Raw genomic sequence first — 57,671 nt, 5'->3', positions numbered from 1 at the left:
AGTACAACGTACGCTTAGCTCAGGCAGCAGAAAAAAGCGGTTTTGAATACGGTTTAACCCAGATTCGTTTTGCTTCAAGCTACGGCGCAGAAAACCAGCATGAATCGGTCAGCTTTAGCCACGCACTATTGGCGAAAACTGAAAAAATCAAACTGATTGCGGCAATTTTACCCGGGCCATGGAAACCGGCTCTTGCAGCGAAACAATTGGCCAGCATTAACCAAATGACCAATGGTCGTATCGCGATTAATGTGGTGAGTGGCTGGTTCCGCGGTGAATTTGATGCAATTGGCGAAGAATGGCCAGAACATGACCAACGCTATGCCCGTTCAGAAGAATTCATTCGCAGCTTACGCGGCATTTGGAATACAGATAACTTTAACTTTGATGGCAAGTTCTATCAGTTTAAAGATTATACGCTACGTCCACAGCCGCTTCCAAACAAACCTGTGGAAATTTTCCAAGGTGGCAGTTCACGTGCAGCACGCGATATGGCAGCAAGTGTTTCTGATTGGTACTTTACCAACGGTAACACGCCTGAAGAGCTGAAAAAACAGATTGATGATATTCGTGAAAAAGCCAAAGTGAATAACCATCAGGTTAAAATTGGTGTGAATGCATTCATTATTGCCCGTGATACCGCAGAAGAAGCACAAGCCATTCTGCAAGAAATCATCAACAAAGCCAATATCAAGGCGGTGAAAAACTTCGGCGATGCCACCCGCGAAGCAGGTGCATCAACCGCTGAAGGTGAAGGCAACTGGGCAAAATCAAGTTTTGAAGATTTAGTACAGTATAACGATGGCTTTAAAACCAACCTGATTGGTACACCGCAGCAAATTGCTGAACGTATTTTGGTTCTTAAAAATATCGGTGTGGACTTAGTGCTTTCTGGCTTTTTACACTGTATTGAAGACGTTGAATACTTCGGTGCAAAAGTCTTGCCGTTGGTTCGTAATTTAGAAGCAGAGCAAGCGCAACAGCTGCAAGCGAAATCAGCTTAAGGTAGTCAAATTATAATAATAATGCTTTACCCCATTTCATCCCTCAGGACTCGGCCTGAGGGATTTTTTATGCATAGACTTTTTTAATATTATTCGTGTGCCCTTTCGATAAATATCTCACCTCTCCCTTGCTAACTCAGAATATGTTCTGAGAATTCTTATCTCCTAAAAGGAGGAAATCTCTCGGAGGAGAGGGGGTGGGGTGAAGAAAAATAAGGCTACAAAGAGAACTGCCCTTTTTCGCTATTATTAAAAAGTGCAAATACCTCAATAAAAAAGCCTCCATCTCTGGAGGCTTTTTTGAATATTCAAATCAAGAATAAAAACTTGGATCAGGCACTTTGCCGGTCAACACCCACTCACCCACTTCCTGATATTTATAATCAATCGGGTCATGCAAAGTCTGGGTACGGACATTGCGCCAGAAACGGTCTAAATTCAGTTTGGCTGTGGTCGCTCTCGCACCCATCACCTGAAAAATATTTTGCGTCACAAACAGCGAAGTATTGGTTGCAGCAATTTTTGCTGTAGCAATCGCAATAGACACCTCGCCACGTTGCTCGGCTGTTAAGTCTTCGCCAATATCCCAAGCTTTTTGCAAAGTCTCTACCGCTTTATTGGCCAATAAACGCACGCCCTCAAGCTGCACATAAAACTTGGCAAAATGCTTTTGCGTAAAGGGATCATTGACTGCATTTTCAGCCAATGATTTTGACCATGCTTTTTGACTTTGCACGGTTTGTTTTGCTGTTTCAAAAGCGCCTTCTGCCACACCTAAAAATAGATGCACAAAAATCAATTGGGCAATCAGCGGACGTAAGCTTGAATACGGCGTACTGAGTGGGCCCGGATTTAACAGCAATTCATGATGCTGAATTTTGACCTGCTCAAAATGACTGGTTCCGCTGTCGGTTTGGCGTTGGCCCATATTGTTCCAGTCACCTAAAAAGCTGACCCCATCACGCACAGTTGGAATCACCCCAATCAGTAATTTTCCATCATCGTTATAACCTGAGCAAAGCAGGACATCTGAATCCATCGAACCTGAACAAAAGCTTTTATCGCCATGAAATACGTATTCAGTTTCAGAGACTTTAACTGCTGTAGTTCGTCGATCGAGTGGATTTAAGGTATTGCCCCAAAACAGGTTTTTTTGAGCCGTTTGCTCGAACCATTTTCCATATTGTTCAGGCTGTGAAAACAGTTGCACCGTTGCAATCAGTAAATGGTGAAAACCATAGACATGCGCGAGTGAACTATCGACCTGAGCAATGGTTCGAATGGTTTGGAAAACCGTTTTCCAGTCTGCACCTTGTCCGCCATATTGGGTTGGAATAGAAAGGCCCAATAAACCACTTTGACGGATTAAATCACGCTCGGATTTTGGATTGCCGCCTTGTTTATCACGTTCAGCAGCGGTCGTTGCAAACTGTTCCGCCAGTTGTTGAGCAATGTGTAATGGATTTGAATTTAAAAGTGGGGATGAGGCATTCATAATCATATCTATATATTTCTATGGTTTTAGCTTAGCAGATGATGTTTTTCATCTTTATCTCAATGCCTGAAGTCCTTATACGCAAAATAAAAATACCGCCTGAAAAATGCAGGCGGTAATGAATAAAATGACTTAGTTGTTGGGGAAGACTGTCGCGATCAGATTGTCCACCACCTGTGGATCTGCCAAGGTTGAGGTATCACCCAAGGTATCCAGTTCATTGGCAGCAATTTTTCTTAAAATACGACGCATGATTTTACCAGAACGGGTTTTTGGTAAAGCAGGTGCCCAATACAAGGCATCCGGAGTAGCAACAGGTCCTAAAACCTTACGCACCCAGTTGATCAGTTCTTTACGCAGCTCTTCAGATTCCTCAAAATCGGCCTGCAAGGTCACGAATGCACAGATGCCCTGACCTTTAATGTCATGCGGCATACCGACTACCGCAGCTTCAGCGACATGCTCATGCGCCACCAAAGCACTTTCCACTTCTGCCGTACCTAAACGGTGTCCGGAAACATTCAGTACATCGTCCACCCGACCCGTAATCCAGTAATAGCCATCCTTATCACGGCGGGCGCCATCTCCAGTAAAATAGCTTCCTGGATAAGTTGAGAAATAGGCTTCGATAAAACGTTCAGGATCACCCCAAATCGTGCGCATCTGACCCGGCCAGGAATCCTTGATAATCAGGTTGCCTTCGGCTTCGCCTTCCAGTTCCTTGCCTTCAGCATCGACAATCGCCGGCTGTATACCAAATAATGGTCGGGTCGCAGAACCCGGTTTCAAATCCGTGGCTCCCGGTAAAGGTGAAATTAAAATCCCGCCTGTTTCGGTTTGCCACCAGGTATCGACAATTGGACAACGGCTTTCACCGACCACGGTATAATACCAGTTCCACGCTTCCGGGTTAATCGGCTCACCGACTGATCCAATTAAACGCAAGCTGCTACGGTCACTTTCGCGAATAAAGGCATCACCTTCACGCATCATGGCGCGAATCGCTGTCGGTGCTGTATAGAGGATGGTGACATTGTGCTTGTCGACAATATTACCGGTACGCGCCCAAGTTGGATATTGCGGCACACCTTCAAACATTACCGTGGTTGTCCCGTTCGATAAGGGTCCATAAAGCACATAGGAATGTCCGGTAATCCAGCCGACATCTGCAGTACACCAGAACACATCATCCTGTTTGATATCGAAGACTTCACGAAAAGTGGAGTTCACATAAGTGAGGTAGCCACCAGTGGTATGCAATACCCCTTTTGGCTTGCCGGTCGAACCCGAGGTATACAGAATGAATAAAGGATCTTCGGCATTCATCGGTTCAGGCGGGCAGATTTCATTGACCGCCATGATTTCCATGTGATACCACAGGTCGCGCCCTTCCTTGAGATCAATCGGATTACCGGTACGGTACACCACAATCACATTTTGAACGGATTCGGTTCCCTGCACGTTGAGTGCCGCATCGACATTTTCTTTCAATGGAATCGGCTTGCCACCCCGCATGCCGGAATCGGCGGTAATCACAATTTTCGCTTGGCTGTCTTCAATACGACTGGCCAATGAGTCTGGAGAGAAACCACCAAACACGACACAATGCACCGCACCAATTCGCGCACAAGCCAGCATGGAAATGGCAGCTTCAGAGATCATTGGCATATACAGCACCACACGATCACCTTTGGTCACCCCATTTTTTTTGAGTACATTGGCAAAACGGCACACTTCATCATGCAGTTCTTTAAACGAAATAATTTTATGCCGTGAAGGATGATCACCTTCCCAGATAATGGCCGGTTTATGTGGATGTTCTTTTAAATGGCGATCTAAACAGTTGGCACTGAGGTTGAGTTGCCCATCGGCGAACCATTCGATTTTGAAATTATCCTTGTCAAAACTGGTATTTTTGACTTGGGTAAAAGGTTTAATCCAGTCCAGTTTATTGGCTTGCTCTGTCCAATATTCATCAGGCTGATCGATGGATTTCTGATAACGCTCAAAATATTCAGACTCATTGGTGCGAGCGGTTTTTTTAAATTCTTCTGGTACAGGATAGATCTCTTTCATAGGTACTTCCTTGCTCTTTTCATCTCATCACGAGATGCTATGCCACGTTCTTGATTTTATTGACTGCATATCCACAGTATGACGATTATTTTTCAACCGCTTCAATCATGCTTTGGTCGTAGTTTATTTATACAATTTAAAACACAGACAGCTTATCGTATACAACAAAAAAAATAGTCTTATTCGTATCTGATCTGTTTATTTAATCTTATAATTTAACAAGAAAATGCTTTCACTGCTTTACGAAAACCTCCATTTTCTTACCTCATCCTTACTCGGAAAAGCATATGAACCCGCAAGACTCATCTCCTTTTTTTTCCCGACCTCAACCGGTCAAGGCAGATAATCCACTATCTCCAGAAGGGCGTTTTGGTCGGTTGAGTTCAATTGGCTGGTATGGTTTTGTCCATTTAATTACTTTCTTTGCCACGATTGCACTGAGCTTGGCCATGGGTATTTTCAACCTGAATACCCTGTCGGTGGACAATCAGTTGGTGAACACCTTAACGGGAATTGCAGGACTCGGCTTCGTGGTTATTTTGGTGCTGTTCATCTATCTTATCATGGTCATTAGCATACGCCGTTTGCATGACATGAACCGAAGTGGCTGGCTGATTCTGTTGTTTTTACTGCCCGTAGTAAATATTTTGCTCGGTTTATATTTACTTTTAGGTTCGGGTACAGCGGGAGTCAACAACTATGGTTTACCCCGTGAAACACCGGTCTGGGAAAAAATATTGGCTTGGTTGATGATTATCATCACTGTGTTAAGTTTCTTGGCTTCAGGCAGCATGGTGTCTTATATGTTCGGTACGGGTGAACTGGAAATGCCGCAAGAAGTGATTCAAAAAGGCACTCAATATTTTTAAAAGCTGCTGACAGTTTCTTCACAAAACTACAGTGAATACCTCGTATGGTTGGTTAAATTATTGCTGAGTTTCAGGCAAAATAGCGCATAATTTTTATGATTCGGAAAACCAGTGGCTGAACAAAACAATGCCTTGAGTGAAGTGACTCAAGGCACATCCGATCTGCTACAAGAAGCAGGTGAAAAAACGGCAAAAACCGTGCTTGAACATACCGCAAAATACAATGACGCCTACTCGACCATCGATAAATTTGTCGAGGCATTCTGGGAACGTTTACCTTATATCTGTATTGCGTTGGTGGTATTTACCCTCTTCTATTTACTGTCAAAATTATTTAAATTTTTTGTCCGTAAAGCATTGGCAGACCGTACCTATACCAAACAGAATTTAGTTCTGGTACTCAACCGTGTGGGTAGTTCAGCCATTATTTTCTTTGGTTTCCTGATTGCCATGGTCATTGCCATTCCAGGGTTCACCCCGGGTCAGCTGATGAGCGCATTAGGGATTGGTTCGGTCGCGATCGGTTTCGCGTTCAAGGACATCTTCCAAAACCTGCTTTCCGGTATTCTGATTTTGTTGGGCGAACCGTTCAAAATTGGTGACGACATTATCGTATCGGGCATGGAAGGTACGGTTGAAGATATCCAAATTCGTGCGACGTTCTTGCGTTCACCCGATGGCCGCCGTATCGTGATTCCAAATGCAACGGTTTATACCAGCCCAGTAACGGTAAATACGGCCTATCAACGTCGCCGTTGTGAATTTATGGTGGGTATTGGCTATGAAGATGATGTGCAAAAAGCCAAAAACATCATCATGGCCATTTTGGATAAAGACCAAAACATACTTAGCCAGCCTGCATTTAGTGTAAATGTCAGTGCACTTGCCGATTTCTCAATTAACCTGAATGTGCGCTGGTGGGTCGATACTACTGAAACCACAACCTCGGCATCCATCAGTGAAGTTCAGGAACACGTGATTGAAGCCTTCGCTGAACACAATATTTCTATTCCTTACCCAGTTCAGGAAGTAAAAGTCTATCGTGGAAATGATGGAGCGGAAATGGCTGAATCAGCACGCGCTAAATAAGCGACCGAGCACATAAGGAATTACAGTTTCAGTTCGAATAATACGGTTGCCTAAGCTTACCGCTTGGCAGCCGTTTTTTATCAGTAAATCTACTTCATAGGGGATAAAGCCGCCTTCGGGTCCAATCACAATCGTACATGGATGATCAATCGCAAACGGCATTTTCATGTCTGCATACGGATGTGCCACATAAGCCGGACAATCCGTTGTAATTAAACCTGGCAGCACATCTTCGACAAAAGGTTTAAAACGTTTATAGATTTCAATTTTGGGTGCAATCGTATCCCCGGCTTGTTCCAGACCCAGCGTCACGTACTGATCCAGCTGTTGTAAAAACGGCGTTTGCCAATAGCTTTTATCCACCCGATAACTGTGTAGCAAAATAATTTTCTCTACCCCCAAGGTTACACTGTCCATAATCAGACGGCGCAGCACTTTCGGACGTGGCATTGCCACAATTAAAGTCACCGGTAATTTTTCCGGAACAGGTTCGATTTGAATGGGCTTGAGTTTAACGGCCTGTTCAGTCGCTTCGACAACTTCGGTCAGGTAACGTTGCCCTTCTCGAATTCCAACTTTTAAGGTATCACCTACTTGTACATTTATATGCTGTTTTAAATGTTCAAGTTGACGTTTCGAGGTAATCGACCAAAGCTCTGATTCAGTTTGGCATGGGTCAAGAAGGACGATATTCATAGAATCCAGTACTTAAAATATGCAATCATTCGATACGCGGAAGGCGACAGGGATGTCGCCACGTTGATCTGTACAGCAGGGATGCTGTATCAGATCAACACAGGATTTTTGCTACTTTTGATCCGTCAAAAGTAGGAATAGCCTATACAAATAACATTTAAATTTTGCACTTCAATATGAGGCAGTGACATATAAGATATTTATTATAAATACTGATCAATCACTGCAATATGCTTTGCTAACGAGCCTGTATTTTTAAGCATGATCTGCTGTGCATGTTGATTCAGTTGTTCTGCAGCCATGTGATCATTTAACAGTTCAATTAAAACCTTCGCTGCCTGCTCGGCATCATCGACAACTTTTACCCCATCCACTGCGACAAATTCATCGACAATGGTCTGGAAGTTAAAGTAATTTCCACCCAAAACAGTCGGCACATTTAAGGCAATCGGCTCTAAAATATTATGCCCACCGCCCGGTTCATTCAATGAACCGCCAACAAAGCAGGCTTGGCTTAAAGCGTACCATAGCCACATCTCACCCATACTATCTGCTAAATAAACTTGGGTATTGGGCTCAATAACCTCGCCAAAACTACGACGGCTGGTTTTTAAATTCAGGCTTTCAGCAATCTGAAACACCTCGTCAAAACGTTCCGGATGGCGTGGCACCACAATCACTACAATCTCTGGATGTTGCGTAAGATAAGGCTGTAATGCATTAAGTAATTTTTGTTCTTCTGGCGCATGCGTACTGGCAAGGGTAATAATTTTACGTGCTGATAAATTCCAATCTTGTTTCAGTTGCTGAGCTTGTTGAATAAAGCTGTCAGGTGCATGAATATCAAATTTAATACTGCCCAATACCTGACTTTTATTTTCAGGCATGCCTAAATTTAGAAAACGTTCTAAGGTCGCCTGGTCTTGTGCCAGTAACTGGTCTAAGCCACTGAGCATGCCTTGGGTCAGTCCTTGAACTTTGCCGTAACCTTTGGCTGATTTTTCCGAAAGTCGTGCATTGATCAATAAGCATGGCACTTTAAATTGCTGGGCTTGATCAATTAAATTCGGCCAGATTTCAGTTTCTACCAAAGCCAATAATTTTGGCTGATATTTTTGATAAAACGCCTGAACTAATTTTTTCTGATCGGCAGGCAAATACACTGCCTGGAACAAATGCTCATACGGTGCTTTTAAAAATAGTGATTTGGCACGAGCTTGTCCGGTCTTGGTGGTATTGGTCACCAAAACAGCATGACCTGATTTTAAATAGTGTTCGATTAAGGGTTGTGCCGCATTGGTTTCCCCCACCGACACCACATGAAACCAGATTGCTTTCAAATTTTTCGGCGTCTGAAATGGGCCAAAACGCTCAAGACATTCTTGTTGCAATTGCTCCACATTCAACGCACGTTTTTTGATCCGCCATTGATACAATGGTTTAATGACTGATAATGCTGCGTTGTACCAAAAAGGAGTAGCCAAACAAGTTGCCTCAAATAATGTTCAATCGGCAAAATATAACAGAGCAGCCTTCACATGTTAATGAATTCTGCTCTGCCCAATGATTTATTCTGCTTTTGTTTATGTATCGGCTTAGCTTTCAGCCAACTGCTTATTTAAGAATGGATAGTCGATATAACCTTCTGCTACATCGGTTCCAATCATATTTTCAAACTTCAATTCATTCAGTGGTTCATCTTCCACTAGACGTTCAAAAAGGTCAGGATTGGCAATATAATCCTTACCAAAAGATACAGCTTCCGCTTTGCCTGAGCTCAATAATTCAAGCGCATCTTCACGACTTAAACGCATATTGGCAATATACGGCACACCATTTGAACGTGCTTTCATTTCCAGGCTGATACTGTCTTCCGCCAAGTATTCACGGGTAAAGAAGAAGGCAATTTTACGTTTACCCAGTTCTTCCAGTGCATAACCAAAGGTTTCTTTCGCATTGGCATCGCCCATATCATGCTCATCGCCACGTGGCGCCAAATGCACACCGACACGACCTGCACCCCAGACCTCAATCAAGGCGTCAACTACTTCCAGCAAGAAACGTGCACGGTTTTCAACAGAACCACCATAAAGATCGGTACGTTTATTGGTTGAACTTTGCAAGAATTGGTCAATCAGATAACCATTGGCAGCATGCAGTTCCACACCGTCAAAACCAGCAGCTTTGGCACAAATCGCAGACTGTTTATATTGCTCGGTAATGCTCTGAATTTCTGAAATTTCCAGTGGACGTGGCACCACAAATTCACGCTTTGGACGCAGTAAGCTGACATAACCGGCCTGTTTGACATCACTGGCAGAAACAGGCGTTTCACCGTTTAATAAATCAGGATGGGATACACGCCCCACATGCCACAATTGCGCCACGATTAAACCGTCTTTGGCATGCACAGCATCAGTAACCAGCTTCCAGCCTTCTACTTGCGCATCGCTAAATAAGCCCGGAGTTTTTTCATAGCCATTGGCTTCTTCAGAAATTACCGTTGCTTCTGAAATAATTAAACCTGCGCTAGCACGTTGCGCATAGTATTCGGCCATCATCGCGGTCGGTACACGGTCAATTGTGGCACGGCTACGCGTTAATGGTGCCATCACCACGCGGTTTTTAAGTTTAAGCTCACCAAATTGAATCGGTGTTGAAAAATCTGTCATCAAGCAATCCTCTTACAGCTTTCTTGGACTGATTTAGTCTAAAGCGCATGCTGTAAATGTTGTAAAAATTCTTGGATCAGTGCTTCATTACGCGAGAAATAAGACCATTGTCCATATTTGGTCACATGAATCAGCCCTGCCTGTTGCAGAACCGATAAATGATTGGACATGGTCGATTGAGAGATATCGGCAATTTTTTCCATCTGCCCTGCGCACACGCCACGACTAAAATCATTTCCACACTCATCAGCGGAAATGTAGCGCTCAGGTTCTTTTAAACATTGCAGAATCTGACGTCTAATCGGGTTGGCTAAGGCTTTATAAATCGCTTCTGTGTCCATCTCATTTCACTCATGTCATGATCAGCACCTTACCTAGAATCATTATATCTATTTTTTACGATATTAATATCGATATTTTTCGATACAATGATTCATTTTGTAAACTGCTGAAATTTTGTACAACTTTACTCTATTCTAACATTGTCTGATTATTGAGTTTGATTAACTCGAATAACCAAATTTTAAAGCTAAAAAAACAGAGGACTCGCCTCTGTTTTTTTAGCAATAAACTTATAAACCTTGTTTTAAACTGGCTTCGATAAATTTATCCAAATCGCCATCCAGTACTGCACCAGTGTTCGAGCTTTCCACACCAGTACGCAAATCTTTAATGCGTGAATCATCCAGTACATATGAGCGAATCTGGCTGCCCCAACCGATATCAGACTTGGTATCTTCCAGTGCTTTTGCAGCATCATTACGAATTTGCATTTCACGTTCATACAATTTTGCACGTAACTGTTTCCATGCATGGTCACGGTTGGCGTGTTGTGAACGCTGGTTCTGACAAGCCACCACAATACCTGTTGGCGCATGGGTTAAACGTACCGCAGAATCGGTTTTGTTAATATGCTGACCACCGGCACCCGATGCACGATACGTATCGGTACGAACATCTGCAGGATTGATATCAATTTCAATGTTGTCATCGACTTCAGGCGACACAAACACCGCAGAGAATGAAGTATGACGACGGTTACCCGAGTCAAATGGCGATTTACGCACTAAACGGTGTACACCTGATTCGGTACGTAACCAACCATAGGCATACTCGCCTTCTACACGAATGGTTGCCGATTTAATACCCGCAACATCACCGTCCGATTCTTCCATCAATTCTGCTTTAAAGCCGTGACGTTCAATCCAGCGCATATACATACGAAGCAACATGGATGCCCAGTCTTGTGCTTCTGTACCCCCCGAACCGGCCTGAATTTCCACATAACATGGGTTCGGATCCATCGGATTACTGAACATACGACGGAATTCAAGTTTTGCCAGTTCCGATTCAGACGCATCTAATTCTGCCTGTACATCTTCAAGCAAGCTTTCGTCATCTGCTTCAACGGCTAAATCAAGTAACGCCTGCGCGTCTTCAAGCTGCGTTGATAAACCTTCAAGCACATTTAATACGTTTTCAAGCTCGCCTTTTTCTTTGGCCATCGCTTGCGCACGACTTTGGTCATTCCAAATCGCTGGATCTTCTAACTCGCGGAGAACCTCTTCTAAACGCTCTTTTTTCAGATCGTAGTCAAAGATACCCCCGTAGTGTTTGACCACGTTCGTTTAAGTCTTTTAGCTGTAATAGATAGGGATTAATTTCCACGATATTCTCTCAAACAAAATTTAAGTTTAAATAGCCGGCAATTATATCACAGAGCATGGATGCAATTTTAGAGGGCATAGGTGCAATAACAGTTGACCAAAATGTCTTTTTTATAAACAATGTGCATGTTTTTTAAGCATTATTACAATTTTTTAACAACAATAACCTTTGGGGATTTTATGAAACGCACTCTATTAGCGCTTGGTCTTGCTGCAATTGCTTCTTCAAGTTTTGCTTATAATGCTCAATTAGATGGTGGTTTTACTTACACGGATCATGATGATAATTTTACCGATACAGACAATCAGTTTGAGCTAAAAGGCACTTTTTACTTCAATCCTGTTGCTACTAAAAATGCACCTCTTAATGAAGCCGCATTTTTAGGTCATAACAGCAATGCTTATCTTGGCTACACCTATAACTACGTAGAAAGCAAACCGATTTTAGCTACAAAATTTGAAGCTGACTTACATACAATTTATGGTGGAATCGAGTATTTTGTTGAGCAATTCTACTTAAATGGTGAATTAGGTTTTGGTCAGAGTGAAATCAAAGTGACCTCTCCTGTGGGGAGTGAGACTAACGATTCTGATGTTACAACTTATCGTGCATTAGCCGGTTATATGCCTTTATCCAACCTATTATTAGCTGCAGGTATTGATGGCTATCAAGGTGATGGTGACTTGGAAGACAACCGCTTCGCAGTACGTGCAAAATACGTAGCGCCTATGGGCCAAGGTCAGTTTTTGAATGTAGAAGCTGACGGCGCATTTGGCGATGAAGATGAAGTGACCATTGCTGCAGACTACTATTTCGACCAAGCTTTTAGCTTAGGCGCGGCTTATAATATTGAAGATGATGGCGAAGACGATGTTGATTTTTTCTCCATTCGTTCTAAATATTTCATTAATTCTAACTTTGCAGTGGGTGGAGAAGTTGGTTTTGGTGATGATGTTCAAGCATTCAATATCAATGCAACTTATCGTTTTTAATTGAAAAACAAGCACTAAAATGAATACTAAAAAGCACGCTCAATTGAGGGTGTTTTTTTATTGTTAACTCATTATTATGTTACAAAATACTTAAAATTTTATTAAAAATTCACATAAATCCATAAACTCTCCATAATTTTAATAAAACAAAACATTTTAATATTTATATAATTTACAATAACTTAAAATTATTCACTTACACAAAATTACGTTAGAAACATTTCTATAACTCTGCAATGATTGACCTACCTCAAATTTAATCTAGACTAAAAGTTGTAACAAAAAATGTATTAATTTTAACCATAAATTTGAGGGGTAGTATCCATGAAAAAATTAGCCATTGCTTCAGCACTTCTTTCTGCTCTAGCAGTAACAGGTACAGCAAATGCATACCAAGCCGAAGTAGGCGCAGCAGCCGCTTACGTTGATCCAGATAATGGTGGTTCAGGTAGTGCTTTTGGTGTAGATGGTACTTATTACTTCAACCCCGTTCAAACTCGTAATGCCCCACTTGCAGAAGCAGCATTCCTTGACCGTGCAAGTAACGTCAATGTCCAAGCAACTTTTGCTGATCGTGGTGATTTAGATAGCAACACTTATGGTATAGGTGCAGAGGTTTTCGTACCAAATTCTGACTTTTATTTAAGCGGTAACATCAGTCAAAATGAAACAGAACGTTTCAATGTACTGGGTCAAAAATATGACTTTGATACCACTTACTATGCCGCTGAAGTCGGTTACCTTCCAGCTCCTGGCCTATTGATTGCCGCTGGTCTTAAAGGTTATGACAACGACAATGATGATGGCGTAGATCCAACATTACGTGCCAAATATGTAACTACCTTAAGTAATGGTAAAGACATCAACCTAGAAGCTGGTGCTGCATTTGGTGATCTAGATGAATACAATCTTGCTGCAGATTACTTTATTGATAAAACACTCAGTGTTGGTGCTGACTACCACAACAATGACTTAACTGATCAAAGTGAATTTGGCATTAATGCACGTAAATTCATTAACCAGCAGGTCAGCCTTGAAGGTCGTGTAGGTTTTGGTGAAGTTGGTAACAATGACTACAACTCGTTTGGTGTAGCTGCGAAATATCGCTTCTAATCACTTCTTAAACCATTTTCATAAAATGGCCCATCTTCGGATGGGCCATTTTTTTGCTCTAAAATAAAGCATTTAGGTATTTTTTGCACATTGACGGGGCGAATATAAACTGTACAATTTGTTACAACTATTCATGAATCAGTCATATTTTTATAACAAAGAGAGAAATCTAAATGCTTAAAAAACTTGCTCTTGCTACAGCACTTCTTACCAGCCTAGGGACTGCACATGCTTACCAAGCCGAAATTAATGCTGCGTATGAAAATACTGATATTGATGATACTGATGGCGTTGATACATATGCGATTGGGGGAAAGTATTATTTAAATGGTGTTCAAGTTAAAAATGCTCCTCTTGCTGAAGCTGCTTTTTTAGGTAAAGCAAGTAATATCGGTTTGGCTTATGCCAATGCGAGCACTGATGAAGAGGGCTATGAACTTGAAATTGATACGGTGGGTATCAATGGTGAATTCTTTATTCCAAATTCGCAATTCTATGTTGCTGGTAGCTTGAATCGTGCAGAAATCACTATTGAAGATGATTTCATCAAAGCATCAGATGATAATACGGGTTATGCAATTGAAGCAGGTTACTTACCAATCAATGGCTTGCTTTTAGCTGCGGGTGTTTCAAAAGAAAACATCGATGCACATCAAGTCGGTAAAAAAGGTTTTATCAATACTTATAGTGCTGCTTCTGCATTAGCAGATGATACTGCTCTTACCCTACGTGCTAAATATGTAACTTTAGTTGGCAACCACTATGCTAACTTTGAAGCATCAACTGCATTCGGTGATGAAACAACTTATGGCGTAGCTGCTGATCTTTATATTGACCCAACTTTAAGCGTTGGTGTATCAGTTAATGATGCAACTTTAGATGATTTTGATACTGTATTCTCAGTTCGTGCTCAAAAATTCTTTACTCCAGCAATTGCTGCAGGCCTTAATTACACCACAACTGATGGTGCAGATTCTTTTGGAATCAACGGTACTTTCCGCTTCTAATATAAAATTAAAAACTAAAACCGCTCAACTGAGCGGTTTTTTATTGTTCTAAATGCATGACACGCAGTTGTAAACTCACCTTGCCATTAAACTCATTTTTATCGAGTTCATACACCAATCGGACACTATCGTGCATAGCATCAAACTCGAATTTTTCACGGGCATTAAAGGCAACCGCTTCCACAATTTGACCATTTTCCAAAGCCAAACGCAGTTTTAAATGGATTTCTTTCAACCAGCGATAATCTAAAATTTTGAATACACCTTCAAAAATCGGCGATGGAAATTTTTGTCCCCATGGGGTTAGATTTTGCAGCAGATCGACTGTATCAATTTGAAAAATTGCCGTCGGCAATTCACCATCCGTCCATAAAGTGGCATGAAACAGTGATTCATCCATAGTCGAGATCAGTTGCTCAAAAGCCTGTTTAAATTCTTCAAAATGCTGTTTCTGTATGGTTAAACCAGCTGCCGCGGCATGTCCACCAAAGTGACTGACCAAATGCGGATGTTGTTCTGCAATTAGTTCAATCGCATCTCGAATATGCACGCCTTCTATTGAACGTGCAGAACCTTTAATATGAATGCCGTCATCATCTGCCGCAAAAACGATGCTCGGACGATGAAACTGTTCTTTCAGACGACCTGCAACAATGCCAATCACACCTTGATGCCAATGCGGTTCAAATAAAATTAAAGCTGCAGGTAAATCTGCCTGATCCAATTGCAAGCTTGCTAATTCAGACAAAGCCTCTTGCTTCATCTGTGCTTCAACTTGGCGACGTTCAACATTTAACTGATTCAACTGCTGTGCCAATGGATAGGCAGTTTGCATATCGGTCGCCATGAGACATTCAATACCAATGTCCATGGTTTCCATACGCCCAGCCGCATTAATTCGAGGACCAAGCACAAAGCCTAAATCTTGGGCTTTGTGTTGAGACGGTTCTCGTCCTGCAATATCGAGTAAAGCACTAATCCCTGCACGACATTGATTTTGCTGAATCCGTTTAACCCCGGCATCCACCAAGATCCGGTTGTTATAATCCAGACTTGCAACGTCTGCATAAGTACCCAGTGCAACCAGGTCTAAATACTGTGCCACCTTGGAAGTCGATTTTCCTGATTTACTTCGGTGACTTGACAGGTTGGCAAGCAAGTAAAATGCAACGCCCACCCCTGCCAAGGCCTTACTTGAAAAATCGCAACCCAATTGATTCGGATTGACAACAGCTTCGGCTGTAGGTGTTTCCTTGGTGGTTAGATGATGATCGGTAATAATCACCTGCATGCCATATGCTTGGGCTTGTTCAACCCCAGCATGACTGGAAATACCATTATCGACCGTAATCAGCAGGTCTGGCTGATAGCGAGTAAATGCCAAATCTGCAATTTTAGGTGTTAAACCATAGCCATATTTAAAACGGTCAGGAACCAAATATTCAACATTGGCGCCCATGTCTCGTAAAGCTAACACCATTAATGCAGTACTGGTCGCACCATCTGCATCATAATCGCCAACAATGACTATTTTCTTATTTTCATCAATGGCTTGATCCATAATTTGAATGGCTTGCTCTAAACCTTTCATATTGGGAGCAAGTAAATGCTTCAGTTTAAGTTCGAGTTCTTGTTCGGATTGCACACCACGGCGCGCTAAAATTTGCGCAATAAAGGGCGACACGCCCTGAATATTTTCAGGGCGTGTAATAAAAGGTCGTTGCTGAATCAGTGTTTTTGGCATTTAAGGCATAAGCCGTTGTAATTTCCATGTACCGTCGATTTTTTCATAACTTAAACGGTCATGTAAACGGTTTGGACGACCTTGCCAAAATTCGTAATAGTCCGGTACTAAACGGTAGCCACCCCAGAATTCGGGTTTAGCCAATTCTGTTTTTTCTGCAACCCTATCTTGTAAGGCCTGGAAACGCGTTTGCAATTCTTCACGACTGGCAATGAAACCACTTTGTGGGGTACTAATATGCGCTGCAATTTGGCTATCACGTGGACGTTTATGATAATAGTCGGTTGATTCTACTAAAGAGATCTTTTCAACTTTACCACTCACGCGAATTTGACGTTCCAATTCAGGCCAATAGAACAGCAGTTCCGCATATGGATTGGCAATTAAATCCAAGCCTTTCTGACTGTCATAATTACTGTAAAAGTCATAACCCGCTTCAGTTGCGCCACGCAATAATACGGTACGTACATGTGGACGACCTTGCGCATTTGCCGTTGCCAAATACATGGCATAGGGTTCATGCAATTTCGCTTCTAAAGATGCGTTAAACCACGTTAGGAACTGCACATGTGGATTTTCATCCACGTGAGCTTCATGTAATTCACCTTTTTGGTAACTTAAGCGAAGTTCGCTCAAATCTTTAATCACATCATTCATATTGTTACCTTAAGCAGCATGGGTACGAACAGCATCTGCAAGATGGTTGGCTAAATCTGTTACTTCCTGAAGATCCTCACCTTCCACCATTACACGAATGACAGGTTCAGTTCCTGATTTACGAATCAGTAAACGACCCCGACCTTTGAGTTGTTGTTCAGCTTTTTCAAATTCTGTCGCCAGTGCAGGCACAGCATAGGGATCAAACATTGCCTCTAAACGAACATTCACCAGTACATTTGGCAATAAATGGAAGTCTGCAACCAATTCATGCAGGGCTTTTTTCTGTTCAACCATGACAGTCAACACTTGCAAGGCTGCAATAATCGCATCGCCTGTGGTGCTCTTGTCTAAAGTCAGAATATGTCCCGATGGTTCACCGCCAATCACCCAGCCATTTTCATCCAGTGCTTGCAATACATAACGGTCACCTACACTGGCACGTACAAATGGAACTTGCGCTTTTTCGAGTGCCAATTCAAGTGCCATATTGCTCATTACGGTACCGACAATCCCTGCAGGCTTATGGTTCGCTTGTGTAGCAAGAATATAAAGGATGTTATCGCCATCCACCAACTGACCATATTTATCCACCAAAACTACGCGGTCGGCATCACCATCAAAGGCAATACCTAAGTCAGCATGATGTTCAAGCACCGCTTTTTGCAGGCTTTCAGGATGGGTTGAACCACAGTCTTTATTGATATTTAAACCATCTGGTTCGTTATACAGTGCAACAACTTTGGCGCCCAATTCCTTAAATACCGAAGGACCCACGTTATACGCAGCACCATTAGCGCAGTCCACCACAATCTTTAAATTACTTAAGTCAAAATGGTATGGGAAAGTTGATTTACAAAACTCGATATAACGACCGTTGGCATCTTTCACACGAACGCTTTTACCCAGGTTTGCGGTATCTTCAATTTTCAATTCTTTTTCAAGTTCTTGATTAATCGCTTCTTGAACTTCATCTGGCAATTTTTTACCTTCGCTTGAGAAGAACTTAATCCCATTATCAAAATAAGGGTTATGCGAAGCTGAAATCACAATGCCTAAACTGGCATGCATTGCACGAGTTAAATGTGCAATAGCAGGTGTTGGCAATGGACCCAATAAATGAACATAAACACCGGCAGCATTTAAACCTGCTTGTAGAGCGGATTCTAAAATATAGCCAGATAAACGAGTATCTTTACCCATAACAACGATGGGTTTTTTCTTATTACTCATCTGTTTTAAAACTTTACCTGCTGCAAAGCCTAACTTGAGCGCAAATTCAGGTGTAATTGGAAGTTCCCCAAACTTTCCACGAATACCATCTGTTCCAAAATAACTCATTTTTTACTCACTTCTTATACATGTGTGATGATATTCATCATCCAATTTTACCCGCAATTACTTTACACCAAAATCAAAAAAGCCGTCATATAAATGACGGCTTTCCATGACGTTGATTACTAAAAATCAACCAATACGGTAGTTTGGCGCTTCTTTAGTGATAGTCACATCATGCACATGCGATTCAGACATACCGGCTGAAGTGATTTTTACGAACTTCGCATTTTGACGAAGATCTTCAATCACTGCTGAACCAGTGTAGCCCATAGATGAACGTAAACCGCCCATCATTTGATGCACGATATTGCCCATAGGACCTTTGTAAGGTACGCGACCTTCAATGCCTTCTGGTACCAGTTTTTCAGCACCCGCTTTAGAGTCCTGGAAATAACGGTCGGCAGAACCAGTCGCACCCGCCATTGCACCCAATGAACCCATACCGCGGTATGCTTTGTAGTAACGACCCTGGAAGAATTCAACTTCGCCTGGTGCTTCTTCAGTACCTGCAAGCAGTGAACCGACCATGATCGTGCTCGCACCTGCACCAATGGCTTTTGCCATATCGCCAGAGAAGCGAATACCACCATCTGCGATCAATGGAATCTGTTCTTTCAATGCATTGGCAACGCTGTCAATTGCAGAGATTTGCGGCATACCAATACCAGCAACAATACGCGTCGTACAGATTGAACCAGGACCAATACCGACCTTAACCGCGTCCGCACCTGCATCAAGTAAAGCCAATGCAGCATCGCCAGTTGCAATATTACCGCCAATCACTTGAACTTGTGGATAGTTGGCTTTAACCCAACGAACACGTTCAATTACACCCGCAGAGTGACCGTGTGCAGTATCCACCACAATCGCATCCACACCTGCTTCAACCAATGCTTCAACACGTGCAGGTGTTTCTATACCTGTACCCACTGCAGCACCAACACGTAAACGACCGAGGTCATCTTTACAGCTATTTGGATAAAGCTCTGCTTTACGGAAATCAGTTACCGTAATTAAGCCTTTTAATTCGTTGTTATCACCAACAACCAATACTTTTTCAATACGGTTTTTTTGTAATAAGGCTTGGATATTTTCTTTAGATTCGTTTTCACGAACAGTCACCAAGCGGTCTTGACCAGTCATGATGTTGCTAACTGGCTGCTCTAAATTGGTTACGAAACGTGTATCACGACCCGTCACAATACCGACCACTTTACCATCTTTAACAACAGGTACACCGCTGATATTGTTGGCTTGAGTAATCGCAATCAATTCACGAACGGTTGTTTCTGGAGTCACAGTGATAGGATCTTTCACCATCCCTGCTTCGAATTTTTTCACACGACGTACTTCAGCTGCTTGAGCAGAAATATCCATGTTTTTATGCAGGATGCCGATACCACCGTTTTGCGCCATCGCAATTGCCATACGTGATTCTGTCACAGTATCCATTGCAGCTGAAACAAGGGGAATATTCAAATTAATGCCACGAGTAAGGCGTGTCTTTAACGAGACATCTTTTGGGAGAACAGTTGAGTAGGCAGGGAGTAATAAGACATCATCGAAGGTTAGCGCTTCTTGAACGATGGTCAACATAACAGTCTCACTGGTAATTTCCGTGCGCCATTATAAACAAAAAAAACAGTTTTATTCATGCTAATTTCAAACAGCAATGCAAAATAAATTTACATTGCTGCAGATTTACGAGGTTTTTTTGTTCAAAAACAGCAACTCTGCTGCATTATGATGTTTAAGGTTTAATTTTATCTACTGTTAAACGACCTGATCAAAATCATCATCATTGATCGGTTGTGCTGTTTCGATGGGTATAAACGGAATCATATTGTATGCACGGCGGGCTTTATTACATTGCTCATCGGCAATTTGCACTTCTTTGCAGCTGGAACTGCGCACTGTATAAATTGCACAACTGACCTGTTCACCAATTTTCCCCTCGAGCGCTACACAATAAGGCTGTGTCTGATTGGTGCCTTGCATACATGAATATACCGCAGTGAGCGGTTCAGTATACTGCTCGGGCATGGGAATGCCTTCCGCCCAATAGAATGAAACCCGGAAATGAGCACAACATGCTCCACAACTCAAACACGCATCCTGCGTAGCAACTTGAGACAACATTTTTTAAATTCTCGTTATCAAGGGTTTAATTTTTAGAGAGAAATCTTAAAAAATGTTACTTTTATATGCAAGAAAAATCAGTAACCGCCAGAGATATTATTCTGGGCAGGTAAATACCGTTTCATCCATCAAGTCGATACCGCACTGTAAAGTTTCAATCCAATCCAGGAACTGGTTAATCTGCTCTTTACCGATAAAAGGTGTGCCGTGCTGTGGCACGATCATTTCAATATCCATGGTGCGAACCATATTCACCCAAAGACGAATCACTTTATTTGAACACATATAGCGTTGATGAAAGCTTTTCATCTTGGGAATATGCGCTGCAAAATTTTCCAGTGGTTTAGAAGCATCATCAACCATCGATGCGCCCATATCACCTGAAAACAGGATTTTTGCAATCGGATCGTAAAACTGGAAATTACCCACCGAATGCAGGAAATGGGCAGGAACAACAATAATACGTGATTCGCCTAAAGGAATAATCCCACCGTGGTCTGGCAATTCAATCAAGCGTTCCAACCATCCACCTTTCATTCGATCACTCATAAATGCAGAGTTCAAATGCGGCAAGAAACGTGCCCAAAGTTTAGAAGCCACCACTTTGGCTTCGGTATACACCAACCAACGTGGCATAGAAGTAATAATGTCGGGGTCTTGGTGTGAGGCCATCACATAATCGAGATTGGTCAGGCGGGTATATTTATTCAGTTCCATGGTCAGTGGAACATAGGTTAAATCGCCGCCTGGATCCAGCACTGCGGCACGTTCATTATCTAAAATTAGAAATTGGTTGGCTTGTACACCTTCACCTTTGACCAGACTGGTAAAGCTAATACATTTATGTGTGCCATTATCAAATAACACTTGTGATGTAGTGCGATCAAATGCCATAACCCATTCCCCAAAATATCGTTGTAAAAGTGCATTTTTATGCCATACAACATATAGGGAATTATGGTGGTTTACAACAAACATGCATTGAAATATAGTCAGATTTATCAGTAAATTGTGATACGTTTTGCAATAAAAAATCCCGACTAAAATGCCAGGATTTTTTTCACTACGATTCAACTTTAGAAGAAATAATGTTGTACCAAGGTTGCAACCCCAATAATCAAGAAAATGCTTGCACCAATCTTATGAATCAGTGGAATTGGCAATTTATCAGCCAGCTTATTTCCGACAAAGACTGCCGGTGCATTGGCAATCATCATCCCAATTGTGGTACCGATCATCACCCAGAATACACTGTCAAAACGCGCAGCCAGAGCGACGGTTGCCACTTGGGTCTTGTCGCCTATTTCAGCCAGGAAGAACAGTACAAAGGTTGCACCAAACACGCCATATTTTTGCCATTTATTAATATTATCGGTTTCATCTTCCAGTTCGTCTGGAACAAGCATCCACAGTGCCATCGCGATAAAGCCAACCGATACAATCCAAAGCAAGACGTCTGGGCTTAATACCGTGGTAATCCACTGACCGAGCACAGCTGATATACCATGGTTCAACAAAGTCGCCAATAAAATGGCAAGTAGAATAGGAACAGGTTTACGAAAGCGTGCCGCAAGTAAAAGCGCTAATAATTGAGTTTTATCACCCATTTCAGCGAGGGCAACAATAGCGGTAGAGATAAGCAGTTCATGCATGGGATCTTTCTCTGGCTAGCAAAATTTGCCGATGACTTATCGCTCCTGCTAGCCAAAATCTGCAGAGTGATAAATCAAAGGTCTTGCCAACAAAAGAAGCTTAAGAAAAGCTGGTTTGGTTCTTTGCTATGATGACCATGTTCTGTTGAACAATTATGTTGACCATCACCTTTTTACATTGCGTAAAAAGCGGCTACTCCCCAATGAAGTGAGGTAATTTTAATCGCAAAGCAGTTTTTTATCAAATCAATTTACTGCCTGGCTTTTAAGATATCGATTAAAAATAAATAAAATTAAACGATGATGATGAGATAAACCGTATGTTCCCGACATTTTAATGATCCCTGACCATAAAAAACCCTGCCGAAGCAGGGTTTATATTATTCGTAATTGATGACCCGATTAGAGCAACAAAGTACGAATATCAGCTAGAAGCTTGGTCAATTTATGGGTGAAACGTGCAGCGTCAGCACCATTAATCACACGATGGTCATAAGACAATGACAATGGCAACATGAGGCGTGGATCAAAACCTTCACCATTCCATACCGGTTGCATGGTCGCAGGTGAAATACCCAAAATCGCCACTTGAGGCCAGTTCACCAGTGGGGTAAATGCTGTACCGCCAATTGAACCCAGACTGGTAATGGTAAAATTCGCACCTTGCAAATCTTTCGGTGATAATTTTTTCTCACGCGCCTTTTTACTTAACTCACCCAATTCAATCGCAATTTGCTTGATTGATTTTTGGTCCGGGTTACGCAGTACAGGTACGGTCAAGCCATCAGGTGTTGCCACTGCAATCCCCATATGGATTTCATTGCGCAGCAATACTGATTTCTGATCATCAGCCAAATGACCTGCAAAATACGGCTCTTCTTTTAAAAGATGCGCCAAGGCTTTGGCAATGAAAGCCAAAATGGTCAGGCTAATGCCATCTTTCTTAAAGTTGCCTTTCAACTCGCCACGCCACGCTTCAAGCTCGGTAATATCGGCTGCATCAAACTGGGTGACTTGAGGAATGAAGTTATTCAATGACAATTGCGGAACAGAAACCTGTTGCAAGCGTGTCATGGCTTTTTCTTCAGTACCGCCAAAAGCACTAAAATCAGGAAGTTTAGGCAAGCCAGAAACTTGTGCTACCGCTGATGCAACAGGTGCTGCTTGAGGTGTTGTTAAACGTGTTTTCACATACGCAAACACATCTTCTTTCATCAAGCGGTCATGTGCACCAGACGCTTTCACTTGTGACAACACCACACCCAGTTCACGTGCCAATTTACGTACCGCAGGACCAGCGTAGACTTTGGCATTTGCCGCACTTTGCTCTTTGGTCAGCTTATCAGAACCTGAGGCAGTCACTGGAGCTGGTGCTTGTACCGCTGGCGCTGATTTAGCAGGAGCAGCTTCTGGTTTAGCTTCTGTTCTTACAGCGGGTACAGGTGCGGCCTGAGCGGCAGCCTTCACTTCACCTTCAATGGTCACTAAAGCCATGCCTTGGCTGACGCTTTGGCCCAATTCAACGTGAATCGCTTTAATCACACCAGCAGTTGAGCTTGGCACTTCTACCGTAGCTTTATCCGACTCAACCACAATGATGCTTTGATCTGCTTCAACCGCGTCACCGACTTTCACTAAAATTTCAGCAACAGTGGCTTTATCCACACCCAAATCAGGCACGCTAATTTCAATTGCACCGCTTTGAGCCGGAACAGCTTCTGCCACAGGCTCAGATTTCGCTACGGCAGCTTGTACAGTTTCTATTTTTGGAGCTTCAACAGCAGTTTCAGCCTGATTCGCAGCAGCAACTTTCACTTTAATCAGAACCACACCTTCTTTTACGGTGTCACCTTCATGAACTTCAATGCTTTCCACAATACCTGAAACTGAACTGGGTACTTCAACCGTAGCTTTGTCTGATTCAACCACCACAATGCTTTGGTCAACATCGATCGTATCGCCAACACTGACCAAAATTTCACCCACTAGCGCTTTTTCAACGCCAATGTCAGGGACTTGTACTTCAACCACACTCACTGAAGAGGAAGCCTGAGTAGAAGTGTGAGGTTGATGTGACGCCAGTTCCTGCATGATTTCCTGATCAGGCAGTGAGGTCGGGGTATTTTCCGAGGTCTTTTTTGAAGCATCAGCATATTGAATTTCAGTTGCTGCAGTAGAGCCATCTTCTGCTTCAAGCTCGATTAAGGCTACGCCTTCAGTGACATTATCGCCCTGATTAACCAAAATGCTTTTCACCACACCTGCCGAAGTGCTAGGCACTTCAACAGAGGCTTTGTCCGATTCGAGCAATACCAGACTGTCATCAACAGCAACAGTATCGCCCACTTTGACTAAAATTTCCGCAACGGTGGCTTTATCTACACCAATATCAGGAGTCGTAATTTGCATGCTTAGTTCTCCTCTTTGTAGTCAGCAACCGCGTGAACCGATGGTGTTGCCTGAGGCGCCCACGCCACTGGACGGTCTGTATCTAACTCAAAGCTCGAGATCGCGTCTTTGACTAAACGTGCATCAACTTCGCCTTCATCGGCTAATTTTTTCAGTGTTGCAACCACAATGTGTGCTGCATCTACACCAAAGTAGCTACGAAGTTTAGCGCGGGTGTCTGAACGACCGTAACCATCTGTCCCAAGTGCGACAAATGGGCGGTTGTCTGGAAGATACGCACGAATTTGTTCGCTATATGCACGCATGTGATCTGTTGCAGACACCACAATACCTTTGGTGCCACGTAATTGCTTAGACACCCAAGCTTCTTTTACTTCTTCCGTCAATGGATGTAAACGGTTGTATTCTTCGCATGCCATACCGTCACGCGCAAGTTCGTTAAAGCTTGTAACACTGTAAACATTTGAGTGAATCTGATATTCCTCACGAAGAATTTTTGCCGCTTTAATCACTTCGCGCAGAATCACACCTGAACCAAGTAATTGAACAGTGGCTTTTTCATCTTCTTCAAGTAAGTACATACCACGTTTAATCCCCTCTTCAGCGCCTTTTGGCATTGCAGGGTGTTCGTAGTTTTCATTCATGACGGTTAAGTAGTAGAAAATGCGTTCTTGATTCACATACATACGCTGTAAACCATCATGTACGATCACTGCTAACTCATAACCGAAACATGGGTCATAAGACACACAGTTTGGAATCGTGTTGGCAAGAATATGTGAGTGGCCGTCTTGGTGCTGTAAACCTTCACCGTTAAGCGTTGTACGACCTGCAGTTGCACCCAACAAGAAACCTTGCGCTTGTGCATCGCCTGCCGCCCATGCAATGTCACCAATACGTTGGAAACCAAACATTGAGTAGTACATGTACATTGGAATCATTGGCAAATTATTGGTTGAATAACTCGTTGCCAACGCCGCCCAAGCACTCATCGCACCGGCTTCGTTAATTCCTTCTTGTAGCATGTGACCATCACTAGCTTCACGGTAATGCATCAATTGTTCTTGGTCTTCTGGGGTATATTTTTGACCGTGAGCGGCATAAATACCGAGCTGACGGAACATACCTTCTAGACCGAATGTACGCGCCTCATCTGGTACGATTGGCACAACACGATCTTTAATGGCTTTTTCTTTCAACAAAGATGAAATTATGCGAACCATGACCATGGTGGTCGATTGTTCCTTACCATTTGAACCTGCTAATACTGCATCAAATACAGACAATTCAGGAATCGCAAGCTGTTCGCTTTCTTTACGACGTGCAGGTAGGTAACCACCTAAGGCTTCACGACGCGCCTTCATGTATTTCAATTCAGGTGAATTTTCACTTGGACGGTAGAAAGGCACTTCTTCCAATTGCTCATCAGTAAATGGCAAGTTGAAACGATTACGTACATATTTTAATGATTCAAGCTGCATTTTTTTGATTTGATGCGTCTTGTTTACCGCTTCAATCTCTTCAGATAAACCATAACCTTTAACAGTTTTTGCAAGGATTACTGTCGGTTGACCTGTCGATTTCATCGCTTCTGCATAAGCAGCATAGACTTTATATGGGTCGTGACCACCGCGGTTTAAGTTATCGATATCTTCATCGCTTAAACCTTTCACTAATTCTTCAGCTTCTGGGTATTTACCAAAGAAGTGTGCACGTGTGTAAGCACCACCTTTTACTTGGTAACGTTGGTAATCGCCATCTACCGCTTCTTCCATGATGGCTTTAAGCGCACCTGACTTATCTTTATCAAGTAGTGGATCCCAGTGACGGCCCCAAACCACCTTAATCACGCGCCAGCCAGCACCGCGGAAGAGTGACTCAAGTTCTTGGATGATTTTACCGTTACCACGTACAGGCCCATCTAGACGCTGTAAGTTACAGTTCACGACCCATACCAAGTTATCGAGCTTCTCACGACCTGCAAGTGAAATTGCACCAGTACTTTCTGGCTCATCCATCTCGCCATCACCTAGGTATGCCCAAACCTTACGATCTTCTTCTTTAATCAAGCCACGGTTCATCAAGTACTTTTGAATGTGTGCTTGGTAAATCGACATGATTGGACCCAGACCCATCGATACCGTTGGGAACTGCCAATAGTCAGGCATTAAATAAGGATGCGGGTATGACGGCAAACCAATACCATCAACTTCACGACGGAAGTTATTAAGATGATCTTCTGTTAAACGACCTTCAAGGAATGAACGCGCATAGATACCTGGCGCACAGTGACCTTGATAATAGATCATGTCGCCACCGAAATGATCATTGCCAGCACGGAAGAAATGGTTAAAACCGACATCATACAAAGTTGCTGAAGAGGCGAAACTGGCTAAGTGACCACCGAGATCATCACCGGTTTTATTGGCACGTAGCACCATCGCCAAAGCATTCCAGCGAATCAATGCACGGATACGGCGTTCCATGTCTTGGTCACCCGGCATTGCCGGAGTTTCTTCAACCGAAATGGTATTAAGATAAGGAGTATTTAGACGCTGAATGGGAACATGAGTAGCGATTGCGCGTTGATAGAGTTTTTCTAATAAAAATGCCGCTCGCTCCGTTCCCATGTGTTGCAAAACCGAGTCAAAAGCATCTTGCCATTCTTGGGTTTCTTGCGCGTCAGTATCACCATAAAACGCCATATTCCACCTATTCCTTGAGCCTATTTATATTCTCTATATGTACCATACTTTAGCGGGCTTCAGTTATTGCCACAGCTGAATACGGAATAGCATTATTATTTAGATAATAAATACCTGTTGACCATTCTTTACGCAATAAAACAAAAAACCGCCAATAAAGGCGGTTTTTTATACAACAAGTATTCTGTACAGTGATAATATAAGACTTAAAAGCTATAGCGGCTTTTTACTCTACTCTTTAAATGAATTACCACACTCTTTTAACGATCGTTACAACTCTTTAAATTAAAACCGACAGAATGGGTTTTAAAATTTGTCATACTCAATCTTATGGCAACATTGCTAAATATGGCGAAGGGTTTTTACGTTCACCGTCTTTGACTACTTCATAATGTAAATGCGGACCGGTACAACGACCAGTACAGCCTACATTGGCAATATGTTCACCGGCTTGCACTTGGTCACCGACACGAGCAATTAAACGAGAAGCATGTGCATAACGCGTTAAATAACCGTTACCGTGGTTAATTTCCACGTATTGACCATAACCGGTGCCCCAACCTGATTTAGTGACGACACCGGGGCCAGTTGCATAAATAGCAGTACCACTCGGTGCAGACATATCTAAACCTGAATGGTTTTCCGCACGACCACCCATGGTACGACCACCATAAGATGAGCTAACGCGTTTCATGTCAGGAAGAGGATGGGCTACCAACCAAGAGTAAGCATTGTTAGAATAGCTTTTTGAGGTGCTTGAACCGTATTTTTTTGCGAGCGATTCATTGTTTAATTCAACAGTTTTTTCACGTAATTTAACGCTCATTTTAGTTTCAGCAGGAATATCAATATCATTTGATTCTGCATAAGAACCTTGAGCCAAAGTACGGGTCAATTGTTCAATACGATCTGTTGATACGTCGTTAGAATTTAATTCTACTAAATCAGCAAAAGCTACAGATGCGGCAGACGCTGCCAATGAAAACGCTAATAAAATACGTCTCGTATGCATAAAAAACCTCTTTTAACTGTTCTTAGTTAATGTCCTTGCGTGATCTCTTCCTTGATATCTACTGAAAGGAGCGCATAAGATTAAGACACAAATATGAAGGAACAATGTATGTCTGAACCGGTAAAGCTCTTTCAACAAACAAGAAAACACTTAAAAACAGGAAACTTTACGTTTCTCTCTACACAAGTTGCTGCATGGCAGAAACTTACAAAACTTATTCAACCGCTATTGCCCCAACCAGAGCAATGGCAAGTTGTATGTTATGAAAATGGCATTTTGACGATTACCGGTGCAAATCAAGCCATGATTAGTCAACTGGCATATCTTCAAAAGCAATATATAGCCCAATTATTACAATTGTCTGAATTTAAAGATTTGCATAAACTGCAAGTTCGTTTAAGAATTCAAACACACACACCACTCAAGCCTGAATCTCTGACCAGATCCCTTAGTCCAGATACCCAAGATTTAATTCGTGGTGCCGCTGACTTTGTGAGCGACCCTAAGCTTAGCCAAGCAATGCTACGTTTGGCAAGCAATAAAAAGTAACCGACACTTTGATGTCTTTGAAATCAGTCAAAAATTCTGTGAACTGTTTAACAAACACATTTGTTATAATATAACACTCGCATTAAAAGACAATGACTTATGTCACGCTTACATAAGAAATTGGACATTGCGTTTCGTCATCAAATGTTACAATTTCATAAGTGGTTGGATCGCTTTTAACATTGCGTAATAATTGATTATTTAAGGCATGGCCCGATTTATAGCCATCAAACTTTGCAATAATTTGATGCCCTAGCAGGTATAAATCCCCAACTGCATCTAAAATTTTGTGGCGCACAAACTCATCCGAGAAACGAAGTCCTTCTTCATTCACCACGCCTGTTTCATCTACTCCAATCGCATTTTCCAAGCTTGCGCCTAACGCTAAATTATTGGCTTTAAGATAGTCTAAATCTTTCATAAAACCGAAAGTGCGCGCTTCACTGACTTCATAGACAAAAGTTTCAGTTGAAAAGTCGATGGTTGCGGACTGGTATTCTTTTTTAAATGCGGGGTGATCAAAATCAATGGTGAAATTCAGTTGAAAGCCTTCATGCGGATGAAACACAGCACGTTTATCATCAATTAGAGCTTCAACCGGTTTTAAAATTTTTATAAATTTTTTTGGTGCATTTTGTTCAGCCAGACCACCTTGCATTAGCAAATAAATAAAGGGGCCTGCGCTACCGTCCATAATCGGCACTTCAGAAGCAGAGACTTCGATAATCAGGTTATCAATGCCTAACCCTGCAATGGCGCTCATGACATGTTCAATGGTGCCGACTTTGGCATTTTCCTGAACCAAGTTAGAGCACATAAATGCTTCTTGAATCAGCATAGCATTGGCTTGAATATCCACGGGTGGATCTAAATCAATACGTCGAAATACAATTCCCCCATCCACATGGTGCGGCACAAAGTTAATCAAGACTTTTTGCCCACTATGAAGACCGATACCGCTCGCTTTCACGACACGTTTTAGGGTTCGTTGTTTCAACATTTCTCTATCATCTGCTCATAAAACCGATATACGTTAGCATATTTAGCCATTGATAAAAAACAAAAAGGTAGTATTGCTACTACCTTTTGTAAACACCCCAACTAAAACTTTAAAAATAAAGTTTATTTACGTTGCTGATTTTTCAAGTAATCTTGAATGCTCATTGGTGCTGGACGTGCTGTACCCACTGCTGGAGCAACACTCGCACCGGCTTCGTTTTGTTGACGTTGAATTGCAGGGACATCATCATCTTCAACAATAGCATGAGCCACATGATTTGCAGGACGAGTTGCAGACTGAGATGACGGACGTTTAACTGTGTCAGCCGAATCCGCTGAATTACGGGTTAAACCTGTTGCAATCACAGTCACACTCAGTTCATCGCGTGCATCTGGATCAAATACAGTTCCGTAGAATACTTGACCTTCATCCAGATCTACAATTTGATTGACTACGTCGGTAATTTCTTCAATTTCACCAAAAGTCACATCATCACCACCAGTCACGTTAATCAAAATACCTTTGGCATTCATGATAGTGACGTTATCCAGCAATGGACTACGAATCGCTTGTTCAGCAGCTTGACGTGCACGCGTTTCACCACGACCTGAACCCACACCCATCATGGCATAGCCACGAGTACTCATAGCAGTTTTCAAATCGGCGAAGTCAAGGTTGATGTGACCTGGGCGAACCACGAGATCAAAGATACTACGTACTGCATTAAGTAATACATCGTCTGCTTTTTTGTACGCGTCTTTCATTGAAATATCGCGGAATACTTTAAGCAAACGCTGGTTAGGAATAATGATTAAAGAATCAACATGCGCTTCTAAAGCTTCAATACCTTTTTCAGCTGATTGCTGGCGACGTTTCCCTTCAAAGTTGAAAGGTGTAGTCACCACACCGACTGTCAAAATACCCATTTCTTTAGCAATTTCAGCAACAACTGGCGCAGCACCCGTACCTGTACCACCACCCATACCAGCAGTCACAAACACCATGTCTGTGCCTTCGAGGTGTTGGCGAATGATTTCACGGCTTTCTTCAGCAGCAGTTTGACCCACTTGAGGATTTGCACCTGCACCCAAACCACGTGTGCTTTGCTCGCCTAACTGGATTTTGAATTGGGCATTCATACGATCTAATGCTTGCTTGTCCGTATTGGCACAAACAAATTTCACACCCTGAATGTCTGACTCAAGCATATGTTGTACAGCATTACCACCAGCACCACCTACACCAAATACAGTGAAACGGGCTTGACCGTTGCTATCGTTTTGATCATCTTCTAAAAATTCAAATGAGGCCATGACCTTTGGATTTCCTAATTCGTAATTGGCAGTCACTTAAGCCCGTATACTGCCTTGATCTTAATAAAAAATTATGTTTTAGAATGCTGTTCAACTATACGCTTGTCAAGTCCAAGCCGTTAGACGTACAACTTCCTAACAATATTCCCAATAAATCCAACTTAAAATATCGATTTTAACTGATTATTTAATGCCGACCATGCTCGACCTACTCGCTTAAAAACCGACAGTTTTTCAGGATCTGTAGATTCTACAATGGTATCTTGCGTGTCACTTTGACTAAACATCAATAACCCTGCAGCTGTTGCATATTGCGAACGACGCAAAGCCGCCTGATTTTGCTCTTCAGCATATACCTGTACCGGTGGATTTCCCAAATGTGCTGAAACCCCTAACATCTGACGTGCCAGATTCACCATTCCTTCGATTTGGCTTGCATCACCTGTTAGTACCACACCATGATATAAACCATGAATTGCACCGTTGCGTTGTAACTCTTGATGAACTTGAGTCAAAATTTCTTCATAACGCGCAATAATAATTTCTGCCAATTCAATGCGACTGATGGTTTGTGGACCATCAATGCCCTGAAATTGAATCATATGATCGGGTTTCACCACTTTCAGGTCAACACAACCATACAATAACTTAATTCGTTCCGCTTCTTCGGTCGTAGTTTGCAAGACTGCTGCAATGTCACGAGTAACATGCTCACCACCACGTTGCAAAGTATGCGTCAATGCTAGGCGACCATCTAGATAGACTGCAATATTGGTGGTACCCGCACCAATATCCACCAAGCATGCACCATACTCTTTTTCATCTTTGAGCAGACTTGCTTCAGCAGTTGCCAAACAAGATACCACCATTTTCTCGACGCCAATATTGGCACCTTTTAGCGCACGATCCAGATTCTGCATGGTACTAATCGGCAGCATCATCAACTGATAATGCCCCATCATACTATGTGCAGACATGCGAATCGGATTTTGTACCCATTCTGCCGAATCATCTAGTTCAAAGCCTAAAGGCACTGCACTCACCAAATAATGGTCAGAGGTCAAATGACTGGCTTTAGCCAATTCTAACGCACGTACAACTTCACTTGTTGTAATTGTATGGTCGCTATTTTCAATGGGTGTGCGACCTGATGCATAAAAGCTTTTTAATTCTGCACTTGGAATTGAAATCCAAGCGGAATGCACACGGCATTCAGCCATATCTTCTGCTTCTTGTACGGCATTTTTGATTGCAGTGATGACTTTATCGAGACTTACAATTTTCCCTTTATTCATGCCTCGGTTACGAGCGGTTGCCATCCCAATCACTTGGATATTGTCTGGCGCATGTACCTTACCAATCAAAACTGAAACTTTGTGTGTCCCAATGTCAATCGCAACAACCGAGGGAACAGCTTCATTCATTATCTACTACTACCATTACGTGTTTGGTTGATTTATGGCCATAAGCCTCTATTTTATATAAAGCCGCTCAATTATGGCTTTACCGTTCTTGCATCTGCAATGCTTGTGTCATTAATCGTTACAACAAAGTGACCATTTACAATACCTGGAGGGGTTGAATTCTTCCATTGTATCGCCAATCCATTTCGATAACGTAAGTCCACTGACGAAATTTTAGACCAAACCGGTTTTAAATCACTTTGTGCCAGATGACTCAAGCGTTGAAGTTTACCCATGGTCTGATCCTGATCGACAATAATGCGCAAACCCGAATCAAACTGCATAAACCAGGTCATACGTTCTGTTAAATATAATTCTTTTAAACGAACATTGACTGGCAGGAATAACTGATTAATTTCATTGTAGCGACGCATCATCATTTTGGACTGAGATGTTGGGCCGTGCAGCAATGGTAATCTTTGATTATTTTGCGGAATCACTTCTGCAAAAATGTCACCACTATCGCTTAACAGTCGTCCAGTTCCCCAACGCGCAATGGGATGACGCGGCATCACGCGTACCCGAATTGAATTGGGCCATGCACGTGAGACCACCACGCGATCCACCCAAGACAACTCTAACGCCTGATCTCTAATTTGTTCCAGATCAGAAGTAAAATAATTCGCTGTTACCGCTGGGGTAACATGCTTCATGACCTGACTATTTTCAGCATCTGAACGCGTACCCACAACATTGAGTTCCGCAACATGCGCATCGGTCATGACTGTATATAAAGCATAGACCCCTACAGCCAATACCATGAGTGCAACCAGCAATAATAACCAGCCACCGAAATTCGCAAGCTTTTCCTTACGCGTTGGTGGCTTGTCATGTATGGATGTGATTGCTGCTCGTTTACGGCGCATTGAAGCAGGAAGTTGAGCCATGGTTTAGTGAGCCGTACCTGTCAAAGTTTGTTCCAGAATGGCAACACAAAGCTCATCAAAGCTATACCCCACCGCTTGTGCAGCTTTAGGTACCAATGAATGACTGGTCATACCTGGAACAGTGTTCACTTCTAGCAACCAGAAGTTGCCGTGTTCATCCTGCATTGCATCAATACGACCCCAGCCACTTGCGCCCACGGCCTGGAAAGCACGTAAAGACAATACTTGTAAACGTTTTTCATCATCTTCGCTTAGACCGCAAGGAATGCCGTATTGCACATCGTTACGGTTATATTTGGCTTCATAATCGTAGAAAGCCACATCTTTTGGCGGCTCTAGACGAATTACAGGAAGCGCCTGGCCATTCAGAATCACAATCGTGAACTCACGACCACTAATCCATTTTTCAGCCATCACCACTGCATCATGTTCAGTGGCTTTTTCAATCGCTAGGGCAAAGTCTTCGATCCGTTCAACTTTGCTCATACCGATACTTGAGCCTTCATGTACCGGTTTGATAATGAATGGCAAGCCAATACTGTCTACAACAGCATTCAAATCCGAATCTTTGGTCACAATACGGTAGGGTGCAGTGGGCAGTTCAGAACCTTGCCAAACCTGCTTGGTTTTGACTTTATCCATACCAATAGCCGAGCCTTGTACACCGGTACCGGTGTATGGAAGATTCAACCATTCCAATGCGCCTTGAATTTGACCATCTTCTCCGCCACGACCATGCAAAACAATAAATGCACGATCATAGTTGACCAGTTCAGTCACGCTACGCTCTTGCGGGTCAAAAGCTTCTGCATTTACACCCGAGCGTACCAATGCTTCAAGTACAGCCTTACCACTATCTAGAGAAACCTCGCGCTCAGCCGATTTACCACCAAGCAACACGGCAACTTTGCCGAATTCTGAAGCATTTGCCACGTTTATATCCTTAAACTTTATAACTGAACGATCAAATTCAAAATCACATAAAGTGATTATTTTAAATACAATTTATTTTGTGCAAGCTCAATCGAGATAGCACCCACATTACCTGCGCCTTGGGTTAATAACAAGTCATTCGCTTTTAACACTTTTTGCACCGCATTTTGCAAATTGCCTTCCACAGGATCAATCAAAATTGGTTCAACATCGCCACGTAAACGAATGCTACGCGCCAAGCTACGACTGTCCGCGCCCACAATCGGCTTTTCACCGGCAGGATACACTTCCAGCAATAGTAATTGATCGACTTGTGACAATACATCTACGAAGTCATCGAAGCAGTCACGGGTACGGCTAAAGCGGTGAGGCTGGAACATCATCACCAAGCGACGATCAGGATGGCTTTGACGCGCAGCTTTAATCGTTGCTTCCACTTCTTTAGGATGGTGACCATAATCATCGACCAGTTTTACATTACCACCATCAAGTTCAAATTCACCTTGAACCTGGAAGCGGCGACCTACCCCACTGAAGCCTTCCAATGCACGGCAGATTGCGCCATCAGAAACACCTTCATCAGTTGCGATCCCAATCGCTGCCAAAGCATTGAGTACATTATGCAAACCCGGCTGGTTTACAGTCACACGAAGTGGTTCACGATTTTTACGCAGCACGGTAAAGTGCGTGCGCATACCGTCTTGATCAACATCGACCGCACGGATGTCATTATCTTCGTTGAAACCGTAAGTTAATAGTGGACGGCCAATACGTGGCATAATTTCGCGGACATTGGCATCATCGCCACAAACTACAGCCAAACCATAGAATGGAAGTTTTTGTAAGAATTGTACGAAGGTATCTTTAAGGACATCGAAACTACCGCCATATGTATCCATATGATCGGCATCGATATTGGTTACAATTGCCGCCATCGGATGTAAATGCAAGAACGTTGCATCAGATTCATCCGCTTCAGCCACGATATAACGGCTCGCACCCAATGCAGCATTGACCCCAGTACGGTTCAGCAAACCACCGATCACATAAGTCGGATCCATGTTTTCTTCCGCCAACATACAAGTGATCAGACTTGTGGTTGTGGTTTTACCATGTGTGCCCGCCACTGCAATACCATGACGGTAACGCATCAACTCACCCAACATTTCAGCACGACGAACCACAGGAATACGGGTTTCAATCGCTGCTTTGATTTCCGGGTTTTCTGGATCAATCGCTGTAGATACTACAAGTACATTGGCATCTTTAATATTTTCAGGCGTATGACCGATATAAACTTTGATACCGTTTTCTTCAAGTTGCGCAGTCGTTTTAGATGCTTTGATGTCAGAACCCGAAACTTTATAGCCTTGGTTTTTGAGCACTTCCGCGATGCCACACATACCGGCACCACCAATCCCTACAAAATGAATGTGTTTGATACGGCGCATTTCAGGCACTTTAATTAATTTTTTCGCTTGCTCAGCAGGAGTAGATGGAGACATATATCACTCTAATTTACAATTCTTGAATTAAACGAACCACATGCTGGGTTGCATCAGGTTGTGCTTTTTGACGTGCTTTGACTGCCATTTCTGACAGCAATTGGCGATTCATCAGTGGTGTTAGCAATTCTTTTAAATGATCAACAGTCATGCTGGCTTGCGGGCAAATTTTCGCAGCATTGATACCGGCAAGGAATTTTGCATTTGCGGTTTGATGGTCATCCACTGCACTTGGCAGTGGAACAAAAACTGCAGCCACACCCGCAGTTGCAATTTCAGTGACAGTTAACGCACCCGCACGGCAAATAATTAAATCAGCATCTGAATAGGCTTTGGCCATATCTTCAATAAACGGCTGCACTTCAACCTGCAATGTTGCAGGTGCATCACTATAACGTGCTTGCGTTGCATCCTGATGGTTTTGACCACATTGATGAAATACATGCATCGGTACATTCAGTTGTTTCAATGCTTCCGGCACACGTTCATTCAATGCTTGTGCACCTAATGAACCACCGACAATTAAAATCTGTAAAGGTTTTGACGCTTTTTCACGTTCTTGATAACGCCAAGACGGATTTAAAATTTCGGTAATTTCTTTGCGCACAGGATTGCCTGTAGTCACAATTTTTGCACTTTCGGCGAAAGTATCTGGAAAAGCCTGACACACAGTTTTAGCAATACGGGATAATTGAGTATTGGTAAAACCTGCAATCGCATTTTGCTCATGGATAATCACAGGAATACCTAAGGCACGCGCAGCCAAGCCACCCGGCCCTGCAACATAACCACCAAAACCCACAACAGCATCAATATTGAGCTGTTTCATATAGCGCATAGCACTTAAAGTTGCTTTTAAAATTCTTAAAGGTGCCAACAATTTACGCACAACACCGTTGCCACGTACACCTTGAATATCAATTTGATAAATTGGAATATTGTGATTTTTTAACAGACGATTTTCCATGCCTGCTGGCGTTGCAAGCCAAGAGACCTGTACCCCTTGTTGCTGTAATTCTTTAGCAACAGCGAGTGCTGGAAAAACATGCCCGCCAGTACCTGCGGCCATCATCATGACATGTTTGGGCTTTGTTTGCGTTGCTTCAGTCACAGTCTAATTCTTCAATTCTAAAATATGGATAACGAAATTCGATTTTAAGCGATCAATTGTAATCACAAACGCATAACCGTGAAAGGTTATTTACTTTTTTTCAACAGGCGCTTCATTGTTTTTTTCTACGTATTTAAAAGTTTAAACTAGTTTTATTATTAATCGACGAAAAATATACAATTTTATGTATTTTTTATCCAGTTTTGTGACCTTGTTTTTAATCAGCTGATCAATTTAATACTCTCCTCCCTAGAAGCTTCGCTAAAAAAAAGAGCCTCAATTGGACTCTTTTTTTATTTCGTAATGATTCAATTAACTTAATGAAAAATATCCTGTCACTTTTACCATTATTTGCTTTGCACTACCGCAGGCTCAGTCGCATATCGTTTACCCACTTTTTTCCATGGATTATTACGCTGATATTTTTCCTCTAAAAAATCTAAGCCTTTCCAGTACAAGGGAACAAGCCTTTTATTCAGTAAAGGTAAAGACAAGGGATTTAAACCCACCCAAGGCAAAAAAGGATTTCGGCGTGCATATGCCCACAACTCAATACGCTTCGATGCATGAGTTGATTGACCACGTGCATGAAATCCATAGGTATCCGCCACAACCAAGGTGTTTGCCTTAACTGCAAATGCTTTGGGCTGAGCATATCCCATAGCTAGCAGTTCTTCAGCTTTCACCCGGAAAGAACCACGGCGTGTCATGGCATCGGTCTTTTCAGTGATGGATAACGCTTTTTCATGCTCCCAATTCAATCGTTGCTCTGTAATCTGATGTGAACCGGGGACATAAACAAAAGGCCCCTCATCTTCAGCGACATCCGTTAAAAACAGCCAGGCTTTTACACTGGGATGAAAGGTATCACTATGTAAATTGGTTTGTGGATCGGGACGAGCTTTACGTACATGCGATAAAATCACTTGCACGTAATACATGGGCTGAACTTTAGAACTTCCCACATAATTAATGAGACTTTTCCACTGATGACTCTGTAGCAATGTTTTTGTTACTGGAAGTTGATTCAGCACTTGATGATCTAGAGACATTCGACGTGTCACGGTATCACCTTGCAAAGTTTCACGTGTTTCGAATTTCGTCTCTAATAATTCCTGCTTTAACTGATTAAATTCGGCATCTGACAGAAAGTTTTCTTTTAAAATAAAACCATTCTGCTGAAATTGTTCAACATCTTCTGAAGCAATAAATTTGGCAAGATGTTGTCTACGCTTTTGTGCCAATTGAGCTGCTTTTTGAACCCGAAATCGATGTAATCCCAGCTGATTAAATACAGGATTTCCAATAATTGAATGTGATTCAAAAGATTTTGCTTCCCCAAAAAGTGTAAAAGCATCCACCATCAACTTATTTGGTTTTTCTCTGACTAAGGTTTTAATTTCATTGAGCGCAACTTGCGTGCGCTCATCTTGAAAAAAACTTTTGATCTTTTTTAGCGTTATTTTCATTGATCAAACCTGACCTATTTTTGACCTGCTTCTAAAACATCAAATAAATCATCCGCAATAGATGTCCCAAATTGATCATCAATTTCACGAATACAGGTTGGGCTAGTGACGTTGATTTCTGTCACGTAATTACCAATCACATCCAGACCAACAAAAACTAAACCTTTTTCACGTAAGAAAGGACCGACTTTTGCAGCAATCGCTTTATCATTTTCACTTAATGGGCGTGCTTGACCCAAACCACCGGCTGCCAAGTTGCCACGCACTTCGCCATTTTGAGGAATACGCGCCAAACAGTAAGGTACAGGTTCGCCATTAATCATTAAAATACGTTTATCTCCTTCAACAATTTCCGGGATATAACGCTGTGCCATAATCGGTTGGGTACCATTATTGGTCAGCATTTCAATGGTAGATCCAATATTTATGCCATCTTGATATAAGCGGAAAATGCCTGTACCGCCCATACCATCAAGTGGTTTTACAATCACATCAACGTGTTCTTTCAGAAATTCACGAATCAGACCTTCATTTGAGGTCACTAAAGTCGGCACCTGAAGTTCAGGGAACTGTGTTGCAAAGAGTTTTTCATTACAGTCACGCAGGCTTTGCGGTTTGTTGATAATCCACGCGCCTTCACGCTCTGCCTGTTCCAGAATATAAGTGGTATAGACAAAATTCATGTCGAACGGTGGGTCTTTACGCATCAACACCACGTCATAATCTGCAATCGATTCTTTTTTCTTTTCACCCAATTCAAAGTAATGGTTATAGTCTTCAAACACTTTCAACGATGAAATTAAACCGAATGCCTTACCTTGTTCGATATATAAATCTTGCTGTAATGCATAACCCAACTCATGTCCACGACGGCTGGCTGCCCACAGGATTGCCATAGAGGAATCTTTTTTCAGATTTACATTTTCGATGGGATCCATCACAACAAGTACGCGCATATCGATCTGCTCATGTATTTTTAAATTGAGAAAAGTATAGCGGAGTTTAATCTTTCTTTTTTCTCAATTTTGGTAAAGCTTTTATATGATTGTACAAAGTGGCTTCAGGAGCAGTTGATGCAACAAGCAATTATTGGTTTTCATTTGGATGAAGAAGGTCATTGGGTCGCTGACCTTGCCTGTGGTCATGCGCAACATGTTCGGCATAATCCACCCTGGCAAAACCGCCCTTGGGTGATCACGGAGCAAGGACGGAAAGAGAAGTTAGGCGTGATGTTGGAATGTAAGAAGTGTGATGAACAAATTCAGTAGGTTCTGTATAAACAATTGGTGTTCAAAGAGCTATTTATGACTCATTTGATATTGCTTACCTAATCTCTCATTATTGTTCCATAAGTTTGACTAGATCACATAAAGGATCAGCATTTTTAATTTTATAGTGCTGATCTTTTTATATTCTTTCTTGATTATTTTTAAATCGTGATAAGAAAAAAGTTCTCATGCTAAATTCCCCCAATAACGACCAAGAAGAGTTATATAAAATATATCCTCTTTTTCTTCCTGACGTGAAATTGGATTATGCATATTCCTCTAAAACAAAAATAAATCAGCAAACTATCCTAAACTTCTTTTTGATTAAATTTAGCTTAATGGGCTAGGTTTTTGAAAATATGCTTAAGATTTTCTAACATTTTTTCAATTTGCAAGGGTGTTAAACCCTCAAAAGACTGTTCCAAAACGATGTGACTAAGGTCATTAATCTTTTCGATCATCTGCTGTCCTTTATCGGTTAATAAAACTCGGGTAATTCGACCATCATATTCACAACAATAGGTATCCACTAAGCCTTCATCTTTTAAACGGTAAATGATTTTGGTGGTCGTCGACATTTTAGAAATCACCATTTCTGATAAATCAGATACGCTCGCTTTATTTTTAGATTTTAAAGCCAGTAAAATACGACGGCGAGAATAATCTAAACCATATTTTTTTAATGCATGATCAACATTCTGTATATATTGAGAATGTACTTGAGTGATCCAGTAATATGGAGAATTTTCTAAATTAAAATCTGCGGCAGCAGATAAAAACTTATTGTATCTTTTTGTCATGACCTTACCTCTCTAAGTTGTTGTTGCCATTAAAATTTTTAAAAAAATTATTTTTCAATCTATACATTCTAGTAACCGCTATATTTATTGAATTTTTGGTATTACTTATTTCGCTATATACTCTGTTTTTAAATTGACTCTCTAATTTTTCCTTCGCTTTCTCCAAACCGGCTTTATAAAAAGAACTCGAGAGCCAAATGCCACATAAAGTCCTCTTTTGTATTTATTTATTGCTATTTTGTAAGCAAATTAAATCACTTTAATGGTTAAATGATCTATCACAAAAAATACCAATTTATTAGCTTAGATATATAAAAATATTACACATTTAACATTAATTTTTTTTATAAAAATCATCTATTCCCGTCAGTTTTAGCTTATTAGAATAAGTTTAAATTAAAGCAATGGAGGTTTTTTAAACCTAAAAACAACGGTAAAGTATTGTTTAATTTTATATTTTTTTATTTAAGGAAATATTATATTTAAGCTCATATCTTTAAATAATACTGGAAAAATCATCTATTTTTACAGATGCATTTTATATAATTAATTTTATTGATTATCGGTTTTTAAACATTTTCTATTTAATATTTCTAAAAAATAAATTTTTTACTCTGAAGCAATTGGGTCTTCCTACTGGGAGTTTAATATGCTTATTCACTTAATCACTATTGTGAAATAGATCTCTCCACTCAATTTTCTCTCACCCACTTGAACTGATTAAAAGAGTTGTTTAAATGCTGTGGATTAAAACATTAGTAAAAGAGATTGAACGTTCATAGCTCTAAACCCTAGAGATAGTACATTATGAATATTGCGAATAATTGACCAAATCTAATCATTTTTACATTTCTACTTTTTAGTAATTTATCACTTTCTTAAAATCATGAAAAAAGGAAGCCTCAGCTTCCTTTTTTCATTTCTAAAAATTTAGATACCATATTTCACACGATAAGCTTCCATTTTCGCTAAAGCTTCTTTGTCACCTTTCGCGTCCAAGAAATCCATCAAATCTTTCATGGTAATTAAAGCGTGAACTGGAATTTCAAGTTCTTTTTGCACTTCTTGAATTGCAGACAAGTTACCTTGACCTTTTTCTTGACGGTCTAACGCAACCAACACACCGGCAATTTTCGCACCGGCATTTTTAAGAACAGTTACCACTTCACGAATAGCTGTACCTGCAGTGATCACATCATCAATGATCCAGACTTTTTTACCTTCCACAGAAGCACCAACCAGCACGCCACCTTCACCGTGGTCTTTAGCTTCTTTACGGTTAAAGCCCCAAGGCACGCTCACACCATGATTTTGTGATAATGCCACAGCAGTCGCGGCTACAAATGGAATACCTTTATACGCAGGTCCAAAAATCACTTCAACATTATCGCAAGTTGTTAATTTATCAGCATAGCCTGAAGCCAATAGTGTTAAAGCTTCACCATCATTGAGCAAACCCGCATTAAAAAAATAAGGACTCACACGACCCGATTTTAAAGTAAACTCACCAAATTTAAGCACACCACGTGATAATGCAAGTTCGATAAAAGCTTGAGGGTTAAATTGAGCTGGCGAGGTCATGAGGTGCTCCAAAATTCATAAATAGAGGTAAGACTTGCGCATGATACCAAAGAGTAGCTATCCAAGTGATCAAAAAATTCTAAGAGTCGTTTCAATTAACGTAAATGGCTTACGTTCTTCAGTGACCAAGGGTTTACTTGAATGGATGGAACAGTCAGATGCCGATGTCATCTGCATGCAGGAGAGCCGGATCACGCATGCGCAGTGGACTGAAAAATTTAGACCTGAAGGTTGGTACACACACCTATTCCCTGCGGAACGTGCAGGCTATGCAGGTACTGCCATTTATAGCCGCTTGCCCTTTGTGTCAGTGACCGATGGTTTAGGTTTTGAATTAGCCGATTCTCAAGGGCGCTTTATTTCTGCTGAATTTGACTTGGGCTTGGAAAAACCTGTTCATATCTGTTCCCTTTATTTACCGTCAGGTTCATCGGGTGAGGAAGCCCAAGCGCGTAAAGACCATTTCTTAGATCAATATCAAGAAATTTTAAAACAATGGCGTGATGAAGATAAATCGGTCATCGTCTGCGGTGACTACAACATCGTGCATAAACGCATTGATATTAAAAACTGGTCGGGCAACCAAAAATCTTCCGGCTGCTTACCGCATGAACGTGCTTGGCTCGATCATATTTATGATGATCTGGGTTATGTCGATACTTTCCGTGAAGTGCGCAAAGAAGCGGAACTTTATTCATGGTGGTCAAACCGCGGACAAGCCCGTGCCAAAAACGTCGGTTGGCGGATTGATTACCAAGCGTGTTCGCCAGACTGGAAAGACCGTACCATCAATGCATGGGTCTATAAAGAAACCTGGTTCAGCGACCATGCCCCAGTGGTGATTGATTATAAAATCTAATCAATAGCACCTATTTGAGTGAACGTTTGTTCACTCAATACCATCCAAAAACCTACAACACTTGACGCGTTTGTGTATTTTTATACACGCATTTTAAGTGCATTATGGCTTCACGGCAAAGGGATATGTCAGGATGACACAAAAGGACAGGACGCCGTAGGATGAAACAGAATAAACGACTTCGGTCGCTTATTTTGCAAGGATGTGACAATGGACGTTGAAATGAGACCCGCATGATCAGGATGATTAAATGCGGGTTTTCTCTTTTTATAGATTTATTAAATCCATATTTTTAATCATAAAGTTATTCTTATCTATAGCGCTATATTGGCAAATCTAAATGTCAATTTCATGACATCTCATTTTTTTAGTTTTAATACTTTTAATTCCCCTCTAGAGCTTCTAGATAATTTTCGCTAGGCTATCCAGCAATCGAAAATGGAATGATCATCTTATGCTTAAAATTTATGGCATCAAAAATTGTAGTTCAATGAAGAAAGCGTTCGACTTACTCAAGGAACTGGGTCTGGCGTATGAATTTCAGGATTACAAGAAACAAGGTGTTGATGCTGAAACTGTAAAGAAATGGCTAGATGAAGTCGGACCAGATCTCATCCTGAATAAAAAAGGCACCACTTGGCGAAAACTGAGCGAAGAAGAACAACAAACTGCGCTTAAAAATGAAACCAATTTAATCACTGCCTTAACAACGCATAGCAGCTTGATTAAACGTCCGGTACTCGCAACTGAGCAAGGCTATGTCGTGGGTTATGATGAAGCTGCTTACCGAGCTTTAAAGTAAAACTTTAACCATTATGTAGCCATATAAAAAAAGCCTAGCTGAATATCCACTAGGCTTTTTTCTTGGTTTTCATTTTGGCTTGAAATTAGTTTGCACGAATCCAAGTTTGGTTACGACCTAAAGCCGCGACACCAATAAAACCGCGTAACTCTAATTTTTTACCACCTTCAACCACTTGACCTTTTAATCGGTAAGTTTTGCCCGAAGATGGATCCAAAATAGTACCGTCTTCGTAGCTTGTACCACCACTATTTTTAAGACCATGAACAATCTTTAGACCTTTTAAAGATTTATTATTATATGGGCCTTCACATTTTGTACATGCGTTTTCTTCACCGGGTGTTAAAACCTTTTGAATACTCGCAGATAATGTGCCATTTTTTTGCTCAGTAAATTTTACTATCGCTTTCGGTTGTTTTGTTTTGTCATCAATCGTTTTCCAAACAGAACCATTTAGTGGATCAGCAGCATTAGCCAAAGCTGTTAATCCGAGCAATCCTAGTGCAAGTGCAATTTTTTTCATTTTTTTTCGTTTCCCTAGTCTGGTATAGACGGCTTAGTATTAAAAAGTCACAACATTATTGCAATTTTTCAGTGTGACCCTTTAGTGTAATCTTGTAACTTGAATTGGTAAATATCCAGTCATCCCCTAAAAGATAGAACAAGATGGAAAAAACATGAAAATAAGTCCGTTATGGAAACAATTAATTACAGAAAGCATCTTAAAAACCACCATCCGTAAACCCAGCCAATTTAACTTGCCTCCCAACTCGATACGTTTTGCATTGGAGCAAATGTGTCGTGCCTTTCCAAGCAACAAGGAAGTTGAAATCAGACCACTACGCTTGGCAGGTTTACGCGCTGAAGAAATCAAACCTCAAAGTGAATCATCGCAACTCATTTTGCACATTCATGGCGGTGCATTCTTTTTGGGCTCACTCAAAACACATCGTGCCTTTTTAACCCATGTCGCTGCACGTACACAAATGCAAGTGCTGCATGTCGACTATCCATTAGCTCCAGAATCTGTTTATCCTGAAGCCAGCGATGCGATTTTTGATATCTACACCACCTTGTTAGGTCAAGGGATTCAAGCCAAAGACATTATCTTATCGGGTGACTCTTGTGGGGCTAATTTGGCTTTGGCCTTGGCACTTAAAATCCGTGATGAAGGCCTTCCACAAGTTAGTGGTCTGATACTGCTATCACCCTTTCTAGATTTGACCCTGACCAGTGAATCCTTACGCTATAACCGTAAACACGATGCCTTACTCTCGATTGAAACTTTAGAAGCAGGCATTGACTATTACGTACCGAAATTTATGGATACCGCAGACCCTGCCATTTCACCGTTATTTGCAGACTTAACCGGATTACCCCCGATCTTGGTTCAAGTCGGCTCTAAAGAAATTCTATTGGATGATGCGCAGCGCTTTAAAGAAAAAGCACAACAAGCAGGTGTGGATCTAACCTATAAACTTTACACGGGTATGTGGCATAACTTTCAGATGTTTCATCATTGGTTTGATGAAGGGAAACAGGCCTTGGCCGATCTGGCCGAATTTGCACATCAGCTTGATCGGGATTAGATCTTGGTGTTAGAAAGTGATGGGTATAAAAAAGGTCAGCCGAAGCTGACCCAAAAGGAATGTACTATATTTTCAGAAATTACAGCGCTTGTACCTGAGTTAAAGCGCTAGAAATTGCTTTATCTTTCAACTCTGGTCCCATATTCACGCCTTCAGCACGAATAATTTCGACATCATTCACACCAGTGAAGTTAAATACAGTTTTCAAAAAGCCTTCCTGAAAATCGACTGGGCTATTTTCACCATAGACTCCACCACGACTACTTGCGATATAAACTTTTTTTTCACCCGCCAAGCCGACAGGACCGTTCTCAGTATATTTAAATGTTTTCCCGGCTACGCTAATACGGTCAATCCACGCTTTTAAAGTTGAAGTCAAACCGAAGTTGTACATCGCAGCACCGACCACCACGATATCTGCATCTAGATATTGCTGAATAATTTTCTCACCCAGCGCAGTTTGTTCCGCATCTTGCCCCATTAAAATGGCACCTGTTAAATGCGGAATAGGCTGTGCAGCTAAATCTAGATAATCTATAGCTAAATCTGCATGTTTAGTCTGTAATTGATCAACAATTGCTTGACTTAATTGGCGTGAAACTGAAGCATCGCCTAAAATACTTGAATCGATATGTAAAACTTTCATGCTCAAAACCTTAATGTTTATTTATTTAATGAACCCAGTTTAATCGATCAACAAAAATAGAATAATATCCTTATGCACAACACACTGTTTTATATTTAGAACAATAAACATTCGGATAAAATGCATTTTTATACCTAAAAGTACAAAATATAGGCATTACCATTCATAAAAAAACGTGCTATGTTGTGAATTATTAAAAATAAATCAGATCAACTCATCATTAATACATAGTTTGAAGATCTAAAGGTCATATCTATCGAATGAAGCAAACCTTTTCACCCAATCTCAGCTCCTCATTCAAAGAAAAAATTGCGAAATATCTGATAGAAGATGAAGTCGTAATGAACTGGAGTGTCCTCAATAAATGCATCCTGATGCTTATTTTAGGAAGTTTGGTGCATGTGATTTGGATTGTCTGGAAAGTTTTTGTCCTTCTTTCACCTAATGTATGGCATTGGGTGAATTTGCCTTTACTTAAGCTCCAGCTTGGACTCAACATCCTCACCTTGATGGTTTTTATTGGGCTGATTTACCCCTGTTCCGTCTGGCGAAAAAAACCTGCGGTACAGCAGTGGCTGCCTTATGTATGTGTGGCCATTTTTGTAATTTCATTATGCCGGGATGGCTATATCGTCGGGGTTCTAAGTCCCGCCACCATGATCTCTTACATCAGTTTGGTGACCGTTGGCTTGGTGCTGTTTAAGCGTAAAATTGTTTACTATGCATTGATTCCAGCTACTCTATATTTGGTCTTATCTGGCTATTTAAGCTTACAAGGTCAAATCAGCTACGCACCGATTTTTTATCTACATAGTCTTCCCTATCAAAATATGTTTTGGGTTCTCACGATGATGTATTTCATTGCACCCATTTTGATTACTTGTCTAATTTTATTTGAAATTTTACTCAGCCAATGGCGGCATCGAGAAAAATTAATTCAGCATTTAAGTCAGATTGATCCGCTTACCAATGCACTTAACCGACGCAGCATTAGCGATTGCCTGGAAAAATTAGAGCGTAAACCCACAACATCTTATGCATTGGTGTTAATTGATCTGGATCATTTTAAACGGATTAATGACCAATACGGACACGATAAAGGCGATGAAACCCTGATTAAAGTCAGTGAAGTGCTTTCCCAAATCATTCGTGATAGCGATGTTGTGGGTCGCTTTGGCGGAGAGGAATTTATTCTTATTCTGAATCAATCTTCTTTAGAACAAGCGAAAATTATTGCTGAGCGTTGTCGCCAAGCCATTCAACAGCTAAATTTAATCAGTGATTTGGGCGAGACCATTCAGGTCACCGCCAGTTTTGGGATTGCATTATCGAATACCCTACTTAGACCGCAACAATTGTTAAGCCAAGCAGATAAAGCACTCTATGAAGCAAAAGCATGTGGCCGTAATCAGGTCAAATGCTATCAAGAAGAATTGTTGAGTGAAGCCAAACTGTGTTAAAGCGCTTGCTGTTGATACGACTCTAGATAATTCACCCAGGCATCTTCTTGTAATGCTGCATCGATCCAGGCTTGTACTGCAGAATGTTGCAGCATGATTTGTATATACTGCCGTGTAGACTCACTTACAGGCAGAGCATAAGTCATTAAGCGCGTCACCACAGGTGCATAAAATGCATCGGCAATCGAAAATTCACCACATAAAAAACCGTTCATATTTGGACGTTCCGACCAGATCTGCTCTATACGTGCCACATCTTGGTGAAGTTCTTCATTTTCCCGCCACAAACGTTTACCTACATCGGCTAAATTGGCGCGAATATTCATGCCGCAGGCATTGCGCAAACTCGAAAATCCGCTGTGCATTTCTGCAGATATACAGCGCGCACGTGCACGTTGCTTAACATCTTTGGGCCATAAAGCCTGATCTGAATGTTGTTCCGCCAAATATTCACAAATGGCCAAGGAATCCCAGAGCATCAACCCATCATCCACCAACACAGGGACTTTAGCATTGGGATTAATCGCCAAAATATCCTGTTTAAATGTGCCTGTTCCACGCTCTGATGGAAAGGGAATCGTGATTTCTTCAAACGGCAGGTTAAAAGCCTTTAGCACCAACCACGGGCGCATTGACCAGCTGGAATAATTTTTATTGGCAATATATAGCCAATACATGAAATTATTCTCCTATATGCTTTTGAAACAGATCCAGCTGTTTCAATAATTCAGCTTCGCTAAATGCACCGGTTAAACGCAAACCTCGAATTTCTTGTTGTTTTGGATTTAAGAATAAATAGGTGGGTGGACCTAAAATATCCCATTGATTCAGCAATGCCTGATGCGTTGCATCATAGTCACTTAAATCAAGCTTAATCAGAAAATAAGGTGCCAAGTCTTGCTGTACTTGTGCTGATTTTAGGACACGATATTCAATCGGCTGACATGCCACGCACCAATCGGCATAGACATCAATAATAATACCTTGCTCAGATGGCACACTGGTTAATAACTGCTGAAATTCATCGGCTGTTTTAGCCACATGCCATGTTGCTTGAGTACTGCTTTGTTCCACAAAGAAGCGTTGACTGTGTTGATATTGAGTATAGGCTAGATACGGAACCACCACGAGCAATGCCAAAATATACAGCCACTTGAATGGGGCTGTTTGTCGCATAATTCGGGGGCTTAAATAAGCAATAAAAATGATGCCTAAGCCCAAACTTAACCATTGTAGCCAAGCTTCAGAAATTAATGGACGAATAAAATACAGTGCCAGAGCCAGCATGATAAAGGCAAAGAACACCTTAATCTGGTGCATCCATAGCCCCGCTTTAGGCAGAACCTTGGAACCTAACACACTGGCCAGAAGCAAGGGAGTTCCCATGCCAAAACCCAGTGTGAACAGCAAGATTGCTCCCTGCCACTGACTTTGGGTCTGGGAAATAAATAACAACGCCCCTGCTAAAGGTGCAGTCATACACGGTCCAACCAACAGTGCCGAAATCATGCCCATGATGCCTGCACCAATTAAGCTACCGCCTTTTTGTATCGACTGGGCCTGATCCAGACGATTGACCCAGCCTTGCGGTAATTTAATTTCAAACAGGCCAAATAAATTCAGGGCGAACAAGACAAAGAGCACGCTAAAAGCAATCAGGGTGGAAGGCTGTTGTAACCAGCGCTGGAAATTCAGTCCAGCTGATGAAGCAATCAAACCTAAAATGGCATAAACCATGGCCATGCTACAGACAAAGACCAAAGCGATCATCCAGGCTTTTAAGCCCTTGCTATCTCGTACAATTAACGAGGTCAAAATCGGTAACATCGGCAAGGAACACGGCGTGAAGGCCAGTAAAACCCCTAAACCAAAAAATAGCAATAAGCTATAAAATAAAGAATTTTCAGCCAGTTTTTCCGACCACATCTGATCTTGAGCAGTATCTAATGCAACTGCAGGTTGGGCAGTTTCTGAATTATTTTGTTCAGCTGCAAAAGGTGTTTTACTATTTGTCGGGCTATTCGATGACTGTGAAAGATCGAGCAAACGCTTGCTTGATTTGGCCTGATTTTGCAGCAGCACCAAGCCATCGACATTGGTCTGAAACTCGACTGTTTGTGGCGGATAACAAATACGGTCTTGGGCACAGCCCTGCCACGTCACCCGATAAGTTTTTGATGCTTCGGCCGGAATATTGAATTGGACATTGTGAAAATAAACTTGGGTATGCCCATAGTTTTCGTCATACAAATCGGTGGCTTTAGGCAGTTTTAAAGCAAGTTTCTGAGACCCTTGCTGGACTTCAAATTTGTGCTGATATAAATAATAACCTTGGGGAATATTCCAATTCAGCTGTGCTTCATGCTCACGATTGGATTCAACTGAAAAAGAAAAAGCATCTTCTGCAGAGAGCAATTGATCTTGCGCTTGTAAAGTCATTGAAAACAATAAAATGACGCTACAAATAAATCCGCTCACAGCGGAATGAAACAAGAACCCACTATTTTGAAGATGCTTTTTCATATCGTTTATATTTTTTAATTAAAAGAGGAATGAAACACCTAAACCTGACTGGTAGCTTTTATCTTTGCCATTCAAGTCAACACCCACACTGGCATCCATTTGCACGCGGTCATTCAGTGCATAGATAACACCTGAACCCAGTGAATATTCATAATCTTCACTTTCTGCTTTACGATAAACCAATTCAGAAAAACCAGACCATTTATCCGCAATTTTATATTCAATGGTTGGGACAGCAGTCACTGCCCAATTACTGTTTTGGGCTTCGTAACGCATGGTGATTGAAGTGGTAATGAGATCAGACGCTTCATAAGCTACGGCAGAGCTCAGGCTGTAAATATCATCGTGATTGCTAAAGTTTTCATTGCCAGTCGCTAAAATAGCTTCAGCCAAAATGGCCATAGAAAGCTTGTCATCATCCAGATCAATGGCTTTTTTCACACCAATACTGACATCGCCCAAACCGTCTTCTTCAACAGACTGACCGGCACGTTTTACTTTAGTCCATGCTGGACCTTGCCATCCCAATTGCAACTCTAAGTCTTTGGCCAAACCGGTACGCAACAACATGTCGGCATTTAAAGTCACAGTTTTTTGTTTTTCACCCTCTACCGTACTTTCATTATAACTGACACTCGGTAAACCTTGTTCCCATGCCAGTTGACCGACTGGGGTAATGCCGGTACCGAAACCTGTCCCGGGACGGTCAAAGGAAAATTCAGCAGCCATAGTGTTCATACTGAAACCTGCCGCAACAATGAAACCTACTATTTTTACTGCTGACATTTTTTTCTCGCTAATTATGTTAATTCTTTGCTCATTTTAGCACCGTGACTGCGGAGCAATTCCAAGGTTTGTTTTTCTTCCACCAAGGCTTCTGACCAGTTAATTTCATCAAAATCACAATCAAAAAATAAATCGCTAATTGAAGATAAAATGGTTAGCCCTTCGTCATCCCTGCTATTTGGATCGACTTTTTCATCGAGTAAGCGTTTCACTGCTGGCACACAGGCAGCGCTGGCAGCGTCCCATAATGGACCATACAGTTCTTCGGCATCCCATAAATGTACATTGGCTTTAGCCTGAATAAGCGCTTCTAAAATTTCAATATGTACCGCCAAATTCTGTTGTTTTTCTTGTTCAGATAAGGGTGAACCTGCTTCATAGGCTTCACAAATTTGTTCCCACCATTTAAACAAACCGTCTGACCAGACAGAAATGACAGGACCTTTTTCCGGATCAATAAAATTAGGGTCGAGACCTTCTGCCAAAAGGCGTTGCACTTGAGCAAGATCGAGTTCTTCTATTGCTTGTACAAAGACTTGTTGTTGCGCTGTTAACATGGAGAAAGCTCTCTTCAATCAGTTTTAAACTATTATGCCCAATAAAAGCTGATTTGTTTTGGCTAAATGTATAACGAACATATTTATTATTCATTTTTCTTTTATAACATTTGCACATAAAAAAAGCTCCGAAGAGCTTTTTTTCCTATCCAATCAAGCAGGTTTCTGCCTAATCTTCTAAATCCTGTGCACCCTCGGTATCGTTGCTTTCAGCAAATGCCGGCACTGCAGCACGAGGGTCATCTAGTTTCTCAAATAAATGTTCCAGACTACGTTTTAAGCGGTCGATGGCTCCATGTATGGCAGTATCGATATTATGACCATGATGATTCACCACCACAGGTTTCAACCCTGCTGGACGCGCTTCAATCATGCAGTGAATATCATCTGCACCACCTTTGGCTGCATTTTCATCGCTAAAATGAACTGAAAAGTGAGTAATACGTTCGCTATGACGTTGGAATGCTGCATTCAGTTCTGCACGAACATAAGTAATTAAACGTTCACTATTTTGAATGTTTTTATCTGTACGGATTTCAATGTTCATATAATTTCATCCTCTTTTATTCACATCTTTTGTGCAAAACTTTTTATCTTGGCACGTTTAAACTTGCTGTAAAAACAGCGCGAAACATCTTCAAATTGGTTTGGAACGAATTCCTCCACATTGAACGATGAACACTTGTGAGTCTGCAGAATCGTGTCCTTATGCTTCGAATATAAGGGTCTAAGCGAAGCATATGCAAGTAGTATTTTGATATTTTTTTAATATACATATAGCAGTTATGTGATTCGACTTTATTTGCCAAGTTATTTGATAAATCTAATATTATTTTTTGTTGATCAAAAGTAACGGCTAAAATCATTTTAGCTTTTTTATCAGCCTATATTTTTTAAGTATCAAAAAGCTGTAGTCTAAATTTAACCTCAAAAATATCTTGGTGAATTACATTATTTTTGAGTCATTGATCAATTTTGGCTTTATTTTTACTTAAGAATCTGTATGCTTTGCTTGCTTCTCGGGGGAGATCTTTTTAATGAAACTTACACAAATTTTTGCAACATGTGCATTGGCTTCAACTGCTGCACTTACTCAAGCTGCGCCGGTATGGCAAGACTTCAGCGTGACTGGTCTTTATGGTGAAAACTATGAAGTTGTAGATGATCAGCAAACGACTATGACTGTTGAATATGCAGCTAAAGTAAAGTATGCAGATGTATTCTTCTTTGCTGACCGCTTGCGCGGTGGTGATGATAACAAATCAACTTATTTTGAATTATCACCTCGTTTAAGCCTGGGTGAAGTAACTGGTCAAAAACTTGCGTTTGGTCCAGTAAAAGACGTGTTGGTTTCTACGACTTGGGAAGCTAATAGTGCTAAAGAAAGTTATAATAACTTTGATAACTTCTTATACGGTGTAGGCTTCGATTTAGATATTCCATATTTCCAATATGCGAGTGTAAATTTCTATCGTGCCAATAATGAACTTCAAAAAGATGACTATCAAATGACACTCACTTATGGTGTGCCATTTAAATTAGGCTCTGAAGACTTCCTTGTTGATGGTTTCCTTGATTGGTCAACAGCAGAAGAAGATCACAAAAGTGAATTAAACTGGACCACTCAGTGGAAATGGAATGCTGGTAAACACATTTCTCCAGACACACGTTTATACCTCGGTATTGAACATTCAGTTTGGAACAACAAATTCGGTATTCCAAATGCTAATGAAAACAACGTAAGCGCATTGGTTAAATACCACTTCTAATACGTTTTGATCATCTTAAAAAAGCAAGGCTTCAGTCTTGCTTTTTTATTGCCCTAAAATGGAATTATTTCTAAAATAAAACCTCTATTTATTCATTCGGCATATGCAATGGACTTTCAAATACGTCCCGCTCAAATACAAGATCTAGAACAAATACTGAATATTTATAATGCTGAAATTCTAAATGGAACCGCGACTTGGAATGACAGAGAAAAGTCTTTAGATGATTTTCATCACTGGTTTAAAAATCTCATCGCTCAACAATTTCCTTTATTCGTTGCTGAAGATTTAGAGTCTAAACGCATTGCAGGCTACGCTGACTATTCTTTATTTCGCCAAATTCATGGCTTTAAACACACGGTTGAACATTCTGTGTTTATTCATCCAGACTTTACAAGACAAGGTTTAGGCAAAGCTTTAATGCTTAAATTGATTGAGCATGCAAAACAGCATCATATTCACGTCATGGTCGCTGCAATTGATCATGCAAATAAAGCATCCATTGTATTGCATGAAAAATTAGGCTTTAAGCAAACTGGTTATATGCCAGAAGTAGGACAAAAATTTGGACAATGGCGTGATTTAGTGTTGATGCAGCTGATACTAGATTAAGTATTAGGTTATTCAATCTTATGAAAGAATGCTTTAAATTTGTTTTTTACTGCTAAACAAATGATGTGTATGTGCTTTAATAATAAAAAATAATTTGAATAAACCATGTTTGGGACATTTAATGGCAAAATTTTTAAATACCAGTGCGACCAATTTCTTTTTGGAAGAACTCATCAAAAATGCAAAAGAACGACTTATTTTAATCAGCCCTTATCTGCGTTTAAATGATCGTATTAAAGAATTATTAGAAGACAAAAACCGTTTAAAAATTGATATTCGGATTGTTTATGGAAAAAGTGATTTACATCCCGATGAAATCAAATGGATGCAAAAACTCGATTATGTACGCCTGAGCTTTTGCAAAAACCTACATGCAAAATGCTATATGAATGAATCGGAATGTATTATTTCGAGTTTAAATCTCTATGAATTTAGCCAAGTAAATAACAATGAAATGGGCATTTTGATTCGTAAATATGAAGATGATGAAGTATTCAAAGATGCTTATGAAGAATCTCAGCGCATTATTCGCATCAGTGATGAACTTCGAATCTCGTTAGATGAAGTGAAAACAGAGCAAGTTCAAGTTGATGAAAAAAATGATGAGGACGCTGATAATTTAAGTAAATTAACTTCATCAAAATTAGCAGCAAAACATAAGTTGAAAACTGCCGATTTATTGGATAAGTTTGTCGAAAAAGGATTTTTAACACTCAATGAAAATGGCAAACATCTTCTCACAGAACAAGGCAAAGCCATGGGCGGAGAATTTAGGACTAGCCAATACGGTGGTTATTTTCTGTGGTCAGAAAGTTTAGACATCTAACAAAAAAGCCCGCATTCAGCGGGCTTTTAACAAGCAAATAGTGATTGAAAAATTACACCACCAAGTCAGCCAAATTACCTTTTTGCTCTAACCAATCTTTACGATCACCGGCACGCTTCTTGGCAAGCAACTTATCGAGCAGACCTGCGGTAAATTGCATGTCATCTAAATCGAGCTGCACCAGACGGCGAGTATCCGGATCTAAGGTCGTTTCACGAAGTTGACTGGCATTCATTTCACCCAAGCCTTTGAATCGGGTAATTTGCGGTGTTTTAGTCTTGGTTTTCTTCAGAATTGATTCTAATTCGTCTTCATCCAGTGCGTAATGGACGTCTTTACCATCGTCAATTCGGAATAATGGCGGCATCGCCACATACAAATGCCCTGCTTCTACCAAGGTCGGGAAATGTTTTACAAACAATGCGCACAATAATGTCGCAATATGCAAACCATCTGAATCGGCATCGGCAAGGATACATACTTTGCCATAACGTAATTCTGAAAGATCGTCACTGCCTGGATCCACACCAATCGCAATGGCAATATTATGTACTTCTTGAGAAGCCAAAACCTCATCGGAGGCCACTTCCCAGGTATTTAAAATTTTCCCGCGAATCGGCATGATTGCCTGGAAATTTTTATCGCGCGCCTGTTTCGCAGAACCACCTGCAGAATCTCCTTCCACAATAAACAGTTCAGATTCATCCAAACTATGTCCAACACAATCCGATAATTTCCCCGGCAAAGTTGGCCCGGCAACAATCTTTTTACGTTCAACTTTTTTAGCAGCTTTTAAACGACGACCGGCTTTGGCAATCATGATTTCAGCAATCTGCATGGCGGTATCAGAGTTTTGATTCAACCACAGCGCGAATGCATCTTTGGCAATATTCAGCACAATCGCAGAGGCTTCACGACTTGAAAGCCGTTCCTTGGTTTGACCTGAAAATTGTGGTTCCTGAAATTTTAAAGACAGAATGTAATTCACGCCATCCCAGACATCTTCCGCAGACAGCTTTAAATTACGCGGCAATAAATTACGCAGTTCACAGAACTCGCGCATCGCATCCGTGACACCGGAACGCAGACCGTTCACATGCGTACCGCCTTGCGCAGTGGGAATCAGGTTGACGTAACTTTCCTGAACCTGTTCGCCACCTTCAGCATTCCAGCAAATTGCAAATTCAGCACTGGCGCGTTCTGCTTCCCCTGTCGCCACAAAGGCAGGACATGGAATAATGTCACGGTCTTGCAATTCATCCATCAAATAGTCGACCAGACCATTTTCAAATTGCCATTCAATTTTTTCGTTATTAATTTGGTCGACATAAACAATTTGTAAGCCTGCCGCTAAAACGGCTTTGGCTTTTAAATTATGCTTTAACGCTTTTAAGGCAAATTTGGGTGAATCGAAATATTTTACATCTGGCCAAAAATGAACCGTAGTACCTGAGGCACGCTTGGGTGCTTTACCTTCCAACACCTCAAGTTGTGAAACTGGTTCACCATGCTCAAATGCCATTTTATAGACATTGCCTTGGCGCTGAACTTCAACTTCAACCCGGTTAGACAGCGCATTAACAACAGAAATACCCACACCATGCAAACCACCTGAAAACTGGTAGTTATCGGTGCTGAATTTGCCACCAGCATGCAATTTGGTCAGGATGATTTCAATCCCGCTTTGACCATATTCAGGGTGAATATCGACTGGCATCCCCCGACCGTTGTCTTCTACCGACAAAGAACCATCTTTATAGACCGTCACGGTGATTTTATTGGCATGTCCTGCAAGTGCCTCATCCACTGCATTATCAATTACTTCCTGTGCCAAATGGTTTGGACGAGTGGTATCGGTATACATCCCCGGACGACGACGGACCGGATCTAAACCAGATAAAACTTCAAGTGATTGAGCCGTATATTGAGACACGTTGTACTGTTTCCTTATTTTATACAATCCGATAAAAACTGTAATGCCATCGGTATTTTGTCTGCGAAATTGTCCATCGCATGCTTGCCATTCGCTTCAGTGATGATCATGGACTGATGTGAAGCATGGCTATAATAACGCTGTGCTTCACGATAATCCAAAACTTCGTCACCTTGTTGCAGTAACACTAAAATTTTGTCTGCATCGTGTACAAATGGCAGCGCCATCTGCTGTAGTTGATCAAGTTGTGTATGATCCAGAGTCCATTCGGCATTCACCACATAGGGAATGTGCTCGCTGCCAAATAAATCATGAAACAATTGCCATGGTCGCATAGCAGGATTAATTAAAACAGCCGGCACGCCATGTTTTGCGACCAGTTGTGTCGCATAAAAGCCTCCCAGACTGCTGCCAATGAGGACCACTTGATCTAAACTTGCAATCATATCCGAAACATAAGCCAAAACCTGTTGGGGTGGCATATTTAAATCAGGCAGATAAACCTGAAAATCGGTCTGCTGACAAAATGCTTTAATCTGTTGCCCTTTTATAGATAAGGCGCTGCTTTGAAATCCATGTAAATAAATAATGTTCATCGCTTTTTATTTCATATTAATTTAAATGAATCTGATTTATTCTAAAACGACAACCTTATTACCGCTTCGTTTTAATTTGCATTTTACAGGAATTGTCAGACAAAAAAATTACAACTAAAAGTCAATCATCGTTATTGTAAAAGCTGTTCGAGATGAACCCTATAAGATTAAAAGCTAAGAATTTATACCGTGATCTCAACAAAAAATAAAGTGCCTGCGGGACATGGTCAGCAAAAGGATAGGATAAAATGCCAAGTTTAACACCATTGCATGAAACCTATTGTAAATGGGATCGTACCCCACCCAGCCAAGCCGATGTATTAGAAGGTCTGGCTCAATTGGTCACGACCCGTTTAGGGGATGTCGTACAAGACCTGATACAGGTCATTCAACGCGAAATCATGATCAGCTTGTTTGGCATGAGCGAACAGCGCTCGAAAAAATTACAGCGAATTCCGTATATTGAAAAAATGTACCAGTTCTCCTACGATACTTTG

General features: G+C 41.3%; 53 protein-coding genes and 1 riboswitch (2 of these 54 cut by a window edge). Of the genes, 16 read left to right on the top strand and 37 right to left on the bottom strand.

Annotated features, from left to right (window positions below; translation table 11 throughout):
- Positions 1–1,004, top strand: the 3' portion of a protein-coding gene (sfnG, locus tag B9T23_RS08680) for a dimethylsulfone monooxygenase SfnG (protein WP_086193829.1). It extends 115 nt beyond the left edge of the window; 1,004 of the gene's 1,119 nt are visible here — the last part of the coding sequence; its start codon lies beyond the left edge, outside the window; it ends in the stop codon at positions 1,002–1,004.
- Between the two features lie 313 nt (positions 1,005–1,317).
- Here sfnG and B9T23_RS08675 read toward each other — a convergent pair whose 3' ends face one another.
- Positions 1,318–2,499 carry an acyl-CoA dehydrogenase family protein gene (locus tag B9T23_RS08675; protein WP_086193828.1) on the bottom strand — a complete coding sequence of 394 codons (1,182 nt, stop codon included), beginning with the start codon at positions 2,497–2,499 and terminating at the stop codon, positions 1,318–1,320.
- 132 nt (positions 2,500–2,631) lie between these two features.
- A complete protein-coding gene (gene acs / locus B9T23_RS08670) occupies positions 2,632–4,575 on the bottom strand; it encodes an acetate--CoA ligase (RefSeq protein ID WP_086193827.1) in 1,944 nt (647 codons plus the stop codon).
- 287 nt (positions 4,576–4,862) lie between these two features.
- Here acs and B9T23_RS08665 point away from each other — a divergent pair, with 287 nt between their 5' ends.
- Together B9T23_RS08665 and B9T23_RS08660 are read left to right on the top strand one after the other, a co-directional pair.
- Positions 4,863–5,444, top strand: coding sequence for a DUF805 domain-containing protein (locus tag B9T23_RS08665; RefSeq protein WP_086193826.1), 582 nt, complete (start codon positions 4,863–4,865; stop codon positions 5,442–5,444).
- Between the two features lie 111 nt (positions 5,445–5,555).
- Entirely contained in the window at positions 5,556–6,533 is a 978-nt protein-coding gene (locus B9T23_RS08660) for a mechanosensitive ion channel family protein (protein ID WP_086193825.1), read from the top strand.
- Here B9T23_RS08660 and B9T23_RS08655 read toward each other — a convergent pair.
- From B9T23_RS08655 to prfB, 5 genes are all read right to left on the bottom strand, one after another.
- Entirely contained in the window at positions 6,516–7,229 is a 714-nt protein-coding gene (locus B9T23_RS08655) for a 16S rRNA (uracil(1498)-N(3))-methyltransferase (protein ID WP_086193824.1), read from the bottom strand. The genes B9T23_RS08660 and B9T23_RS08655 overlap by 18 nt on opposite strands.
- Positions 7,230–7,432: 203 nt before the next feature.
- Positions 7,433–8,713, bottom strand: a complete 1,281-nt coding sequence (locus B9T23_RS08650; RefSeq protein ID WP_086193823.1) for a 3-deoxy-D-manno-octulosonic acid transferase — start codon at positions 8,711–8,713, stop codon at positions 7,433–7,435.
- Positions 8,714–8,824: 111 nt separating this feature from the next.
- Positions 8,825–9,901: an alkene reductase gene (locus tag B9T23_RS08645; protein WP_086193822.1), complete on the bottom strand. Its 1,077-nt coding sequence runs from the start codon at positions 9,899–9,901 to the stop codon at positions 8,825–8,827.
- Between the two features lie 38 nt (positions 9,902–9,939).
- Positions 9,940–10,242: an ArsR/SmtB family transcription factor gene (locus B9T23_RS08640; protein ID WP_067725473.1), complete on the bottom strand. Its 303-nt coding sequence runs from the start codon at positions 10,240–10,242 to the stop codon at positions 9,940–9,942.
- 231 nt (positions 10,243–10,473) lie between these two features.
- A protein-coding gene (gene prfB, locus B9T23_RS08635; RefSeq protein ID WP_213033034.1) for a peptide chain release factor 2 occupies positions 10,474–11,569 on the bottom strand; the annotation gives its coding sequence in 2 pieces (ribosomal slippage) (positions 10,474–11,496 and positions 11,498–11,569; 1,095 coding nt in all).
- 179 nt (positions 11,570–11,748) lie between these two features.
- Here prfB and B9T23_RS08630 point away from each other — a divergent pair.
- The 3 genes from B9T23_RS08630 to B9T23_RS08620 all read left to right on the top strand — a co-directional run bounded on the left by B9T23_RS08630 (position 11,749) and on the right by B9T23_RS08620 (position 14,681).
- Positions 11,749–12,561 (top strand): putative porin, encoded by an 813-nt coding sequence (locus tag B9T23_RS08630; RefSeq protein ID WP_086193820.1) that lies wholly within the window; start codon positions 11,749–11,751, stop codon positions 12,559–12,561.
- 324 nt (positions 12,562–12,885) lie between these two features.
- Complete coding sequence (locus B9T23_RS08625; RefSeq protein WP_067725471.1) at positions 12,886–13,674, top strand: putative porin; 789 nt, start codon at positions 12,886–12,888, stop codon at positions 13,672–13,674.
- Positions 13,675–13,847: 173 nt separating this feature from the next.
- Entirely contained in the window at positions 13,848–14,681 is an 834-nt protein-coding gene (locus B9T23_RS08620) for a putative porin (protein ID WP_086193819.1), read from the top strand.
- Between the two features lie 40 nt (positions 14,682–14,721).
- Here the strand turns inward: B9T23_RS08620 and recJ are convergent, their stop codons facing one another.
- The 10 genes from recJ to B9T23_RS08570 all read right to left on the bottom strand — a co-directional run bounded on the left by recJ (position 14,722) and on the right by B9T23_RS08570 (position 28,337).
- Positions 14,722–16,425 carry a single-stranded-DNA-specific exonuclease RecJ gene (gene recJ / locus B9T23_RS08615; protein WP_086193818.1) on the bottom strand — a complete coding sequence of 568 codons (1,704 nt, stop codon included), beginning with the start codon at positions 16,423–16,425 and terminating at the stop codon, positions 14,722–14,724.
- Complete coding sequence (gene pdxH, locus B9T23_RS08610) at positions 16,426–17,082, bottom strand: pyridoxamine 5'-phosphate oxidase (RefSeq protein ID WP_086193817.1); 657 nt, start codon at positions 17,080–17,082, stop codon at positions 16,426–16,428. It lies immediately after the preceding gene.
- 9 nt (positions 17,083–17,091) lie between these two features.
- Positions 17,092–18,423: a phosphoglucosamine mutase gene (gene glmM / locus B9T23_RS08605; protein WP_086193816.1), complete on the bottom strand. Its 1,332-nt coding sequence runs from the start codon at positions 18,421–18,423 to the stop codon at positions 17,092–17,094.
- 126 nt (positions 18,424–18,549) lie between these two features.
- On the bottom strand, positions 18,550–20,016 hold the full coding sequence (gene guaB / locus B9T23_RS08600) for an IMP dehydrogenase (protein WP_086193815.1): 1,467 nt from the start codon (positions 20,014–20,016) through the stop codon (positions 18,550–18,552).
- 177 nt (positions 20,017–20,193) lie between these two features.
- Complete coding sequence (locus B9T23_RS08595) at positions 20,194–20,559, bottom strand: YkgJ family cysteine cluster protein (RefSeq protein ID WP_086193814.1); 366 nt, start codon at positions 20,557–20,559, stop codon at positions 20,194–20,196.
- A gap of 96 nt (positions 20,560–20,655) precedes the next feature.
- Positions 20,656–21,453 carry an oxygen-binding di-iron domain-containing protein gene (locus tag B9T23_RS08590; RefSeq protein ID WP_086193813.1) on the bottom strand — a complete coding sequence of 266 codons (798 nt, stop codon included), beginning with the start codon at positions 21,451–21,453 and terminating at the stop codon, positions 20,656–20,658.
- Between the two features lie 182 nt (positions 21,454–21,635).
- Entirely contained in the window at positions 21,636–22,211 is a 576-nt protein-coding gene (locus B9T23_RS08585) for a TMEM165/GDT1 family protein (RefSeq protein ID WP_086193812.1), read from the bottom strand.
- Between the two features lie 72 nt (positions 22,212–22,283).
- Positions 22,284–22,425, bottom strand: a riboswitch (yybP-ykoY riboswitch).
- A 188-nt stretch (positions 22,426–22,613) separates the two neighbouring features.
- Entirely contained in the window at positions 22,614–24,620 is a 2,007-nt protein-coding gene (locus B9T23_RS08580; protein WP_086193811.1) for a 2-oxo acid dehydrogenase subunit E2, read from the bottom strand.
- Between the two features lie 2 nt (positions 24,621–24,622).
- A complete protein-coding gene (gene aceE, locus B9T23_RS08575; RefSeq protein ID WP_086193810.1) occupies positions 24,623–27,325 on the bottom strand; it encodes a pyruvate dehydrogenase (acetyl-transferring), homodimeric type in 2,703 nt (900 codons plus the stop codon).
- Between the two features lie 328 nt (positions 27,326–27,653).
- Positions 27,654–28,337, bottom strand: coding sequence for a M23 family metallopeptidase (locus B9T23_RS08570; protein WP_086193809.1), 684 nt, complete (start codon positions 28,335–28,337; stop codon positions 27,654–27,656).
- Between the two features lie 108 nt (positions 28,338–28,445).
- Here B9T23_RS08570 and B9T23_RS08565 point away from each other — a divergent pair, with 108 nt between their 5' ends.
- A complete protein-coding gene (locus B9T23_RS08565; RefSeq protein ID WP_086193808.1) occupies positions 28,446–28,886 on the top strand; it encodes a DUF721 domain-containing protein in 441 nt (146 codons plus the stop codon).
- Between the two features lie 97 nt (positions 28,887–28,983).
- Here B9T23_RS08565 and lpxC read toward each other — a convergent pair whose 3' ends face one another.
- The 9 genes from lpxC to gshB form a co-directional block, all read right to left on the bottom strand.
- Positions 28,984–29,886, bottom strand: a complete 903-nt coding sequence (gene lpxC / locus B9T23_RS08560; RefSeq protein ID WP_086193807.1) for a UDP-3-O-acyl-N-acetylglucosamine deacetylase — start codon at positions 29,884–29,886, stop codon at positions 28,984–28,986.
- Positions 29,887–30,008: 122 nt separating this feature from the next.
- On the bottom strand, positions 30,009–31,199 hold the full coding sequence (ftsZ, locus tag B9T23_RS08555; protein WP_067725448.1) for a cell division protein FtsZ: 1,191 nt from the start codon (positions 31,197–31,199) through the stop codon (positions 30,009–30,011).
- A 161-nt stretch (positions 31,200–31,360) separates the two neighbouring features.
- A complete protein-coding gene (ftsA, locus tag B9T23_RS08550) occupies positions 31,361–32,623 on the bottom strand; it encodes a cell division protein FtsA (protein ID WP_067725447.1) in 1,263 nt (420 codons plus the stop codon).
- A 71-nt stretch (positions 32,624–32,694) separates the two neighbouring features.
- Entirely contained in the window at positions 32,695–33,549 is an 855-nt protein-coding gene (locus B9T23_RS08545; protein WP_086193806.1) for a cell division protein FtsQ/DivIB, read from the bottom strand.
- A gap of 3 nt (positions 33,550–33,552) precedes the next feature.
- Positions 33,553–34,482, bottom strand: coding sequence for a D-alanine--D-alanine ligase (locus B9T23_RS08540; RefSeq protein ID WP_086193805.1), 930 nt, complete (start codon positions 34,480–34,482; stop codon positions 33,553–33,555).
- Between the two features lie 56 nt (positions 34,483–34,538).
- Positions 34,539–35,987 (bottom strand): UDP-N-acetylmuramate--L-alanine ligase, encoded by a 1,449-nt coding sequence (gene murC / locus B9T23_RS08535; RefSeq protein ID WP_086193804.1) that lies wholly within the window; start codon positions 35,985–35,987, stop codon positions 34,539–34,541.
- A gap of 13 nt (positions 35,988–36,000) precedes the next feature.
- Positions 36,001–37,098 (bottom strand): undecaprenyldiphospho-muramoylpentapeptide beta-N-acetylglucosaminyltransferase, encoded by a 1,098-nt coding sequence (gene murG / locus B9T23_RS08530; protein ID WP_086193803.1) that lies wholly within the window; start codon positions 37,096–37,098, stop codon positions 36,001–36,003.
- A 347-nt stretch (positions 37,099–37,445) separates the two neighbouring features.
- Positions 37,446–38,567 carry a phytanoyl-CoA dioxygenase family protein gene (locus B9T23_RS08525; protein WP_086193802.1) on the bottom strand — a complete coding sequence of 374 codons (1,122 nt, stop codon included), beginning with the start codon at positions 38,565–38,567 and terminating at the stop codon, positions 37,446–37,448.
- Positions 38,568–38,581: 14 nt separating this feature from the next.
- Positions 38,582–39,523 (bottom strand): glutathione synthase, encoded by a 942-nt coding sequence (gene gshB / locus B9T23_RS08520; protein WP_086193801.1) that lies wholly within the window; start codon positions 39,521–39,523, stop codon positions 38,582–38,584.
- Positions 39,524–39,640: 117 nt separating this feature from the next.
- On the opposite strand from gshB, the gene B9T23_RS08515 reads away from it, so the two are divergent.
- Positions 39,641–39,835: a DUF3565 domain-containing protein gene (locus tag B9T23_RS08515; protein ID WP_086193800.1), complete on the top strand. Its 195-nt coding sequence runs from the start codon at positions 39,641–39,643 to the stop codon at positions 39,833–39,835.
- A gap of 335 nt (positions 39,836–40,170) precedes the next feature.
- Here the strand turns inward: B9T23_RS08515 and B9T23_RS08510 are convergent, their stop codons facing one another.
- Entirely contained in the window at positions 40,171–40,635 is a 465-nt protein-coding gene (locus B9T23_RS08510) for a MarR family winged helix-turn-helix transcriptional regulator (protein WP_086193799.1), read from the bottom strand.
- Between the two features lie 930 nt (positions 40,636–41,565).
- Positions 41,566–42,216 (bottom strand): orotate phosphoribosyltransferase, encoded by a 651-nt coding sequence (pyrE, locus tag B9T23_RS08505; RefSeq protein ID WP_067725434.1) that lies wholly within the window; start codon positions 42,214–42,216, stop codon positions 41,566–41,568.
- 40 nt (positions 42,217–42,256) lie between these two features.
- Here pyrE and B9T23_RS08500 point away from each other — a divergent pair, with 40 nt between their 5' ends.
- Together B9T23_RS08500 and B9T23_RS08495 are read left to right on the top strand one after the other, a co-directional pair.
- On the top strand, positions 42,257–43,075 hold the full coding sequence (locus B9T23_RS08500; RefSeq protein ID WP_086193798.1) for an exodeoxyribonuclease III: 819 nt from the start codon (positions 42,257–42,259) through the stop codon (positions 43,073–43,075).
- A 454-nt stretch (positions 43,076–43,529) separates the two neighbouring features.
- Positions 43,530–43,877 carry a Spx/MgsR family RNA polymerase-binding regulatory protein gene (locus B9T23_RS08495; RefSeq protein WP_086193797.1) on the top strand — a complete coding sequence of 116 codons (348 nt, stop codon included), beginning with the start codon at positions 43,530–43,532 and terminating at the stop codon, positions 43,875–43,877.
- Positions 43,878–43,962: 85 nt separating this feature from the next.
- Here B9T23_RS08495 and B9T23_RS08490 read toward each other — a convergent pair whose 3' ends face one another.
- Positions 43,963–44,400, bottom strand: coding sequence for a DUF2147 domain-containing protein (locus tag B9T23_RS08490; protein ID WP_067725428.1), 438 nt, complete (start codon positions 44,398–44,400; stop codon positions 43,963–43,965).
- A gap of 154 nt (positions 44,401–44,554) precedes the next feature.
- Here B9T23_RS08490 and B9T23_RS08485 point away from each other — a divergent pair, with 154 nt between their 5' ends.
- Complete coding sequence (locus B9T23_RS08485; RefSeq protein ID WP_086193796.1) at positions 44,555–45,466, top strand: alpha/beta hydrolase; 912 nt, start codon at positions 44,555–44,557, stop codon at positions 45,464–45,466.
- A 79-nt stretch (positions 45,467–45,545) separates the two neighbouring features.
- Here the strand turns inward: B9T23_RS08485 and B9T23_RS08480 are convergent, their stop codons facing one another.
- Positions 45,546–46,112 carry an FMN-dependent NADH-azoreductase gene (locus tag B9T23_RS08480; protein WP_086193795.1) on the bottom strand — a complete coding sequence of 189 codons (567 nt, stop codon included), beginning with the start codon at positions 46,110–46,112 and terminating at the stop codon, positions 45,546–45,548.
- A gap of 260 nt (positions 46,113–46,372) precedes the next feature.
- Between B9T23_RS08480 and B9T23_RS08475 the strand changes: the two genes are divergently transcribed.
- A complete protein-coding gene (locus B9T23_RS08475; protein WP_086193794.1) occupies positions 46,373–47,572 on the top strand; it encodes a GGDEF domain-containing protein in 1,200 nt (399 codons plus the stop codon).
- On the opposite strand, the gene B9T23_RS08470 is transcribed toward B9T23_RS08475, so the two are convergent.
- The 5 genes from B9T23_RS08470 to B9T23_RS08450 form a co-directional block, all read right to left on the bottom strand.
- Entirely contained in the window at positions 47,569–48,249 is a 681-nt protein-coding gene (locus B9T23_RS08470) for a glutathione S-transferase family protein (RefSeq protein WP_086193793.1), read from the bottom strand. The two genes, B9T23_RS08475 and B9T23_RS08470, sit on opposite strands and share 4 nt — an antisense overlap.
- A gap of 4 nt (positions 48,250–48,253) precedes the next feature.
- The gene (gene dsbD, locus B9T23_RS08465) at positions 48,254–50,095 is read right to left on the bottom strand and encodes a protein-disulfide reductase DsbD (RefSeq protein WP_086193792.1); all 1,842 of its coding nucleotides are present in this window, start codon (positions 50,093–50,095) and stop codon (positions 48,254–48,256) included.
- A gap of 18 nt (positions 50,096–50,113) precedes the next feature.
- Positions 50,114–50,881: a transporter gene (locus B9T23_RS08460; RefSeq protein ID WP_086193791.1), complete on the bottom strand. Its 768-nt coding sequence runs from the start codon at positions 50,879–50,881 to the stop codon at positions 50,114–50,116.
- 14 nt (positions 50,882–50,895) lie between these two features.
- On the bottom strand, positions 50,896–51,438 hold the full coding sequence (locus B9T23_RS08455) for an ankyrin repeat domain-containing protein (protein ID WP_086193790.1): 543 nt from the start codon (positions 51,436–51,438) through the stop codon (positions 50,896–50,898).
- 169 nt (positions 51,439–51,607) lie between these two features.
- The gene (locus B9T23_RS08450; RefSeq protein ID WP_086193789.1) at positions 51,608–51,985 is read right to left on the bottom strand and encodes an HPF/RaiA family ribosome-associated protein; all 378 of its coding nucleotides are present in this window, start codon (positions 51,983–51,985) and stop codon (positions 51,608–51,610) included.
- A gap of 490 nt (positions 51,986–52,475) precedes the next feature.
- Here B9T23_RS08450 and B9T23_RS08445 point away from each other — a divergent pair, with 490 nt between their 5' ends.
- From B9T23_RS08445 to B9T23_RS08435, 3 genes are all read left to right on the top strand, one after another.
- Entirely contained in the window at positions 52,476–53,207 is a 732-nt protein-coding gene (locus tag B9T23_RS08445) for an outer membrane protein OmpK (RefSeq protein WP_086193788.1), read from the top strand.
- 108 nt (positions 53,208–53,315) lie between these two features.
- The gene (locus B9T23_RS08440; RefSeq protein ID WP_086193787.1) at positions 53,316–53,819 is read left to right on the top strand and encodes a GNAT family N-acetyltransferase; all 504 of its coding nucleotides are present in this window, start codon (positions 53,316–53,318) and stop codon (positions 53,817–53,819) included.
- Between the two features lie 121 nt (positions 53,820–53,940).
- Positions 53,941–54,645 (top strand): phospholipase D family protein, encoded by a 705-nt coding sequence (locus tag B9T23_RS08435; protein ID WP_086193786.1) that lies wholly within the window; start codon positions 53,941–53,943, stop codon positions 54,643–54,645.
- A 52-nt stretch (positions 54,646–54,697) separates the two neighbouring features.
- Here B9T23_RS08435 and parE read toward each other — a convergent pair whose 3' ends face one another.
- Positions 54,698–56,578, bottom strand: coding sequence for a DNA topoisomerase IV subunit B (gene parE / locus B9T23_RS08430; protein ID WP_086193785.1), 1,881 nt, complete (start codon positions 56,576–56,578; stop codon positions 54,698–54,700).
- Positions 56,579–56,592: 14 nt separating this feature from the next.
- Positions 56,593–57,174 (bottom strand): YqiA/YcfP family alpha/beta fold hydrolase, encoded by a 582-nt coding sequence (locus B9T23_RS08425; RefSeq protein ID WP_086193784.1) that lies wholly within the window; start codon positions 57,172–57,174, stop codon positions 56,593–56,595.
- Between the two features lie 248 nt (positions 57,175–57,422).
- Here B9T23_RS08425 and B9T23_RS08420 point away from each other — a divergent pair, with 248 nt between their 5' ends.
- Positions 57,423–57,671: the start of a PGAP1-like alpha/beta domain-containing protein gene (locus B9T23_RS08420; protein ID WP_086193783.1), read on the top strand. Its footprint extends 1,083 nt past the window's final position; the window shows 249 of its 1,332 coding nt (coding positions 1–249); the start codon lies at positions 57,423–57,425; its stop codon lies off the right edge, out of view.

Source organism: Acinetobacter terrae (assembly GCF_002135195.1).
GTDB classification, from domain to species: Bacteria; Pseudomonadota; Gammaproteobacteria; order Pseudomonadales; family Moraxellaceae; genus Acinetobacter; species Acinetobacter terrae.
This window is presented reverse-complemented; position numbering and strand designations above follow the sequence as displayed.

Excerpts from the sequence above, each read along its gene's own strand:
- B9T23_RS08675 (WP_086193828.1), bottom strand. The coding sequence starts at position 2,499 with ATGAATGCCTCATCCCCACTTTTAAATTCAAATCCATTACACATTGCT.
- acs (WP_086193827.1), bottom strand. The coding sequence starts at position 4,575 with ATGAAAGAGATCTATCCTGTACCAGAAGAATTTAAAAAAACCGCTCGC.
- B9T23_RS08665 (WP_086193826.1), top strand. The coding sequence starts at position 4,863 with ATGAACCCGCAAGACTCATCTCCTTTTTTTTCCCGACCTCAACCGGTC.
- B9T23_RS08655 (WP_086193824.1), bottom strand. The coding sequence starts at position 7,229 with ATGAATATCGTCCTTCTTGACCCATGCCAAACTGAATCAGAGCTTTGG.
- B9T23_RS08645 (WP_086193822.1), bottom strand. The coding sequence starts at position 9,901 with ATGACAGATTTTTCAACACCGATTCAATTTGGTGAGCTTAAACTTAAA.
- B9T23_RS08640 (WP_067725473.1), bottom strand. The coding sequence starts at position 10,242 with ATGGACACAGAAGCGATTTATAAAGCCTTAGCCAACCCGATTAGACGT.
- B9T23_RS08630 (WP_086193820.1), top strand. The coding sequence starts at position 11,749 with ATGAAACGCACTCTATTAGCGCTTGGTCTTGCTGCAATTGCTTCTTCA.
- B9T23_RS08625 (WP_067725471.1), top strand. The coding sequence starts at position 12,886 with ATGAAAAAATTAGCCATTGCTTCAGCACTTCTTTCTGCTCTAGCAGTA.
- B9T23_RS08620 (WP_086193819.1), top strand. The coding sequence starts at position 13,848 with ATGCTTAAAAAACTTGCTCTTGCTACAGCACTTCTTACCAGCCTAGGG.
- recJ (WP_086193818.1), bottom strand. The coding sequence starts at position 16,425 with ATGCCAAAAACACTGATTCAGCAACGACCTTTTATTACACGCCCTGAA.
- pdxH (WP_086193817.1), bottom strand. The coding sequence starts at position 17,082 with ATGAATGATGTGATTAAAGATTTGAGCGAACTTCGCTTAAGTTACCAA.
- glmM (WP_086193816.1), bottom strand. The coding sequence starts at position 18,423 with ATGAGTTATTTTGGAACAGATGGTATTCGTGGAAAGTTTGGGGAACTT.
- guaB (WP_086193815.1), bottom strand. The coding sequence starts at position 20,016 with ATGTTGACCATCGTTCAAGAAGCGCTAACCTTCGATGATGTCTTATTA.
- B9T23_RS08595 (WP_086193814.1), bottom strand. The coding sequence starts at position 20,559 with ATGTTGTCTCAAGTTGCTACGCAGGATGCGTGTTTGAGTTGTGGAGCA.
- B9T23_RS08590 (WP_086193813.1), bottom strand. The coding sequence starts at position 21,453 with ATGGCATTTGATCGCACTACATCACAAGTGTTATTTGATAATGGCACA.
- B9T23_RS08585 (WP_086193812.1), bottom strand. The coding sequence starts at position 22,211 with ATGCATGAACTGCTTATCTCTACCGCTATTGTTGCCCTCGCTGAAATG.
- B9T23_RS08580 (WP_086193811.1), bottom strand. The coding sequence starts at position 24,620 with ATGCAAATTACGACTCCTGATATTGGTGTAGATAAAGCCACCGTTGCG.
- aceE (WP_086193810.1), bottom strand. The coding sequence starts at position 27,325 with ATGGCGTTTTATGGTGATACTGACGCGCAAGAAACCCAAGAATGGCAA.
- B9T23_RS08570 (WP_086193809.1), bottom strand. The coding sequence starts at position 28,337 with ATGCATACGAGACGTATTTTATTAGCGTTTTCATTGGCAGCGTCTGCC.
- B9T23_RS08565 (WP_086193808.1), top strand. The coding sequence starts at position 28,446 with ATGTCTGAACCGGTAAAGCTCTTTCAACAAACAAGAAAACACTTAAAA.
- lpxC (WP_086193807.1), bottom strand. The coding sequence starts at position 29,886 with ATGTTGAAACAACGAACCCTAAAACGTGTCGTGAAAGCGAGCGGTATC.
- ftsZ (WP_067725448.1), bottom strand. The coding sequence starts at position 31,199 with ATGGCCTCATTTGAATTTTTAGAAGATGATCAAAACGATAGCAACGGT.
- ftsA (WP_067725447.1), bottom strand. The coding sequence starts at position 32,623 with ATGAATGAAGCTGTTCCCTCGGTTGTTGCGATTGACATTGGGACACAC.
- B9T23_RS08545 (WP_086193806.1), bottom strand. The coding sequence starts at position 33,549 with ATGGCTCAACTTCCTGCTTCAATGCGCCGTAAACGAGCAGCAATCACA.
- murC (WP_086193804.1), bottom strand. The coding sequence starts at position 35,987 with ATGTCTCCATCTACTCCTGCTGAGCAAGCGAAAAAATTAATTAAAGTG.
- B9T23_RS08525 (WP_086193802.1), bottom strand. The coding sequence starts at position 38,567 with ATGAAAATAACGCTAAAAAAGATCAAAAGTTTTTTTCAAGATGAGCGC.
- gshB (WP_086193801.1), bottom strand. The coding sequence starts at position 39,523 with ATGCGCGTACTTGTTGTGATGGATCCCATCGAAAATGTAAATCTGAAA.
- B9T23_RS08515 (WP_086193800.1), top strand. The coding sequence starts at position 39,641 with ATGCAACAAGCAATTATTGGTTTTCATTTGGATGAAGAAGGTCATTGG.
- B9T23_RS08510 (WP_086193799.1), bottom strand. The coding sequence starts at position 40,635 with ATGACAAAAAGATACAATAAGTTTTTATCTGCTGCCGCAGATTTTAAT.
- pyrE (WP_067725434.1), bottom strand. The coding sequence starts at position 42,216 with ATGACCTCGCCAGCTCAATTTAACCCTCAAGCTTTTATCGAACTTGCA.
- B9T23_RS08500 (WP_086193798.1), top strand. The coding sequence starts at position 42,257 with ATGATACCAAAGAGTAGCTATCCAAGTGATCAAAAAATTCTAAGAGTC.
- B9T23_RS08495 (WP_086193797.1), top strand. The coding sequence starts at position 43,530 with ATGCTTAAAATTTATGGCATCAAAAATTGTAGTTCAATGAAGAAAGCG.
- B9T23_RS08490 (WP_067725428.1), bottom strand. The coding sequence starts at position 44,400 with ATGAAAAAAATTGCACTTGCACTAGGATTGCTCGGATTAACAGCTTTG.
- B9T23_RS08485 (WP_086193796.1), top strand. The coding sequence starts at position 44,555 with ATGAAAATAAGTCCGTTATGGAAACAATTAATTACAGAAAGCATCTTA.
- B9T23_RS08480 (WP_086193795.1), bottom strand. The coding sequence starts at position 46,112 with ATGAAAGTTTTACATATCGATTCAAGTATTTTAGGCGATGCTTCAGTT.
- B9T23_RS08475 (WP_086193794.1), top strand. The coding sequence starts at position 46,373 with ATGAAGCAAACCTTTTCACCCAATCTCAGCTCCTCATTCAAAGAAAAA.
- B9T23_RS08470 (WP_086193793.1), bottom strand. The coding sequence starts at position 48,249 with ATGTATTGGCTATATATTGCCAATAAAAATTATTCCAGCTGGTCAATG.
- dsbD (WP_086193792.1), bottom strand. The coding sequence starts at position 50,095 with ATGAAAAAGCATCTTCAAAATAGTGGGTTCTTGTTTCATTCCGCTGTG.
- B9T23_RS08460 (WP_086193791.1), bottom strand. The coding sequence starts at position 50,881 with ATGTCAGCAGTAAAAATAGTAGGTTTCATTGTTGCGGCAGGTTTCAGT.
- B9T23_RS08455 (WP_086193790.1), bottom strand. The coding sequence starts at position 51,438 with ATGTTAACAGCGCAACAACAAGTCTTTGTACAAGCAATAGAAGAACTC.
- B9T23_RS08450 (WP_086193789.1), bottom strand. The coding sequence starts at position 51,985 with ATGAACATTGAAATCCGTACAGATAAAAACATTCAAAATAGTGAACGT.
- B9T23_RS08445 (WP_086193788.1), top strand. The coding sequence starts at position 52,476 with ATGAAACTTACACAAATTTTTGCAACATGTGCATTGGCTTCAACTGCT.
- B9T23_RS08440 (WP_086193787.1), top strand. The coding sequence starts at position 53,316 with ATGGACTTTCAAATACGTCCCGCTCAAATACAAGATCTAGAACAAATA.
- B9T23_RS08435 (WP_086193786.1), top strand. The coding sequence starts at position 53,941 with ATGGCAAAATTTTTAAATACCAGTGCGACCAATTTCTTTTTGGAAGAA.
- B9T23_RS08425 (WP_086193784.1), bottom strand. The coding sequence starts at position 57,174 with ATGAACATTATTTATTTACATGGATTTCAAAGCAGCGCCTTATCTATA.